The sequence below is a fragment of the Halorientalis regularis genome (assembly GCF_023698535.1).
GTDB lineage: Archaea > Halobacteriota > Halobacteria > Halobacteriales > Haloarculaceae > Halorientalis > Halorientalis regularis.
On record NZ_JALJCL010000014.1, the window covers coordinates 1 to 54984 of the forward strand.

At 64.8% G+C, this 54984-nt stretch carries 56 protein-coding genes, 3 tRNA genes and 2 pseudogenes (1 of these 61 only partly in view); 33 read left to right on the top strand and 28 right to left on the bottom strand.

The window, feature by feature from the left end:
- Positions 1-71, bottom strand: a pseudogene (locus MU521_RS16595) (IS6 family transposase); the annotation flags it as partial.
- Positions 72-107: 36 nt separating this feature from the next.
- Positions 108-956, bottom strand: a complete 849-nt coding sequence (locus tag MU521_RS16600) for a DUF262 domain-containing protein (RefSeq protein ID WP_092694167.1) — start codon at positions 954-956, stop codon at positions 108-110.
- A 573-nt stretch (positions 957-1529) separates the two neighbouring features.
- Between MU521_RS16600 and MU521_RS16605 the strand changes: the two genes are divergently transcribed.
- The gene (locus tag MU521_RS16605) at positions 1530-2051 is read left to right on the top strand and encodes an FxLYD domain-containing protein (protein ID WP_092694163.1); all 522 of its coding nucleotides are present in this window, start codon (positions 1530-1532) and stop codon (positions 2049-2051) included.
- Between the two features lie 15 nt (positions 2052-2066).
- On the opposite strand, the gene MU521_RS16610 is transcribed toward MU521_RS16605, so the two are convergent.
- Together MU521_RS16610 and MU521_RS16615 are read right to left on the bottom strand one after the other, a co-directional pair.
- Positions 2067-2528: an SWIM zinc finger family protein gene (locus MU521_RS16610; protein WP_092694161.1), complete on the bottom strand. Its 462-nt coding sequence runs from the start codon at positions 2526-2528 to the stop codon at positions 2067-2069.
- A gap of 2 nt (positions 2529-2530) precedes the next feature.
- Positions 2531-2746, bottom strand: coding sequence for a hypothetical protein (locus MU521_RS16615; protein WP_092694159.1), 216 nt, complete (start codon positions 2744-2746; stop codon positions 2531-2533).
- Positions 2747-2930: 184 nt separating this feature from the next.
- Here MU521_RS16615 and MU521_RS16620 point away from each other — a divergent pair, with 184 nt between their 5' ends.
- On the top strand, positions 2931-3161 hold the full coding sequence (locus MU521_RS16620; protein ID WP_092694156.1) for a FaeA/PapI family transcriptional regulator: 231 nt from the start codon (positions 2931-2933) through the stop codon (positions 3159-3161).
- Between the two features lie 928 nt (positions 3162-4089).
- Positions 4090-5469 (top strand): hypothetical protein, encoded by a 1380-nt coding sequence (locus MU521_RS16625; RefSeq protein WP_139171151.1) that lies wholly within the window; start codon positions 4090-4092, stop codon positions 5467-5469.
- Between the two features lie 17 nt (positions 5470-5486).
- Here the strand turns inward: MU521_RS16625 and MU521_RS16630 are convergent, their stop codons facing one another.
- Positions 5487-6305, bottom strand: coding sequence for a hypothetical protein (locus tag MU521_RS16630; protein WP_139171150.1), 819 nt, complete (start codon positions 6303-6305; stop codon positions 5487-5489).
- 819 nt (positions 6306-7124) lie between these two features.
- Between MU521_RS16630 and MU521_RS16635 the strand changes: the two genes are divergently transcribed.
- Positions 7125-9656 (top strand): phage/plasmid primase, P4 family, encoded by a 2532-nt coding sequence (locus MU521_RS16635; RefSeq protein ID WP_092694152.1) that lies wholly within the window; start codon positions 7125-7127, stop codon positions 9654-9656.
- Positions 9657-9806: 150 nt separating this feature from the next.
- On the opposite strand, the gene MU521_RS16640 is transcribed toward MU521_RS16635, so the two are convergent.
- Both MU521_RS16640 and MU521_RS16645 read right to left on the bottom strand, forming a co-directional pair.
- Positions 9807-10949, bottom strand: a complete 1143-nt coding sequence (locus MU521_RS16640) for a tyrosine-type recombinase/integrase (protein WP_092694150.1) — start codon at positions 10947-10949, stop codon at positions 9807-9809.
- 57 nt (positions 10950-11006) lie between these two features.
- A tRNA-Arg gene (locus MU521_RS16645) sits at positions 11007-11079 on the bottom strand.
- A 149-nt stretch (positions 11080-11228) separates the two neighbouring features.
- On the opposite strand from MU521_RS16645, the gene MU521_RS16650 reads away from it, so the two are divergent.
- The 5 genes from MU521_RS16650 to MU521_RS16675 all read left to right on the top strand — a co-directional run bounded on the left by MU521_RS16650 (position 11229) and on the right by MU521_RS16675 (position 15687).
- On the top strand, positions 11229-11843 hold the full coding sequence (locus tag MU521_RS16650; RefSeq protein WP_092694148.1) for a DUF7504 family protein: 615 nt from the start codon (positions 11229-11231) through the stop codon (positions 11841-11843).
- A 59-nt stretch (positions 11844-11902) separates the two neighbouring features.
- A complete protein-coding gene (locus MU521_RS16655) occupies positions 11903-12562 on the top strand; it encodes a hypothetical protein (RefSeq protein WP_092694146.1) in 660 nt (219 codons plus the stop codon).
- Positions 12563-12723: 161 nt separating this feature from the next.
- The gene (locus tag MU521_RS16660; RefSeq protein ID WP_092694145.1) at positions 12724-14175 is read left to right on the top strand and encodes a single-stranded DNA binding protein; all 1452 of its coding nucleotides are present in this window, start codon (positions 12724-12726) and stop codon (positions 14173-14175) included.
- A gap of 64 nt (positions 14176-14239) precedes the next feature.
- On the top strand, positions 14240-14680 hold the full coding sequence (locus MU521_RS21505; RefSeq protein ID WP_092694144.1) for a histone family protein: 441 nt from the start codon (positions 14240-14242) through the stop codon (positions 14678-14680).
- Positions 14677-15687: a histone deacetylase family protein gene (locus MU521_RS16675; RefSeq protein ID WP_092694142.1), complete on the top strand. Its 1011-nt coding sequence runs from the start codon at positions 14677-14679 to the stop codon at positions 15685-15687. The genes MU521_RS21505 and MU521_RS16675 overlap by 4 nt, the downstream gene beginning before the upstream one ends.
- Here the strand turns inward: MU521_RS16675 and cca are convergent.
- The gene (gene cca, locus MU521_RS16680) at positions 15666-17096 is read right to left on the bottom strand and encodes a CCA tRNA nucleotidyltransferase (protein WP_092694140.1); all 1431 of its coding nucleotides are present in this window, start codon (positions 17094-17096) and stop codon (positions 15666-15668) included. The genes MU521_RS16675 and cca overlap by 22 nt on opposite strands.
- Positions 17097-17196: 100 nt before the next feature.
- Between cca and MU521_RS16685 the strand changes: the two genes are divergently transcribed.
- Both MU521_RS16685 and MU521_RS16690 read left to right on the top strand, forming a co-directional pair.
- Positions 17197-17301: transfer RNA gene (locus MU521_RS16685), tRNA-Asn, on the top strand.
- Between the two features lie 106 nt (positions 17302-17407).
- A tRNA-Ile gene (locus MU521_RS16690) sits at positions 17408-17515 on the top strand.
- Between the two features lie 403 nt (positions 17516-17918).
- On the opposite strand, the gene MU521_RS16695 is transcribed toward MU521_RS16690, so the two are convergent.
- From MU521_RS16695 to MU521_RS16735, 9 genes are all read right to left on the bottom strand, one after another.
- Entirely contained in the window at positions 17919-18203 is a 285-nt protein-coding gene (locus MU521_RS16695) for a type II toxin-antitoxin system RelE family toxin (RefSeq protein ID WP_092694138.1), read from the bottom strand.
- The gene (locus MU521_RS16700) at positions 18196-18468 is read right to left on the bottom strand and encodes a ribbon-helix-helix domain-containing protein (protein ID WP_092694136.1); all 273 of its coding nucleotides are present in this window, start codon (positions 18466-18468) and stop codon (positions 18196-18198) included. Before MU521_RS16700 ends, MU521_RS16695 begins: the two co-directional genes overlap by 8 nt.
- Before the next feature lie 212 nt (positions 18469-18680).
- A complete protein-coding gene (locus tag MU521_RS16705; protein WP_092694134.1) occupies positions 18681-19382 on the bottom strand; it encodes a maleate cis-trans isomerase family protein in 702 nt (233 codons plus the stop codon).
- Positions 19379-20974, bottom strand: coding sequence for a hydantoinase B/oxoprolinase family protein (locus MU521_RS16710; RefSeq protein ID WP_092694132.1), 1596 nt, complete (start codon positions 20972-20974; stop codon positions 19379-19381). The genes MU521_RS16705 and MU521_RS16710 overlap by 4 nt, the downstream gene beginning before the upstream one ends.
- Positions 20971-22974, bottom strand: a complete 2004-nt coding sequence (locus MU521_RS16715) for a hydantoinase/oxoprolinase family protein (protein WP_092694130.1) — start codon at positions 22972-22974, stop codon at positions 20971-20973. The genes MU521_RS16710 and MU521_RS16715 overlap by 4 nt, the downstream gene beginning before the upstream one ends.
- Positions 22975-24183, bottom strand: coding sequence for an Nramp family divalent metal transporter (locus MU521_RS16720; protein WP_092694128.1), 1209 nt, complete (start codon positions 24181-24183; stop codon positions 22975-22977).
- Between the two features lie 108 nt (positions 24184-24291).
- A complete protein-coding gene (locus tag MU521_RS16725; protein ID WP_092694126.1) occupies positions 24292-24837 on the bottom strand; it encodes a ribbon-helix-helix protein, CopG family in 546 nt (181 codons plus the stop codon).
- Positions 24838-24941: 104 nt separating this feature from the next.
- Positions 24942-27374, bottom strand: coding sequence for a DUF2309 domain-containing protein (locus tag MU521_RS16730; protein WP_092694124.1), 2433 nt, complete (start codon positions 27372-27374; stop codon positions 24942-24944).
- Positions 27364-28848: a proton-conducting transporter transmembrane domain-containing protein gene (locus tag MU521_RS16735; RefSeq protein WP_092694122.1), complete on the bottom strand. Its 1485-nt coding sequence runs from the start codon at positions 28846-28848 to the stop codon at positions 27364-27366. The genes MU521_RS16730 and MU521_RS16735 overlap by 11 nt, the downstream gene beginning before the upstream one ends.
- Before the next feature lie 415 nt (positions 28849-29263).
- Between MU521_RS16735 and MU521_RS16740 the strand changes: the two genes are divergently transcribed.
- Positions 29264-30283, top strand: a complete 1020-nt coding sequence (locus tag MU521_RS16740; RefSeq protein ID WP_092694120.1) for an amidohydrolase family protein — start codon at positions 29264-29266, stop codon at positions 30281-30283.
- Here MU521_RS16740 and MU521_RS16745 read toward each other — a convergent pair.
- The gene (locus tag MU521_RS16745) at positions 30275-30751 is read right to left on the bottom strand and encodes an Lrp/AsnC family transcriptional regulator (RefSeq protein WP_092694118.1); all 477 of its coding nucleotides are present in this window, start codon (positions 30749-30751) and stop codon (positions 30275-30277) included. The two genes, MU521_RS16740 and MU521_RS16745, sit on opposite strands and share 9 nt — an antisense overlap.
- A gap of 157 nt (positions 30752-30908) precedes the next feature.
- On the opposite strand from MU521_RS16745, the gene MU521_RS16750 reads away from it, so the two are divergent.
- From MU521_RS16750 to MU521_RS16760, 3 genes are all read left to right on the top strand, one after another.
- On the top strand, positions 30909-31658 hold the full coding sequence (locus tag MU521_RS16750; protein ID WP_092694116.1) for a hypothetical protein: 750 nt from the start codon (positions 30909-30911) through the stop codon (positions 31656-31658).
- 138 nt (positions 31659-31796) lie between these two features.
- The gene (locus tag MU521_RS16755; protein ID WP_092694114.1) at positions 31797-32771 is read left to right on the top strand and encodes a DsbA family protein; all 975 of its coding nucleotides are present in this window, start codon (positions 31797-31799) and stop codon (positions 32769-32771) included.
- Positions 32764-33189: a disulfide bond formation protein B gene (locus tag MU521_RS16760; RefSeq protein WP_092694112.1), complete on the top strand. Its 426-nt coding sequence runs from the start codon at positions 32764-32766 to the stop codon at positions 33187-33189. Before MU521_RS16755 ends, MU521_RS16760 begins: the two co-directional genes overlap by 8 nt.
- A gap of 32 nt (positions 33190-33221) precedes the next feature.
- On the opposite strand, the gene MU521_RS16765 is transcribed toward MU521_RS16760, so the two are convergent.
- The gene (locus MU521_RS16765) at positions 33222-33524 is read right to left on the bottom strand and encodes an amphi-Trp domain-containing protein (protein WP_092694110.1); all 303 of its coding nucleotides are present in this window, start codon (positions 33522-33524) and stop codon (positions 33222-33224) included.
- A 292-nt stretch (positions 33525-33816) separates the two neighbouring features.
- Between MU521_RS16765 and MU521_RS16770 the strand changes: the two genes are divergently transcribed.
- Complete coding sequence (locus tag MU521_RS16770; protein ID WP_092694108.1) at positions 33817-34107, top strand: hypothetical protein; 291 nt, start codon at positions 33817-33819, stop codon at positions 34105-34107.
- A 72-nt stretch (positions 34108-34179) separates the two neighbouring features.
- Complete coding sequence (msrA, locus tag MU521_RS16775; protein ID WP_092694106.1) at positions 34180-34719, top strand: peptide-methionine (S)-S-oxide reductase MsrA; 540 nt, start codon at positions 34180-34182, stop codon at positions 34717-34719.
- Here msrA and MU521_RS16780 read toward each other — a convergent pair.
- Positions 34716-36128, bottom strand: a complete 1413-nt coding sequence (locus MU521_RS16780; RefSeq protein WP_092694104.1) for a DUF7282 domain-containing protein — start codon at positions 36126-36128, stop codon at positions 34716-34718. The two genes, msrA and MU521_RS16780, sit on opposite strands and share 4 nt — an antisense overlap.
- A gap of 46 nt (positions 36129-36174) precedes the next feature.
- Positions 36175-37029: a hypothetical protein gene (locus MU521_RS16785; RefSeq protein WP_092694102.1), complete on the bottom strand. Its 855-nt coding sequence runs from the start codon at positions 37027-37029 to the stop codon at positions 36175-36177.
- 155 nt (positions 37030-37184) lie between these two features.
- Between MU521_RS16785 and MU521_RS21945 the strand changes: the two are divergent.
- The 3 genes and pseudogenes from MU521_RS21945 to MU521_RS16795 form a co-directional block, all read left to right on the top strand.
- Positions 37185-37445: pseudogene (locus tag MU521_RS21945) on the top strand (PH domain-containing protein); the annotation flags it as partial.
- Positions 37446-37561: 116 nt separating this feature from the next.
- Positions 37562-37798, top strand: coding sequence for a hypothetical protein (locus tag MU521_RS16790; RefSeq protein WP_092694100.1), 237 nt, complete (start codon positions 37562-37564; stop codon positions 37796-37798).
- Entirely contained in the window at positions 37785-37943 is a 159-nt protein-coding gene (locus MU521_RS16795; protein ID WP_175452907.1) for a hypothetical protein, read from the top strand. The genes MU521_RS16790 and MU521_RS16795 overlap by 14 nt, the downstream gene beginning before the upstream one ends.
- Here MU521_RS16795 and MU521_RS16800 read toward each other — a convergent pair.
- Positions 37922-38386 carry a deoxyuridine 5'-triphosphate nucleotidohydrolase gene (locus MU521_RS16800; protein WP_092694098.1) on the bottom strand — a complete coding sequence of 155 codons (465 nt, stop codon included), beginning with the start codon at positions 38384-38386 and terminating at the stop codon, positions 37922-37924. The two genes, MU521_RS16795 and MU521_RS16800, sit on opposite strands and share 22 nt — an antisense overlap.
- Before the next feature lie 226 nt (positions 38387-38612).
- On the opposite strand from MU521_RS16800, the gene MU521_RS16805 reads away from it, so the two are divergent.
- Positions 38613-40583, top strand: coding sequence for an aconitate hydratase (locus tag MU521_RS16805; protein ID WP_092694096.1), 1971 nt, complete (start codon positions 38613-38615; stop codon positions 40581-40583).
- A gap of 422 nt (positions 40584-41005) precedes the next feature.
- Here the strand turns inward: MU521_RS16805 and MU521_RS21510 are convergent, their stop codons facing one another.
- Entirely contained in the window at positions 41006-41137 is a 132-nt protein-coding gene (locus MU521_RS21510) for a hypothetical protein (RefSeq protein ID WP_281187062.1), read from the bottom strand.
- 74 nt (positions 41138-41211) lie between these two features.
- On the opposite strand from MU521_RS21510, the gene MU521_RS16810 reads away from it, so the two are divergent.
- Positions 41212-43194 carry an AMP-dependent synthetase/ligase gene (locus MU521_RS16810; RefSeq protein ID WP_092694094.1) on the top strand — a complete coding sequence of 661 codons (1983 nt, stop codon included), beginning with the start codon at positions 41212-41214 and terminating at the stop codon, positions 43192-43194.
- Positions 43195-43254: 60 nt separating this feature from the next.
- Here the strand turns inward: MU521_RS16810 and MU521_RS16815 are convergent, their stop codons facing one another.
- Positions 43255-44409 carry a thiolase family protein gene (locus MU521_RS16815; protein WP_092694092.1) on the bottom strand — a complete coding sequence of 385 codons (1155 nt, stop codon included), beginning with the start codon at positions 44407-44409 and terminating at the stop codon, positions 43255-43257.
- A gap of 272 nt (positions 44410-44681) precedes the next feature.
- Between MU521_RS16815 and MU521_RS16820 the strand changes: the two genes are divergently transcribed.
- Genes MU521_RS16820 through MU521_RS16830 form a run of 3 tightly spaced genes read left to right on the top strand, consistent with a single transcriptional unit; the run spans position 44682 to position 47181 of the window.
- Positions 44682-46049, top strand: a complete 1368-nt coding sequence (locus tag MU521_RS16820) for an ATP-binding protein (protein ID WP_092694090.1) — start codon at positions 44682-44684, stop codon at positions 46047-46049.
- Between the two features lie 60 nt (positions 46050-46109).
- Positions 46110-46934: an MBL fold metallo-hydrolase gene (locus MU521_RS16825; RefSeq protein WP_092694088.1), complete on the top strand. Its 825-nt coding sequence runs from the start codon at positions 46110-46112 to the stop codon at positions 46932-46934.
- Between the two features lie 43 nt (positions 46935-46977).
- Entirely contained in the window at positions 46978-47181 is a 204-nt protein-coding gene (locus MU521_RS16830; protein ID WP_092694086.1) for a hypothetical protein, read from the top strand.
- On the opposite strand, the gene MU521_RS16835 is transcribed toward MU521_RS16830, so the two are convergent.
- The 3 genes from MU521_RS16835 to MU521_RS16845 are packed head-to-tail and all read right to left on the bottom strand — an operon-like array spanning position 47174 to position 49282.
- Positions 47174-48142, bottom strand: coding sequence for a DUF5787 family protein (locus MU521_RS16835; protein WP_092694084.1), 969 nt, complete (start codon positions 48140-48142; stop codon positions 47174-47176). The genes MU521_RS16830 and MU521_RS16835 overlap by 8 nt on opposite strands.
- Positions 48143-48202: 60 nt before the next feature.
- Complete coding sequence (locus MU521_RS16840; RefSeq protein ID WP_092694082.1) at positions 48203-48559, bottom strand: DUF6176 family protein; 357 nt, start codon at positions 48557-48559, stop codon at positions 48203-48205.
- Positions 48560-48598: 39 nt separating this feature from the next.
- Complete coding sequence (locus MU521_RS16845) at positions 48599-49282, bottom strand: haloacid dehalogenase type II (RefSeq protein WP_092694080.1); 684 nt, start codon at positions 49280-49282, stop codon at positions 48599-48601.
- A gap of 140 nt (positions 49283-49422) precedes the next feature.
- Between MU521_RS16845 and MU521_RS16850 the strand changes: the two genes are divergently transcribed.
- The 7 genes from MU521_RS16850 to MU521_RS16880 all read left to right on the top strand — a co-directional run bounded on the left by MU521_RS16850 (position 49423) and on the right by MU521_RS16880 (position 52898).
- Positions 49423-50652, top strand: coding sequence for a translation initiation factor IF-2 subunit gamma (locus MU521_RS16850; protein WP_092694078.1), 1230 nt, complete (start codon positions 49423-49425; stop codon positions 50650-50652).
- Complete coding sequence (locus MU521_RS16855) at positions 50649-51026, top strand: type II toxin-antitoxin system VapC family toxin (RefSeq protein WP_092694076.1); 378 nt, start codon at positions 50649-50651, stop codon at positions 51024-51026. The genes MU521_RS16850 and MU521_RS16855 overlap by 4 nt, the downstream gene beginning before the upstream one ends.
- Before the next feature lies 1 nt (position 51027).
- Entirely contained in the window at positions 51028-51603 is a 576-nt protein-coding gene (locus MU521_RS16860; protein ID WP_092694074.1) for a DNA-directed RNA polymerase, read from the top strand.
- A 2-nt stretch (positions 51604-51605) separates the two neighbouring features.
- Positions 51606-51803: a transcription elongation factor subunit Spt4 gene (gene spt4 / locus MU521_RS16865; protein ID WP_092694072.1), complete on the top strand. Its 198-nt coding sequence runs from the start codon at positions 51606-51608 to the stop codon at positions 51801-51803.
- Between the two features lie 73 nt (positions 51804-51876).
- A complete protein-coding gene (locus MU521_RS16870; protein WP_092694181.1) occupies positions 51877-52374 on the top strand; it encodes a GTP-dependent dephospho-CoA kinase family protein in 498 nt (165 codons plus the stop codon).
- 74 nt (positions 52375-52448) lie between these two features.
- The gene (locus tag MU521_RS16875) at positions 52449-52763 is read left to right on the top strand and encodes a 30S ribosomal protein S24e (protein ID WP_092694070.1); all 315 of its coding nucleotides are present in this window, start codon (positions 52449-52451) and stop codon (positions 52761-52763) included.
- The gene (locus MU521_RS16880) at positions 52764-52898 is read left to right on the top strand and encodes a 30S ribosomal protein S27ae (RefSeq protein ID WP_092694068.1); all 135 of its coding nucleotides are present in this window, start codon (positions 52764-52766) and stop codon (positions 52896-52898) included.
- Positions 52899-52906: 8 nt separating this feature from the next.
- On the opposite strand, the gene MU521_RS16885 is transcribed toward MU521_RS16880, so the two are convergent.
- On the bottom strand, positions 52907-54316 hold the full coding sequence (locus MU521_RS16885) for a hypothetical protein (RefSeq protein ID WP_092694066.1): 1410 nt from the start codon (positions 54314-54316) through the stop codon (positions 52907-52909).
- A gap of 114 nt (positions 54317-54430) precedes the next feature.
- Between MU521_RS16885 and MU521_RS16890 the strand changes: the two genes are divergently transcribed.
- Positions 54431-54984 carry the beginning of a bifunctional N(6)-L-threonylcarbamoyladenine synthase/serine/threonine protein kinase gene (locus MU521_RS16890; protein ID WP_092694064.1) on the top strand. It continues 1111 nt past the right edge of the window, so the window shows 554 of its 1665 coding nt (coding positions 1-554); it begins with the start codon at positions 54431-54433; its stop codon lies beyond the right edge, outside the window.

Genomic DNA, 54984 nt, shown 5'->3' on the forward strand with positions numbered 1-54984 from the left:
GTGCGCTCGTTCTCCCAAACGTCTTGACTGTCCTCTTCCAACGTCTCGCTGAGGAGGTCTGCGAGTTGCATAGGCACTTCTCGCTACAGCCTCCTCGCTTCTCAAACTCACTCAACTAGACAGTGCCTCTCTGAGTTCATACTGTCAGATTGAGAAGCGCAATAAACAAGATGGCTCCTAACTTTGTCGTGAAGCCTCAAGTCCCTCCCTCTGTCATTAATAACTTTGAACATTCTGGCAGCTTCATCGACATCTTCTACTATTTTGATGTTAACTTCAAATCTTTGTGTCAATATTTTAACTATGCTATTTAAGAACTTGTAATATCCGGCATAATCTGTTGAGTCCCCCTCCTTGAACCTTTCATTTTTCCATTCTTTCAACCTGTCACGAACTGTGCTTTTTGCGTTAGCAATCTTTCGCTCTGCGTCAACAAGGTCATTCTGTTGAAGATAACTTTCCGCACTTCGGTTTCCTAAAATCACAGATTCGTATGCATCTTCCGCAAGCCCACCTAACTGGATTCGTTCTATATCCTGATATTCAACATATTTATCTCCAATGTCAGATTTTCTTTCATTTATTGTAGATGATATATCATCACTTATTTGATTGTTTGAAGCGATATCCGCCATTTCATCGATTATAGCCGCAATAGCGATGGCAACAGTAGCTAATCTTTGTTGACCGTCTACGATTCCGAATACGTCGTAATCCTCGAAATCAGTTGGCTCAACTGACCCTCGTTCCTCAAGAACGAGTGTACCAAAGTAGTGGTTTACCTTCTCTTCAGCGTCCTCATCATTATTCTGCTGGTATACGAACTCAATGTCATCAAGTAGGTCCTCAACATTAGACCCATTCCAAGCATAATCCCGCTGATATTCAGGTATAACAAAATAAGATTGACTGAACACTGATGAAAGTGAGAAGTTATCGTCAGGCGTTCCGTCCATAACCCTGTCTATTTCATCCCATTAGCTTAGACTTTTCGCACTAATGAGGATGTTCCGAGTGTCACGATCTTCTTACTATTGCTTTGAAAGAAGTTCTCTTGATACCGATTGTGAAGCAGATATGGCTTGAAAACTGTCGTGACACCACTGACATCCTAACCGGTATTCAGGTGTCTGCGGTCACGGAGGAACGTTCTCAGTATGCCCAAACTGCGCGAGCGGCGCTTCCCCAACTTCGAGGTAGTACGCTCCGATGAGGTCAGTCTCGATTTCTTCGCGCTTGTGCGAGACATTGAGGCGTTCTGCCAGTCGAGAGGTTTGACACCGCTCGCAGACCTTGTTCGTCCTCGCCCAATGCGAGTCGACCACCCCTGTACGCAGAGCCTTTGTAGCTATAAGACGGTCAAGAGGTTGGCTGTCGAACTACAGTTCGTTGCACGTCGATTAAGAATGATGGAAGCCACCCCCACCCAGAGTACACTTGTCCCTGCGAGTCAGGAGAAACCACCCAGATTATCATAATTGGGAAAATTAGGGGTAGAATTAAAACACAGTGAGTACTTGGCACTTACAATGGGACTACTTGAAAAGTTTCCAGGCATCAACGAGGAAAGTACAACTCGGAGAAAGTTTCTCATCGGGTCTGGGTATGGGATAGGTGGACTGGCTATTATAGGGGCGGCGGCAGGACCGCAGGAGGAAAGTGAGAATGACGGAAACGGTGGAGGGAGTACCGACGGAAACGGTGGAGGGAGTACCGACGGAAACGGTGGAGGGGGTAATGATGAAGAGTCATATCCTAATGCATACTATTACGATGAATCCACAGGAATCGTGTTAGAAGATGACATAGAGGCTGAAGCTGACCAAATCGGTTCGTTGTACATACGGGGAACAGCCCGAAATGAAAGTGGTGATGATTATAATTATGTCCAAGTTACGTTTTCAGTCCTCGACAGCTCGGGTGCAAAAATTGCGGATGCACTCGCTAACACAAGTGGCTTAGAAGCAGGTCAGAGTTGGCGTTATGAGGCTTTAGCAGCCTCAGCAGACGATGTTGAGTCTTACGAACTGCAAGATATAGAAGCCTATTGATACTATCGAACTAATTCATTCTTCTCCCACGTTCGGGTTCGGCTCTTCGAAGCCATCACGATAGCAGGGCCAACAACTTAGACCAAGGCCCTGATTCCACTCGCCACAGTCACAGTCGTCCGGTCGCTCGTCGGAGTGGTCGCTCTCCCCTGCTTCGACCGTCACACCACCGTCTGCCTTCATCTTCGGCTCGTCACTCGCCGCTCCGAGAACTGGCTCACGAATCGCCACAGCGACCATATGCTTGCAGGCTCCGTTCTGATACTCGAAGGCAGGGCAGGTGCAATCTGACGGGATACCGCCTTCGACGTGAACCGTGTAGGTGTGTTCTTCTGGCTCCTCGTGCGAGGTGTTGACTACTTCGACATCACCATTTCCGAGCAGAGTGAACTCGAAGGCTTCCCACGATGCGCGCTTTTCGACCGTCACATCTGCATCCAGTAGTTCGACCACTTCGGAAGGGGCTAATTCCGACATCGTTAGCCCTCGATGAAGGTCGTGAACTCGTTTCCGCACTCGCTACATCGGTGGGTGAAGATGAGCGAATCGGAGTAGCCCCGTCGCTTGCTCGTGGTGATAGCCTCGATGGAGCAGAGACACGGCATCCCTGCATCGAGACGGAAACCGGGAAGTTCCCGCAGTCGTTCGATATGCTCTTCGCCAAGTTCTTGTCCGCTGTCGTTCTTAGCTTGCATTGGCCTTGTCACCTGCAACGAGAAGGCCACCGTCCGCGTGTTCCAGCACGCGGGCATTCTTCGAGCGTAATGCCCCATCGGGACAGTGACCTTCTCACCATTTCCTACAGTCAGAAGCGGTAAAAGTCTTTCCCATTTCCTTTGTCGGGAAATGGTTATAAGCCACTGGCCCGATGATGCAGGTATGGCAAGAGACGAAGACTCAGGCACATTCAGGCAGGAATATACAGATGAGGACTTCCTCGATGCAGTCGAGAAACACAGTCCTGCATCAACGTCGGAGGTGGCTGATGAAGTTGGTTGTACACGTCGTAACGCCGATATGAGGCTCAAGAAACTGGCTGATGATGGAAAGGTCAAGCGCAAAAAAATCGCCGCATCGCAAGTCTGGACGCTTGTAGAAGTCGATGAGTAATTGTGATTTAGTGTAAGATTTTATATTTTTAAGCGAAAGCGGCTGAAAAGCCAAATATTACGGGCCTCAGTAGGAGCGGACCTACGAGCTACTGGGGTAGAGTAAATGCACTTGCTAACAACCCACACGTAAGGGGTCAAAATCCTAAGCCGAGAGAGCCGGTTATTCCTGAGTTGAGTTCTGGTTCAAAATGCGGTCGAGTTGATGCAGCCCCTTCGCAACGTAGCTGAATACCGGTGGGTGTATCACGAGTGTCACGGCTTTCTGGATAGTGAATCAGGGTACAGATAGGTAGACGTGGGGGTGTGATTGTGTCGAAAAAGTCGTGACTCCTGTATCAACACCCAACCGATATTCAGCGATTTACGGCAGGCTTAGGCTGGTAACGCCTTTAGAATCTCCTGTAAGAGCATATATAGGAGAAACCTCGATGAACGCTCACGAACCGGTTTCGGGCACTCTCACCCACCTCTTCCAGCGAAACTCGACATCTGGCAACTGATTTGTCATCAGTTTTCGTTCGAGATACCGCAGGAGGATTAGCTCAATGACCGAAAGCTTTAAGTAGCTGCGTTTGCTATTGTATAATAGTATCGGATAAGAAAATAATAGTGTTGTCTGGAGCAATTGTCTCCGCATCCTTTGGTTATCGTTGCCGTTCTGTCAATTATGTCAACTCAAAAGTCATACGTCACGGTCGAACAGCGTGAAAAGGAACTCCTCAAGGAAGCTAAGCGGCGTGACCCCCGTTTCGCATCTCCGAGTCGTGTCACCGATGGCGGGTATATCAGTCTGCTCGCTGCCGAGAAGTTAGAGGAACTCCCTGATGGTGAATCTAATGAGTAAGTACCTCGTTGAAGGCTTCGGGCCGCAGAATCTCGCCCCCTGCAACGAGAGCGGCGGATTGTAGCGCATCGGTGGGGATACGATGAGTGCAAGTGCAGCAACTCAACAGTCGAATCTACAGTCAGCAGCGCCGCAGATTCCCGATGATGAGCGGCTCCATCGGCTCGTAGTAGAAGCGGGCAAGTATCTGGGACTACGTGTTGGTGACTCCCTGCCGATAACGGAGGTTGTCACTCAAGGCGAAGCAAACGGATACACCGAGAGCGAAGTGTATGCTCTCCTCGAACACGAAGGTCTGCCTACTGACGACAGTGCGACGATTCCTGTTCCGCCGCAGGGCGACGTATTCGGAGAACTGTGGCGAACTTATAGAACACCACAGGCGACTTTCTCAACAATCCCCGAAGTACAGGAACTCCGCCAGTGGCTCGCACAACAGCGTGAGAAGCGATGCACCGAGTACGAGGATGGAACACATCAATACAAGGTGCAACACGCCCACTCGCTTCATACGGCCCGTAAGAGAAGCGGTCAGGCGAAAGATGTCGGGCGGCACTTCATCGAGGAGTACAAGCAATTCACCACGGTCATCGTCACCTACTGCGCCGAGAAGGGGCCGAGCGAGACGATTGCAGAACACGCGAGCAAGTTCTACCCGTCCACCCTCTCCCAACCACGGTGGGAAATTTTCAACCGAGATATAGAGACTGAGCAGTGGGCAGGCTGTCGGCTCCTCGCCCCTGAGAACCCCGCGAATGCACCAACCCCTACGTTCACACACGGGCACGCCGTCTACTGGGTCGAAGGGTGGCACGACCGCGAAGCCTTCGAGGAGTTGCGGGAGACGTTCTTGACGGAGGTTGACGGGGCGACCGAGGAATTGAATCCGCTCGACCGAATGATACAGGTGCAACACCACACCTCGGCGGAGATTGAGCCGAGTGACTCGGTGAAGCGCGGCGACCTTGATGCAGAGCGCGGGGCCACTACTGCCGCCAGTGGCGAAGTGGCGGCCAACCTCCCACTTCTGCGAGCGCGAAACGCCTTACGGGAGCGTGATGCATCCGCCGAGGAGTGGGCACGCGCTGATGCCGAGGAATGTCCCAACTGGGTCGAGTACTGGCTGGCGCACCTGCGGCTCGGTCTTGATGGAGACAGTGATACCAGTGGCATCTCTCGATGGGGGACGTTCGGAGACTTCCGCAAGATTGCTGACGAGATGAAGGAAGGTCGGGGGTACGATGAAGAGGTATCTGAGAAAAAGGGCTGTGGTGTTCAACAATCGCCACAGGATAGGTCGCTCAGCGATACTGAAGAGCAGTTTATCACCGAGTATGTCGAAGCTGGCTTACCTGCTGATAGGGATGTAATTGCCGCCGCCATCGAGGAGAACATCAACGAACTTGGTGGGATTGCTCGTGTGGATGTACTGGTCGAAGCGATACAGGCGCGAGTCGGGTGAGGGGTGGAACGATGTGTCTACAGATTTTCACTAACTTGTGCCACACCGTAAGCTGACGAGGTACTCTGTTCAGCTACAACTTCATCCCGATGAACTATACGTATTGTAAGTTCCTCCGAGCTATCGTCTTGCTTCTGTGCGTTTGCTGATATTATTGAAGCATCGTCAGAAACATTAACATAAGATACATCTGTTGTTTCAGACACAACACTGCTTTGCCTACTCACAGTCCTTGTGTTACCACCACCACCAGCCGCACCACTCCAGTCTCCACTATATTCCACTTCTACGTGCGTTTGATAGATACCGAAGGGATATTCACAGCCTTGTTCATTAGGATTGGAAAATTCTGTATCGGGACAAGTATTTGAGCGAGATTCTCCGTTCACCAATATTTCCATCTGGAATCCGAGGTAATACAAGCCGATGAACTCACCAGGAGAGAAATCGTCAGCATTTATCATAGTAAGTTGGAACTCCTGAGACGAATCTGCTTCGATTGTTTTTTCTTCTGAATCAGAAGAAATCTCTCCCTTATTTTCCTCCAAGCCCCATCTGGCAGAGAAGTCAGCCGTAACAGACTGGGCAGTGGGATTTGTAACTTCGACTTGAGATACCAAATCCTCCGTGGATTCATTACCAGTGGCAAATCCTGACACGTCCAGTTGTGATACAGGGTCTGGCGTTGACGTAGGAGTAGGAGTAGGAGTGCTGTCACCACCGCCATTACCTCCATCACTTCCACTACCTCCATCGTCACTGTCGCTCGAACAGCCAGCCAGTGCTAATCCGCTCACAGTTGCCGAGATTGTCGCGAGATACTTGCGACGTTGCATTATATAGCTACTGACCTATGTAGAATAAAAGACTTTTTCCGCCAGTATCGCCAATAAAAATCACAACAAGACGGAATACGCATTCCTCTTCTGTTATACCGTTTCTGCGCTGTCTCAGGTATAGAGCCAATATCATCTGCTAAATCCAGTGATGACGAGCGCGAGTTCGTTGAGAAATACGTGGAGCAGCTGGGAAAACCAAATCGAGAGGTCATCCGAGCGAACATCGAGCGGAATCGAGATGAGTTCGACAAAGAACCAGAAAGGGAGAAAATCATCGGCTCAGTTATGAACGAGCTTCAGACACAAGCGGAGGCTGATTGACCAAAACTAATAGTCATAATTCTGGTAGTAACGCTTGAACGGGAGCAGAAAGAGCAACGAGATTACTCGTAAATTACCGAAGTCTGATATTTCCTGAAACTGCTACAGAAGAGCTCTGAGTTGGTTCTATGGGCATCAAGAAGATTTCACCTTTTGCTAACCGTGGCACGGAGAGAGGGCCAAAAATGGTATCAAAGAAGTAGTCAGTAGCGGTACCTTTATGGTCTAATCTCCCGTTGTTGTAGACGCGCCTCACCGAAAACAAGCAAGGCGCGTAAGAACGATGACAGAAGATTACCCTTACGAAGAGCGGCAGGTACGTCGCTCGCAGAGACACTCGAATCAGTCGACAGTCACCCGTCTCGACACACCAAACGCGGATTCCACTGAAACCACCAGAATCCACAGCAATCCAACGATGAACTTCCAAACCTACACGCAGAGCGAGCCGAATCAGTATCAGAACAACCGCACGCCGTCGCGGAGGGTCGGGCGATGAGTACGCAAGTATCGTCCGGTGAAGCGCCGCAAGACCACTCCATTCCCACGCAGTTAGTCAACGAGGGCCAGTGGCTCTGTTGGGAGGAGGTTGAAACCGATGGACGCAAGCGGAAGATGCCGCGAGTTCCTGACGGGAGCGGAGAGCCCGCCAAAACCAGTGACCCATCGACGTGGGGCAGTTTCGATGAGGCGTATAAGTCCTGTCAGCAACGGAAAGGGGTCGGTCTCGGCTTCGTCCTCACCGAAGATGACCCGTACCTCGCTGTCGACTTCGATGACGTGCGAGACCCTGATTCGGGCGAGACCGAGGACTGGGTTCTCGAAGCTATCGACCGGTGGGACGCCTACGCTGAAGTTTCGCCTTCTGGTACAGGGGTACACGTCTGGCTGAAGGACGTGACTGAGCCAGACTGGTGGGTCGATACAGACCACATCGAGGTCTACGATTCGGGGCAGTATATCACCGTCACGGACGACCACTTCTCGGACACTCCAACGAGAGTTTCCACTCCCTCGAACTTCGAGCAGTGGTTGGAGGGCCACGCCGAGTTAGAGGTGCCTGAGCCGCCGTCGCAAGAGTCGCAGGGCGAATCTGGGGAGTACGAGGTGGACATCGCCATCGACGTATATGACGTGCTCAGCCGTGCCTCGTACCCCGAAAACAAGCGTGTCAGCCATCCATTCCACGATTCCAGCACTGGAGGGAACTTTCAGGTCTTCGAGGGCGGCGAGGTGTGGCACTGCTATCGTCACGGGGTGAACGGGTCTGCACTCCATCTCATCGGGATAGAGCAAGGGGTCATCGACTGCGGAGACCTAAACCGAAACCTCACCGACAAGGAGTGGGCCAAAATCTTCGAAGCGGGTCGAGAAGCGGGCTACGACTTACCCGCACCATCGGACGAGAGCGACTACTCCTCTCCGACGAGCATCGTAGAGGCACTCATCGAATCGCAGGAGCGGTGGATTTCGGAAGCGGAGAAGACCATCACTGTCTGGGATGTCGGTGAACAAGATGCCGCTGAGGTGAAAGAGATATTCGAGAAGCAATCGCTGAACTCTGACGAGTCTCTGGAGATACTTCAGGGGTTGGACAGTGAGTATTCCAACGCCTTCAGCGACTTCTTAGATGACCCCGATGAGTGGACAGTCAGGCTCGCTACACCCGATGACAAGTGGCGAGAAGTGCGTGGATGGTACAGCGAGGATGGTGAAAAGAAGTACGCTCGTGACTTCGCAGTCAGGCTCCTCCGCGAAGAGTACGACTTCATCACGGTGAAGGACAGCGAGCAGATGTACTCCTACGACGACGAGAAAGGGGTGTACGAGAACGATGCCGAGAAGGTCGTGAAACAGCGGTTAGAGGAGATGCTACAAAGCCACTACTCCAAACACGAGGTGCGGGAAATCCTCGCCCGCCTCTCGTCGGGGAGTTACATCGACCGAGGGGAGTTCGGTCAGAGCGGGTCGCAGGTCTGTGTCGCCAACGGTGTCCTCGACATCGAGACAGGAGAGCTGTCGGACTTCCACCCGAACTACAACTTCCGGTCTCGCCTTCCCGTCGAGTACGACCCCGACGCAGACTGCCCGCAGTTCAAGAGCTTCCTCGAAGAGGTCTGCCCCGATGACAAGATTCCGATGCTACAGGAGTTCGTCGGATACTGCCTCCAGCCACGGATGCACCACAAGAAGGCGCTCCTTCTACTCGGTCCAACCGACGCAGGGAAAAGCGTGTTCCTCGACGTGCTCGAAGCTCTGTTCGGAACCGAGAGTACCACCAGCCACTCGGTGCAGTACCTCGCCAACAACCGATGGGGAGAGGCTGACCTCGTAGGGAAGATAGCCAACATCCGTCACGACCTCGACTCGTCGGCCATCGAGAACGCTGGCAAAATAAAGGAACTCACGGCAGGTGACCGAGTTCGCGCTGAACGGAAGCACGAAGACCCATTCTTCTTCCAGCCGAGAACGAAGCACATCTTCTCGGCCAACCAGCCGCCAGCACGGACAAAGGAGGATAGCGGCTTCTGGAACAGGTGGCTCACGGTGGTCTTCCCTGAGACCATCCCCCGTGACGAGCAAAACCCACGTCTGACCGAGAAGCTGACGAGCGAGGAGGAACTCGCGGGTGTGCTAAACTGGGCGGTCGAAGGCTACCAGCGACTCGAACGACAGGGGCAGTTCACGAACGAACCTCGCCCGATGGAGAATCGTCGGCTGTGGGAGCAGTACGGCAACTCCGTCGAGCAGTTCGTCAGTCAGCATCTCGAACGTGCGCCGAGCGAGTTCGTTCGGAAAGACACGGCGTATGATGCCTACAAGAAGTTCGCCAAGGCTGAGGGTATGGAGGTGGTCACGAAGCACAAGTTCACCTCCGAACTGAAAGGGAAAGGAGCCTCGGTCAAACAGCGGCGCTTCGACGGAGAGCGAGAGCGTGTCTACACAGGCTTCCAGTGGTCGGGTGAGAGACCAGACGCCTCCGCTACGGAAGGACTGGAGGGTGACATCGAAGAACTGTTCGGCTAATCGGCTGGTGGTCGCCTTCTGAGTACCGGTGGGGGTTGTCACAGGTGTCACGGGTCTCTCCCAACTAAACCCGTGGCAAGAGAGTAGATGAGGGGTGGAAGTACATACCGTGAGGAGAGTCGTGACTGTTGAGACCCCCACCGGTATTCCCTAACCCATCCGGTTTAGAGCATCCCGCCTGTCGTCTGGCGGGGCGTGGTCATAGCGGAGCGTTGTCTTTGAAGAGCGATGGCGGAGCTGGGCCTGAGCCGCCGCCAATCCCTCTTCGCGGGCCATAAACGTCCCGACACTGTGACGAATCGAGTACCAGCTTATGTCTCGATTCTCGGTGTCAATCCCCGCCTGTTCGCACACTCGTCTGAGGACGTGATTCAGTGCGTGACTTCCGTAGGGGTTCGCCTGTCGAGTGAGCCAGAGAGTGTCCGTGTCTTCGTACATCTCGTACTGTTCCCTCTCGTCCAACCAGCGAGACAACGCTTCTGCGGTCCTATCTGTTAGGCTCACTGTCCAGTTGTCGACGTTTTTCGAACTCTCCTCTTTCGGGATGCGGAGAACTCGGTTCTGTGCATCGACCCACTCGGTTGTGGCACGTTCTACCTCGATAGGGCGGAGGCCAGTGTCGAGTGCGGTCCAGATGAGCGAAGGGAACTTCCACGAGTTCGCACGGTCGAAATCGTTGGGGCCAACTTCGGCCTTCGGTTTCACGAATCGTTGTGCGAGATATTCCTTCCACTCGTCTCGTTCCTCTGGTGAAAGCGAGTTGTACGAAGGAACCGACCCGTACTCCAAGACTGCTTCTCGAACCTGCTGGCGCTCCTCAACAGAAAGGTAGTCGCGCGGGTTCGTCGTACTGGTGTCGTTCGAGAAAGTGAGTTCTGGGTCCCACTCGTCTTCATCAAACTCCCACGCGCGCCATCGGAACAGGGTCTTTAGCGCCTTCATCATATTCGCTTTCGTGTCCTGTGAGGCGTCACTGTAGGCCAGTTCACGCATGTACGTGTCTGCGTGCTCGTGCGAGACGCGCGTGGTGTACCCATCTTCTTGTTCCCACACCCATCGGTAGAACTTATCGACCCTCGCACAACGGATGTCTGCTGTCGCTTCGGCATATCCCTCGCCGCGCTCTGGGTCTTTCCCGAGGTTGAGTACCCACTTGATGAATTTCTCTCGATGACCGCGATAGTCCGAAATCTGGCGTTCTGCAAGCTCTTCTTCCGTTGGCTCAGTGATGACTGTAATCCCGTGACGGCGCGGGGACGATTCACCCGAACCTGTTTTCTTGGCTTTCGTCATTGTGTGTCTCCGTTCGTCGGAGACAGAGAAAACCGCCGTAAGGCGGAGGAATTTGAACGTCCTGACGGAGATTTGAACTCCGGTCCCTGGCTCCGCAAGCCAAGAGGATAGTCCACTACCCTATCAGGACTCATCCATTGGTAGCGGGGTGCCAGATAAAGGGGTTACGGTTCGGTCGCCTTCCGAATGGTTGCAGGTCGCGTTCGCTCAGTGGCCGGAAGAAGGTGCATTTCTTGTCGAAATCCGCATTCTTATGCGAACGGGAGTTGGGATTGTGGTATGGCCAAACAGGTCGCGGGACGGGAGGCGGCGTCGGTCGCGGAACGGCTGACCGACGCCACGAACATCCTGGTGTTAGCGCCGTCGTTCCCGGACGGCGCGGGCGGTGTCTGTGTCGACCTGCTGGGCGGTGACGACCCGTCGGCGATGTCGGTACTCGGGGTGACGTACACGCAGTCACCGGGGCGGTGGGCCGCCGACTACGAGCGAGAGACCGGCGCGCCGCCGGCAGACGGGACGGTTATCAGCGTCGGTGACTGGGGTGTCGAGGTCGGGACTGGGACGAGTGAGTGGACGCTGGAGGCCGTCGAACACGCCGGTGATCTGACCGCGCTGGGTGTCACGCTCAGCGAGTATCTTACGACCGACGCAGAATCGAGACGCCAGCGACTCTGTTTCGACTCGCTGACGGCCCTCCTGCAGTTCGTCGAGTTACAGCGCGCGTTCCAGTTTCTCCACGTCGTCACGGGGCGCGTGAGTTCCGCCGGTACCGTCGGGCACTACCACCTCGACCCCCAGGCCCACGACGAACAGACGCTGGCGACGATCCGCGGACTGTTCGACGCCGTCGTCAAGGTCGACGAGAGCGGCGAGTGGACGATCATCAGCCGGTGACACAAAGACGCGTTTGAGTCTCCGCAATCGCCTTTTTTGTAGGGGGTGACGGGACAGGTATGCAACGACGCAGATTTCTCGCAGCGACCGCATCCGCAACCGCACTGGGCCTGGCCGGCTGTACGCAGGAACCCGGCGACCGCGACGGGAGCGGCGACACGAAGACGAGTCCGGGCGACGGCGGCCCCGGGAGCCAGCCCGAGGGGACGGACCGCGTGACCGAGACCGAATCACCCGACGCCGAGACGCCCGAGACCGACACGCCGGAACCCGAGGGCGACGGCACCAGCGGTGTGAGCGATCAGGCCTGGGGGAGTGGCGGCCGCATGGACGGTGTCCCGTACTCCTTTAGCTCGCAGAGTCCGGAGACCAGCGAAGAGCGTGACGTGGCCGACATCCGGTTCGGCACCGAGGCCGGTGAGGTGGTCGTCGACGGGACGATCAGCGGGAGCGACGGTTGCAAGCGGGCCACCCTCGGGTCGCTCGACTACGACGAGTCGGCGGGGAAACTCACGGTGGGCGTCGAGACCACTCAGATCGAGGACTGTGAGGCCGGGACGATGGCACTCGTCGGCATCGACTACGAGGGGACCTTCGAGTTCGACGGCGAACTCCCGTCGGACGTGACGGTCACGCACGACGGGGAGGGCGTCGCGAGCGCGGCCTACGGCAGTTCGAGCGCGTCGGCCCCAGCCCGGCCGACCACCACGACGGAGTAACGACCTGACGCCCGACGTAGTCTTAAGTCCGAGAACGAGGCAGGTCCCGGTATGGACGGCGACGCGAGGACCGGACGACAGCCTAAGTCACCCGACAGCGTCGGGTCGAGGGAGCGACGACAACGCTTAAACGGAGTCCAGCCCTGCACTGGGACAGACAGATGGGCGCGATAGCAGATATCTACGCGGATCTGGAGACCGACGAGGTCTCCGAGGAGGAGTTCCGGGAGGCCGTCGAGCAGAAGATCGAGCAGATGGGGGGCCTCGCGGACGAGGAGACCGCGGCCATGCTCATCGCCCACGAACTCAAAGACGGGGAGGTCAACGGGATCGCGGACATCGAACCCGGGATGGACGAGGTGAAGTTCATCGCGAAGGTGATGGCCGTCGGCGACCTCCGGACCTTCGAGCGCGACGGCGAGGACGAGGACGGCCGCGTCATCAACGTCGAAGTCGCGGACGAGACCGGGTCGGTCGCGCTCTCCTTCTGGGACGAGCAGGCCGTCTCCATCGACGAGGGCCAGCTCGACGTGGGCGACGTGCTCCGGATCAAGGGCCGACCCAAGGACGGCTACAACGGCCTCGAAGTCAGCGTGGACAAGGCCGAACCCGACGAGGAGGAGGAGATCGACGTGCAACCGGGCGGGACGACGAGCATCGAGGGGTTGACGCTGGGCCAGTCGGACGTGAACGTCCGCGGCCTCGTCCTCGACACGGAGTCGGTCCGCACCTTCGACCGCGACGACGGCTCGGAAGGACGGGTCGCGAACCTCTCGATCGGCGACGAGACCGGCCGCGTCCGCGTGACGCTGTGGGACGAGCGGGCCGACCGCGCCGAGGCGCTGTCGGCGGGGACGGCCGTGGAAGTGGTCGACGGCTACGTCCGCGAACGCGACGGCGACCTCGAGCTCCACGTCGGGGATCGCGGTGCGGTCGAGGCAGTCGAGGAGACCGTCGAGTTCACGCCCGAGACCGCACCCATCGACGGGATCGAGATCGGCCAGACGGTCGACATCGGCGGCGTGATCCGGTCGGCCGATCCCAAGCGCACCTTCGACCGCGACGACGGTTCGGAGGGGCAGGTTCGCAACGTCCGGGTCCAGGACGAGACCGGCGACATCCGCGTCGCACTGTGGGGTGACAAGGCGGACAAGGAGATCCAGCCCGGTGACGAAGTCTACTTCGCGGACGTGGAGATCGACGACGGCTGGCAGGACGACCTCGAAGCCTCCGCGAACTGGCGGTCGACGGTCGTCGTCCTCGAAGACGGGGCGACGACCCAGCCCGCGGGCGGTACGGGTGGCGGTGCCGCGGCCGACCAGGACGCCGCCGAAACGGGGCTGGACGCCTTCGCCGACGGCGAGCCGGCCGAGAGCGACGGCGGGACGGCGACGGCCGCAGTGGAAACGGAGGCAGGGGCGAGCGCGGACAGCGAGGACGGCGAGGTCGTCGAGTTCACCGGCACCGTCGTCCAGACGGGCGAGCCGGTCGTGCTCGACGACGGCGAGGAGACGATGAGCGTCGAGACGGGTGCGACCCTCCAGCTCGGACAGGAAGTGACGGCGCGTGGTCGCCTGTCTGACGGACGGTTGGACGCCGAGGACGTGTTCTAGGGGCTGAGCGGGCGCGAGCTGACTCACGGAAAGCCTTAAGACTGCGACAGTCCCGGTATGGCGTATGAGCGTCGAGCTCCCGTTCGCGCCGGTCGACACGGTCATTCGACGGAACGCAGGGACGCTTCGGGTCAGCGCCGAGGCGGCCGAGGAACTGGCGCGGCGGATCCAGCGGCGGGGCGCACGCCTCGCCGTCGACGCCGCCGAGCGGGCGACCGCCGATGGGCGAAAGACACTGATGGCGTCGGATTTCGGCGTCTCGTCGGTGCCGGACAAGGACACGCTCGAACTCCCCATCGCACCGATCGACCGGATCGCACGGCTCGACATCGACGACTCCTATCGGGTGTCGATGGACGCCCGGATCGCGCTGGCCGACCAGCTGGAGTCGTTCGCCGATGACGTGGCCGCCGCCGCGACCGCACTGGCTCGCCACGCCGAACGCCGCACCGTCAAGGCCGAGGATGTGGAAGCGTACTTCGAACTCGCCCAGTACTTCGGATGAACTTCGGCTACCACGAGGATTGCCTCGACCACCAGACCGGCTACCGCCACCCGGAGAGCCCCGACCGCCTCCGGGCGATTCGCCGGTCGCTCTCGCGCAAGCACGGCGTCGGGTACGTCGCCGCCGACCACGCACCCGAGTCGGCCGTCACCGCCGTCCACGACGCCGGCTACGTCAGCGCCATCAAGGAGTTCTGTGCGGACGGCGGCGGCGACTGGGACGACGACACGGTCGCCGTCGAAGCCACCTGGGACGCCGCGCTGGCCGCGGCCGGGCAGGCGATGTGGGCCGCTGAACGGGCCCTGGCCGGCGACGACGGGCGTGATACACCCTTCGCACTCGGCCGCCCGCCCGGTCACCACGCCGTCGAGGCCGACGCCATGGGTTTCTGTTTCGTCAACAACGCCGCCGTCGCCGCGCGGGCGGCAATCGACGACGGCGAGGCCGACCGCGTCGCGATCCTCGACTGGGACGTCCACCACGGCAACGGCATCCACGACATCTTCTACGACACCGGCGACGTGTACTACGCCTCCATCCACGAGGACGGCCTCTATCCCGGCAGTGGCGATATCGACGAGACCGGCGAGGGCGAGGGCGAAGGGACGACGTTGAACGTCCCGCTGTTGCCGGGCTGTGGCGACGCCGACTACTGTGCCGCCATCGACGACTTCGTCGGCCCGGAGTTCGTCGCCTTCGACCCGGACGTGATCCTCGTCAGCGCCGGCTTCGATGCCCACCGCCACGACCCCATCTCCCGGATGCGCGTCTCGACGGAGGGCTACGGCGCCATGACGACCCGGATGCGCGACATCGCCGACGAGGCCGACGCCGGCCTCGGGTTCGTGCTGGAGGGTGGCTACGGCCTCGACACGCTCGCGGAAAGCGTCACGATGGTCCACGAGGTGTTCGACGGCCGTGAACCGGTCGAACCCGACGAGGAAGTCAAAGACCGCGCGACGAAGGTGTTCGCCGACCTGCGCGATCAGGGCTTCGGCGAGAAGTAGCGAGCGAGTTCGACGCCGAAATCGTCGGCGAGCGCCGCGACATCGTCACCGACCAGCACCGCGTAGTCGGCTTCGAGCGCGCTCTCGACGTGTGCCCCGAGTGCGACCTCAAAGACGGCGTCGCTCGCCAGGAAGTCCCGAGCGGTCGTGAACTCCCGGGCCCGCTCGACGACGTAGCGGCCGTCGGCGACGAAGGGTCCGTAGGGTGGACTCGCGGGATCCGACGAGTCGTCCCCGATCTGGGCGTATTTCTCGTAGAAGCCGCGAGCGTGGTCGCGGACGTGGACCGGCGGGCCGCCGTGGCGCTCGACGGCCGGGCGGTCGGCGACGGCCAGTTCCAGGAAGATGGCGGCCCGGTCGTCGGCGAAGGTGGCGCTCCGGAACACGTCGAACCCGCGGCGGTCGAGTTCGGCGACGATACCCCGGCGGGATTTCCGGAGCTGGGGCCACAGCTGGTCGTCCACGAGATTGGGGGCGTCGAACGTGACCGCGACCGGCGTCGTCCCGCGGGCGACGACGGCTTCGTGGACGGCCTCGGCGTCGAGTGGGTCGGGGTCGTCGGGCTCGAACAGGTCCTCTCGCGGGTCGGCCAGGGACTCGCGGGCGTAGTGCTGGAGACGAGCGACGTTCGCGGCGGAGAGCGCTGCGGCGACGTTACGCTCGGGATCGGTGGGGTCGATGACGACCAGCGGGTCGTCGAAAGCGAGGTCGGCAGTGCCGACCTCGTCGTTCCGAGACGGCGAAGCCGTCTCGCGCTCGGCGGCGTGGTCTGCGGGGTCGATTTCGACCGGCGGGTGCCAGTCGGCGGCGGCCTCCAGCAAGGGGCGGAAGCCACCGTATTCGAGGACGAGCAGCTCGGTCAGGTAGCCCGAGAACCCGCGAGTCTTCAGGTCCGCGCCGTAGACGCCGATCCCCTTCAGGAAGGCCTTGGCGACGCGCACGTCGGCGGCGATGTCGTCGTCCAGTCGCTCGTCAAGGTAGGCGGTGTGGAAGGGCGTGCGGTCGACGGCCGACTGGATGGCAGTGGCGTCGGCCACGTCGTAGCAGGGAACCAGGTCGACGGAGAAGCCCTCGAATTCGCCGACGGTGTAGGGGTGTTCGGCGTACTCCTCGCGGCCGTCGGGGAGGACCTCGCGGCCGACCTGGAGGCCGTACGCTTCGAGATCCTCGCGGTCGAGGTCGGCGGGGAAGCGGACGAACAGGTCCACGTCGCGGTCGCCGGCCAGCCAGGTGCCCCGGGCGGTGGAGCCGACCAGTACCACGTCGGTCTCGACCGGCAGGTCGGCGGTGGCGGCCTCGGTGCGCTCGGTGAGGCGCTCGGTGACCGCCCGGAGGCGCTCACGTTCCTCGTCGTCGGGCGTGACGCGGTCGCGGACGGCCGCGACGACGGCGTCGAACTCCTCGGTCATGGAGAGCCGTATCCGACGACCCCGTGAAAGCGTGTCGATGCCACCCGAAAGCGAAAGCCCTATCAAATAACTCCGGCTACTCAGGAATGCCTGCGGACGTGCCGCCGTAGCTCAGCTGGTAGAGCACCTCGCTGTTACGGTGAGGAGGTCACGCCTGTTCACCGCAGAGACGAGGTTGTCCCAGGTTCGAACCCTGGCGGTGGCGCTTTTCTCCCGACACTACCCTCCGAGTCGCGGCTCCGCGTCGTGACGGGCGATACCGGGCAATATCCCGACAGGCTAAAGGCGAGCCACGCAGAACGCCCGGACACGGGCCCTTAGCTTAGTCTGGTTAGAGCACCCGGCTCATACCAATCACTGACAGCGGTCAGGGATTGTGGGTAACCGGGCGGTCGGTGGTTCGAATCCGCCAGGGCCCATCAATTTTGCTGCGAGCAATCCGCGAGCAGCAAATCGTGTCGCTGGCGGATTGGAGCCCAGAGGACGAGCGGCAGCGAGTCCTCGCGGTTCGAATCCGCCAGGGCCCACTTGCTGCCGCGAACACTTCGTGAGCGGCGGCACCGTGCCGCCCGCGGATTCGAAGCAGGGAGCAGCTATGCTGCGACCGAGGTTCGAATCCGCCAGGGCGCATAACATTTTTCTTATTATTCTAAACCCCATCTCTGCGGTGCTGGTGTCGCGTTTTTTCTCTATCTCTTTATGATATCCTAACTTGTCCAGCGTTCATCCAGTGTATAGACGCGAGTCGCTGTCGTCGTGCTTTCACTGCTGACCGACACAGCGCGGGTACGAAATCTATCGCCGATTGCTGCTGGTTCCCTGTCAGTCGTCGTCGGCTTCGTACGCACCACTCCGATGCTCGATACTGTAGACGTCCAGCATCTGCTCGGCGTGATTACAGTCGGCAGCCAGACGGAATTGACCGACGCGCAGTTTCGAATACGGTGCGCCGGTCAGCGGTTCGAGATAGTCGTCGGGGTCTCGCCATTGATCGGTCACGATCTCGTCGAGTTTGTCAGTGATCCGGTCCTGCGCGTGGTCGTCGAGATCGTCGTAGGTCTGCTTGGCGGGCTTGCGGAACTGCCAGGTCCACTCATCGTCACGCATCGTCGCCGAGGACTTCCTCGCGGGAGGACGTCTCGCTCTCGCCCGTCCGGCGCGCGTGCTCGACGGCAGCGATCTCCTTCCAGCTCTCGCGGGTCAGGTCCGGATGTCGAACTGCGTCGCGCAGTGCCTCTCGGATGAACTCACTACGGCTGTTGTAGCCTTCGTCCTGCCACGTCGCGTCGATGTCTTCGAGGAACATCTCTGTCAGGCGGATGTTGATGTTCGTCTTCTCCGGGTCGCCGCTTGCTGTATCCGTATTCGACATACCAGTGTGTTACAGGCTTGTGGCAAAGAGTATTTTTGTTAATATTTCCGACAGGATAGCGGTAGAACAGTGTCTCATTACCCGGCCGTCTCAATGCCGAACACGTCGGTAAACAACTGGCTGACAGCCGTGAAAACGCTGGACGTTCCCCGCCAGGGCCCATCAGTCGAACGCCCGTTTCCTGGCCGAAGCGGGGTCTCGGTCCAGCACGCTCAGACCGCGGTGAGAGTCGTGTCGAGGCTCGACTCGATGCCCAGCCGGTCGGCGAGGTCCCACATCGTCGCGGCGTTGCTGGAGATCACGGGGACGCCGAGCGTGTCCTCCAGGTCGGCCAGGACCGGAACAGTCCGATAGTTCGTACAGGAGACGAAGACGGCGTCGATCGAACGGTCGTCGGGGACGGCCGATTGGACCTGCCGTTTCGCGTCCGCGGCGGTCAGCGCGCCGATTGCGGTGTTGTCGACGAGTCCCCGGCCATCGAGGGTGGCAACCTCGAAGCCCGAGTCGGCCAGGTACGCCCGCTCGCGGTCGTTCAGTTCGGCGGCGTAGGGCGTGACGACGGCGACCGTCTCGGCATCGAGCGCGGCGAGGGCGCGTTTCACCGACAGAGCCGTCGCGACGGCCGGCGCACCGGCCGCGTCGGACAGCCGCGACTCCAGCTCCGCGTCGAAGCCGGGGCCGTGCAGGAGACTGCCAGTCGTACACGCGTAGGCGATGCCGTCGACGTCGGCGTGGGCGAGCAGTTCCGCGGCACGTTCGGCACCGGTTGCCATCTCGTTGAGGGCGTCGGCGGTCACGTCTTCGAGCGGCACCCGGGCCGCGTGAACGGTCGTCGCCGCGGGTGTCATCGCCCGGAACTCCGGTTCGACCGTGGTGTTCGAAGAGGGGACGACGAGGCCGAGACGCGCGGTCATTCGGTTACCTTCTCGTCACGGCGGTCGGCCTCCCTGGCGTCCTCGGCCCGGTCGGCCGGGTCGCCGTGACCGCCGCCGCCGGGTGTGCGGATCGTCACGGTCGCGCCGGTGCTCACGTCGACGGATGCCTTCGAGGGAACCGACTCGCCGTCGACGAGGTTCTCGCCCATCGCGCCGTCCTCGCCGCCGTCGACGCCGGCGGGCGCGGTGCGGCGGCGTTCGGTGAGCAGGGAGACGGTCGCGTCGGTCTCGACCGTGACCGAGCGTTCGAGTCCCAGCCCGCCCCGGTGTTCACCGTCGCCGCCGCTGTCGGGCCGGAGGGCGTAGGTCTCGACGCGGAGCGGGTACTCGCTCTCCATCGACTCGACCGGCGTGTTCAGCGTGTTCGTCATGCCGACCTGCACGCCGTCCATGCCGTCTTTGTGGGGGCGGGCACCGAAGCCGCCCGCGATGGTCTCGTAGTAGGTGAACTCGCCCTCGCGGTCGCCGATGATGAGGTTGTTCATCGTCCCCTGCCCGCCGGCGGGGAGCCGTTCGGGGATCGCCTCGGCGAGTGCCGCGAGGGTCACGTCGGTCACGCGCTGGCTCGTCTCGACGTTCCCGCCGACCACCGCGGCCGGTGGTTCGGGGTTGAGCACCGTGCCCTCGGGCGCGGTGACGCTGACCGGTTCGTAACAGCCGTGATTCGACGGGATCTCCGGGTCGGTGATCGCCCGGACGACGAAGTAGACGGCGCTCTTGGCGACCGAGAGCGGCGCGTTGAGGTTGCCGGTCACCTGCGGGGCGGTGCCCGCGAAGTCGACCGCGATCCGGTCGCCGTCGACGGTGACCGTCACCTCGATGGGGATGTCGTCGTCGCTCACGCCATCCCCTTCGAGGATGTCCTGGGCGCGGTACTCGCCGTCGGGGAGGTCGGCGATCTCGGACTCGATGCGGGCCTGCGAGTAGTCGACGACGGCGTCGAACGCGTCGAGCAACAGCGAGCCGTGGTCGTCGAGCAGTTCGCCGATCCGCTCTTCGGCCCGCTCGTTGGCGGCCCGCTGGGCCCGCAGGTCCGCCCGGCGCTCGTCGGGGGTCCGGACGTTGGCCAGCAACACGTCCAGCACCGCGTCGTTGAGTTCGCCCCCGTCGACGAGGCGCACAGCGGGCAGGCGCAAGCCTTCCTCGTAGATCTCCTGGGCTCCCGGCGGCATACTGCCGGGCGCGCTCCCGCCGACGTCGGCGTGGTGGGCGCGCGAGACCGCGAACCCGATCACCTCGTCGTGGGGCGCGATGGTCGAGACGAGCGTGATGTCGGGGAGGTGGGTGCCGCCCGCGAAGGGGTCGTTGACGATGAAGACATCGCCCGGCTTCGGGTCGTCGTCGATGATCGCGTCGACGGCGTCGGGCATCGCGCCGAGGTGGACCGGGATGTGTTCGGCCTGTGCGATCATCTTTCCGTCGGCGTCGAACAGCGCGGTCGAACAGTCCTGTCGCTCCTTGATGTTGGGCGAGTACGAGCCGGTGATGAGAACGTGTCCCATCTCCTCGGCGATACTTTCGAGCTGATTCCGCAGGATTTCGAGGGTCACTGGGTCGATGTCGTCGGTCATGGTTCGGTCACCTCGGAGACGAGAGCCCCGTCGTCACGCACCCGCACGTCCCAGGCCGGGGGGACGACGACCGTGCTCTCGTCCTGTTCGATTACCGCCGGCCCACCCAGCGTGCGCCCCGGCTGGAGCCGCCCGCGGGCGTACACTGGCGTCTCGTACACGCCGTCCTCGAAGATCGCATCGCGGTCCCCCTTGAGCGGGTCGCCGGCCGCGTCGTAGTCGACGGGCGGCACGTCGCGGTCGACCGTCGCCGTCACGCGGCAGTTGACCAGCTGGACCGGTTCGTCCATCCGGTAGCCGTAGGCGACCTCGTGGGACGCCTCGAACCGGTCGCGGGCGTCCACGGGATCGAACGAGTCACCGACCTCGACGGCGAGTTCGAAGCTCTGGCCGGCGTAGCGCAGATCGGCCGAGTACCGAACCGTCACTCGCTCGGGGTCACTGATCTCGGCCAGTACGTCGTCGACCAGCTCGTCGTAGATCGGTTCGACGGCGTCCGGGTCGACGGATTCGAGCGGGCGCTGGTAAGTCCGGACCGCGTCCTGTTTCTCGTCGGCCGCCAGCAGGCCGTACGCCGAGAGGACGCCCGACGCGCGTGGGATAACCACCCGCTCCATATCGAGGTTGCTCGCGATCGAGACGGCGTGCATCGGGCCGGCACCGCCGAAGGCGACGAGGCCGAACTTCCGGGGGTCGAAGCCGCGTTCGACCGTGACCGACCGGATCGCACGCGTCATGTTCGCGTTGGCGACCCGGTAGACACCCCGGGCGGCCGCGACCGGCCCGTCCATCCCGGCCTGCTCGGCGAGGTCGGCCATCGCGTCGTGGGCCGCTCCCTCGTCGAGCGAGAGTTCCCCGCCGAGGCTGGTACTCGACCCGATGTATCCGAGGACGAGATTGGCGTCCGTGACGGTCGGTTCCGTCCCGCCGCGACCGTAACAGGCCGGACCCGGTTCCGCACCGGCCGATCGGGGGCCGATGCGGAGCGCACCGCCGGAGTCGACCCACGCGATGGAGCCCCCGCCGGCACCGACAGTCTCGACGTCGACCAGCGGCGTCCGGATCGGGCGGTCGGCGATCTCGCCATCGGTCGTGCGCTCGACCTCGCCGTCACGCACGAGACTCACGTCGCTGGAGGTCCCGCCCATGTCGAACGTGACGAGTCGCGCGCCGTCGTCGTTTTCCGCAGTCGCCATCTCGTTTGCGCCGACGACGCCCGCGGCCGGACCCGACAGCGCCGTCAGGACGGCGTTGTGTCGGACCGTCTCGGCGTCGGTGATGCCGCCGTTTGCCTGCATGATTCGGGGTTCGGGCAGGCCGGCGTCGGTGGCCCGCTCCGAGAGGTGCCCGACGTAGCGGTCGATGGCGGGTCGCAGGTACGCGTCCACGACGGTCGTCGAGGTCCGCTCGTACTCCCGGAACTCCGCCAGCACCTCGTGGGACGCCGAGACGGGCACGGCCAGTTCCTCGCGGAGGACGCGGGCGACCGTCCGCTCGTTCTCGGGGTGGGCGTAGGCGTGCAACAGCGAGACGGCGACGGCCTCGGCGTCGCTCTCGCGGATCGCGTCCGCGACTTCCCGGACCTCGGCCTCGTCGACCGGCCGTTCGACGCCCTCGGTCGTCGTTCGCTCGTCGACCTCGTACCGTCGACGCCGGGGGACGAGCGGCGCGGGTTTCTCCGCGTCGAGATCGTACAGGTCGGGGCGGTCCTGCCGGCCGATCTCCAGCACGTCCCGGAACCCCGCGGTCGTCACGAGCGCGGTTCTGGCCCCCGACTCTTCGAGGAGGGCGTTCAGCGAGACGGTCATGGCGTGGGAGAAGCCCTCGATCTCCTCGGGTTCGATCCCGGCGTCGGCACAGGCCTTCTCGATGGCGGCCATGACGCCGTCGCTCTGATCGTCCGTACTCGGAACTTTGGCCGTGACGAGGTCCCCATCGACCAGCAGGGTCACGTCGGTGAACGTGCCGCCCACGTCGACACCGACGACTCGCTCATTCACTCAGACCACCCCGGCGACACTCAACAGTGTTCGAAGGCCCAGCCAGACCACGATGAGCGTCACGATGGCCCCGAGCGCGTTCGCGACTCGGCCGTTGGTGAACTCCCCGAGGAGGTCGGTCTGGTTCATCGCGTAGATGAGGAAGATCGCGACGATGGGGAGCAGGACGCCGTTGACGACCTGCGCGAACACGATGATCTGGACCGGACTCCCCCCCAGAAGCACCGAGAGCACACCGACCGCCAGAATGACGCCCCAGACCGCACGGAACTTCGGACTCTTGAGGTCGGAATCCCAGCCGAGGGCACCCGTCGTCGCCCACGCGCCGGCCAGCGGCGCGGTCGTCGCGCTGGTGAAGCCGGCGGCGAACAGCCCGATGCTGAAGAAGATCTTCGCGTAGGGCCCCGCCAGCGGTTCGAGTTGCTGGGCCATCTGCCCCACGTCGCTGATCTCGGTCCCGGTCGGGAACGCGGCCGCCGCGGTGACCATGATCGTGATCGTGATGAACCCCCCGACGGCGATCGAGAGGATCGTGTCGGTCCGGGACTCGGAGATATCCGCGGGCCCGGACCATCGCTCCTGTACGTTGCTCGCGTGCAAGAAGAGGTTGTAGCCGACGATGGTGGTCCCGATCAACCCGGTGATCAGGTAGAGTGAACCGTCCGGAATCCCGGGGACGAAGCCGACGGCGATGGCCCCCAGATCCGGGCCGATCAGGACCGCCGAGGCGACGAAGGAAAGCGCCATGACGATCACGAGGCCGACCAGTGCCCGCTCGATCAGCTTGTACTTGCCGGTAAACAGCAAGGCCCCGGCGACGAGGCCCATCACGACGCCCCAGACCGTCGAACTCACGCCGGTGATCGTCGCCAGTCCGGCGGCCCCGCCCAGGATGTTCCCGGCCTCGTAGGCCGCGGTCCCGATGCCGATGGCACCGACGACGAGGAAGATGCTGACGTACTCGACGAGCGGGTTGTCGAAGCGGTTCCGGAGCGCCTCGCCGAGCCCCTCACCCGAAACCAGCCCGAGCCGGGCCGACATCTCTTGCAGAACGATCGTCGCGACGATCGAGAACGCGATCGTCCACAGCAGCGCGTAGCCGAGTCGGGCACCAGTCACACTCGCCGTCGTTACCGTCCCCGGACCGATGAACGCCGCCGCCACCATCGCACCGGGACCGATCGCTTTGAGCCGTTGGATAACGTTCATGATTCTGTCTTGTGATCTGGTATCACGATGCTACCAGTAGGAAAAAAGGGTTGTTGAGAAAACTGTGCATTCAGTGCATCAGACGTATGAAACCGTGAGAAGACGCTCTCACTGTTCACACTCTCTCAGTAATACTTTCGAGACGCTCTCCTCGACCTCGACCTCGAAGGGAAGATCGTCGATGCTCCTCTGGATGAACCGCGTCATGAACCAGCGGACCGATTCGGACGGGAACACGACCTGGTAGCTGTCCCCTTCGGTCTCACGGACCGTCAGGAACCCACAGAAGGAGAGCCATTCGAGGATCTCCCCCAGCGAATCGAACCGCTGTGCGTACTCCTGGGTGTGATACGCGGCGACGCGGTCGACAGTGTCGAGGAACTCCGGGTCCGGCCCGTCGTCGTCCTCGACGTTGTCCAGAAAGGCGTGCAGCAGATCCACGTCGAGCAACACGTGTTCGCCCGTCGTCAGCATCCGGTAGTACGTCTGGAGGGCATCGCTGTTGCTCGCTCGCGCCGACTCGAAGTTGGCGGCGTAGAACGAGATCGCCTCCCGAATGATCTCGCTCCGGTTCTCGTCGGTTCGTTCGGTGAGCTGTTCGAGCGACGACTGGGCGTCGTCGGTGAGAGAGACTGTGACACGATCGCCGGGCATGGGCCTACTCACTGCGAGAGGAGTATAAACGTTGCAGACCGCAGGTGTGGTGGTGTCGATGGACCGACTGGAGTACCGGGGGGACGAGCGGGTCCGAACCCCGATCAGTCGTCGGCGGTCGCTTCTGCGGTCGCCTCGTCGGTCGGGGTCGGCGTCACCGTCGCCGCCGTCTCGTGGTCGGTCCAGCTGAGTTCGCCGTCGTAGTGGAACGCGCGGTGGTCCTGTTCGGGGTCGACGACCGTCAGGGAGAGCCAGCCGTTGTCCAGCAGTTCGGTGACGGCCTCGTTGTTGGCGAGGATCTCGGTCACGCGCTCGACCGGCGCGTGGATCACGGTCGAGAGGCGGAGCGGCTGGTGGTAGGGCTCGTCGTCGGCGGCCATGAGCGACTGGAGCGGGAGACCGGTCATCAGGTCGCCGCCGTTGCCCTGGTAGACGCCGACGTTGCCGACGGGATTGTGGGTGACCTTCGAGCCGCTGCCGTAGACGCCGTTGTCGACAGTGGCGAAGTAGTACTGGGTGTTGATCCACTGCGTGACGACCATGGGGCCGGTCACGATGGCTTCGAGCGCGTCGCCGTCGTCGTCGGTCGCCCAGTCGTAGGAGTGGAGGAACGACCGGCCGTCCAGATCCAGGTTCTCGGTGAGCTCGCGCGGGCCGACGACGAAGCCGGCGTTGCCGGCCAGCCCCCACTCGGGGCGGGTCTCGGCCCAGTCTGCGGCGCGGCGTTCGGTCTCGCGGACGCCAGCGTTCTCGCCTGCACCCATGTCGTCGGCGCGCTCGGCGGCCGCGCCGGCGCGAGCGGTCTCCAGGTCGGCGCGGAGTTGTTCGAGGTCGTCGGCGTGGCTCTCGGGGACCGCCCCGTCGTACAGTTCGACTTCGTCGGTCGTCGTGTTGTGTTCGCCGGCGACGAAGACCGTGTCCTCGGGGATGTCGTGGCCGCGCTCGCGGAGTTCGGCTCTGACTGCTTCGTCGTTGCAGATTGTCGCGAGAACGCGGGCGTTCGGGCCACCGGGGTTGCCGGCGCAGGCCCCGCAGTCCAGACTCGAGTCGAACGGGTTGTTCGCGGTCTGGCTGGCGTGGCCGGCGACGACGACGAGGCGGGCGAACTGCTCCCAGCCCATCAACTCGAAGGCCGTCGCGGCGTACTCGACCTGCTCGTCGAGCGTGAGCCCTTCCCGAATCTCGGTCACGGCGTCGGGGTTGTAGTCGACGGAGGGCTCACAGAACTCGTGGGCGTCGGGCACGCGCTCGTCGGTGGCCTCGTGGGCGTCGTAGACGCGGCCGGGCAGGAGCGTCCGGGCGGCCAGTGCCAGCCCGTAGCCACTGCCCGCGCTCTCGACGTAGCTGAACGCGGTCGCGGCGTTGGATTTGAGCGACTTGATCAGTTTGCCGCCCGCCTCGGTGACGCTCGACCAGCGGTCGTAGGTCGCCTGGTCGCCGGCGTCGGCGGTCGGGCGGTCGGTGATGCGGTGCTGGGCGTCGAGGATGGGCGGGCACGCGTCGACGCTCACGTCGGCGTCGTAGCCCTCGTACCGCATCGGGATGCCGAAGAAGCCGGCGTAGCCGTGGGTCTCGTAGTCGCCCGCGGTCTCGATGTGGCGGCGGATGATCTCAGAGCGCGTGTCGATACAGAACACGAACTGGGCGTCGGGGCGGCCGTCCTCGTCGGTCTCGGCGGCCGTGGCACTGCGGTCGGCCACGGCCTCAACCAGTTCCGAGCGGTAGCTGGCTTCCCACGCCGAGAGCCAGACCTCTTCGAGGGCGACCGAGTCGTCGTCGGTTGCCTCGGCGTCGGTCGACGGGTCGGCGGGCAGCACCTGCGCGTCGAACAGGTCGGTCAGCGTGAGGCGAACGGCGAGGTAGCCGGCCAGCGTGATCGGGTACGTCGACTGCCAGGCGTCGTCGTCCGCGGCGCGTTGCTTGATGAACCCGGTCCAGCCCGGGAGCGCAGTGAGGTGGTGCTCGAAGACCGCCGGCCACGCGTCTCTCGGGTGGTCGGCGAGGACGCGCTCGATGGCGTCGGTGGGGGCCGCGGGCCACGCGTCGGCGGACCCGTCGGGGATGGCGCCGTCGTGGGGGGCGACCGACCGGACGGCGGCGTAGAACCCCTGCTCGCGGTCGGGCATCGACCAGGTGGCCGTCCCCTGGTCCAGGAAGGCCGCGAGCCACTTCGTCAGGACGGCGTCGACGCGGTCCGCGGGCGTCTCGGCCGTGTCGATGTCCGGCGTCGAGTCGGCGGTCGCTTCCAGCCGGTCGAGCAGGGTCTCGGGGTCGGCGTCGTAGCCGTGTTCGTCGAGTTTCGCGGCCAGCACGTCGGAGTCGATCTGGCCCGTCTCCCAGGCCCGGCGGAACACGTCGGGGCTCGGGTAGCCGTCGCCGCCGAGCAGGTCTTCGGCCCGCTCGACGGCCTCGTGGAACGGCTGGTCCTCGAACCCGGCGAGGGGGTTGGCCGTCACGAACGAGTGGAGCGGCCAGACCGAGCCGACGCTGTCTGCTGCCTGTTCGATGCTCTCAGATATCGCTGAGTCAGTATTCATTGTAGTCCTCCGTGGCGGTCAGCAGGGTTCCGGACGACGGCTGTGAGGCGTTGACCAGCGCCACGTAGAGGCGATGGCTCCGCTGATAGGCACCCGTCTCGATGGCGACGTAGGCCACGAGGAAGGCGACCGCGACGAGGCCGTGGACCAGCGTCAGGTCGGTCGGTGCCGTCACGAGCGGGACGCCGGCCAGGACCGCGGCCACCGCGGTGTAGACGCCGGCGTAGACGGCGATGGCGGGCAGGAAGACCAGCGGGACGGCGCCGTACCGGAACGCGGCCGGAACGTCCGTATTCTTGACGACGGTCCAGGTCGCGTGCAGCGTCGTCAACGAGATCAGGCCCGTCAGCAGGAGCCCGCTGTCGAGGTGGGTCCCTTTCCCGGTGAGGAGGGCGAACAGGGCACCGCCGGCGACGGCCGTGAGGAGCGTCACGGCACCGCCGACGAGGGTCGCCGTCCCGGTCGTCGATTTCTCCGGGCTGGTGTGTTCGACCTGTTCGCCGGTCGAGAGGAACAGGTAGGCCTTGTAGAACCCGTGAAGGATCAGGTGGGCGATGGCGGCCCCGAAGAAGCCGAGGCCAGCCTGTGCGATCATGAAGCCCATCTGCCCGGTCGTCGAACAGCCGAGTTTGCGTTTCACGTCGGTCTGGACGGCCTTCAGGAGCTTGCCCAGCAGTGCGCTGGCCGCGCCGACGACCGTGACCAGGAGCATGAACGTCGCGTCGACGGTGACGACGGGGGCAAAGCGAAGGAGGAGGATGCCGCCCGCGTTGACGAACCCGGCGTGCATCAGCGCCGAGGCCGGCGTCGGCGCGGTCATCGAGGAGAGCAACCAGGTGTGGAAGGGGATCAGCGCCGACTGGACCATCGCGGCCAGCAGGAGCAGGCCCGCGGCCACGAGCAGGATCGAGTTCGAGACCGTGTCGACGGCCGTCAGGATGCCCGAGACGGTCGTCGCGCCCGTCGCCCAGGCCAGCGTCGCGAGGGCCGCGCCCAGCAACAGGCTACTGGCGACGAAGTACCGGCGGGCGAGCGCCGCGGCGGCCTGGGCCTGTGGCCAGCCGCGAACGGTCCCGATCAGGTCGGCCATCACCAGCCCCATCGCCAGCCACGCGGCCCCAAACAGGGCGACGTGGTCGGCGGCGACCAGCACCATCACGGAAAGCGTGAACGCGAACAGGCGCGTGAAAAAGCGCGTGACGTGTTCGCTCCCGGCCATGTAGCGCCGCGAGTAACTGTGAACGATACCGCTGAAGAAGGTGACCACGACCCACAGCAGGACGGTCAATCCGTCGACGACTACCAGTCCGGGGGCCTCCCAGCTCCCACCTGTCAGCTGTCGCGCGACGAGCGCACCCAGACTCGCGACGAACAGTGCCCACACGAAGCGCGTGAACACCGCCGGCGCACGCGGCGTCGACGTCGACGTATTCGGGAGCTGTCCCACCGTTTTCGGCCCGGTCTGTCCTGTCATCGTTTGCTCTGTGAGCGGCACCACACCAGTTCACCGGGACCACCGCGACCCCGGCGAACTGATGTCGCCGCCTTCACCCATAGTACGAACGAACTGTGTATTAAATCCTTCTATACGATCAAATTGTTCTCTATAAGCCCCATTATAGAACATTATGGTCTAAATGATGGTACGTCATCACACGGCACCGCGCTCCCTCCAGAGGAACGTTCAGCGGCCGTTCGTCGGTGTTAGGGGGAGAAATACGGCGGCATCCGGTCTCGGCGGGCTGGGTGTCACGGGCGGGATCCGTCGCCGTCGTGGCTCCGCCGGCCGATGATCGCGGACGTACCGGTCGTGAAATCTGGTTTCGTTACCGGCCCGTTCGCTATTCCGAGTTAGAAAGCGATATTGTGCAGCCAGACCAGCGTTGCGTATGCAACAGTTCGAGGGGACGGTCGTATCTGGATCGTCGTTCGAGCCCGTCGAGGGCCGCGTCGTCGTCGAGGACGGTCGGATAACGGCCGTCGAGCGGGCCAGCGTGGACGCGACGGACATCGTCGTGCCGGCGTTCGTCAACGCACACACCCACCTCGGGGATTCGGTGGCCAAGGAGGCGGCCGTCGACCTCGGCCTCGAAGCGGCCGTCGCACCGCCGGACAGCCTGAAACACCGGCGGCTGGCGGCCGCCGACCGGGACACCCTCGTCACCGAGATGCGCCGCACGCTCCAGTTCATGGCGCAGACGGGGACGGCGGCGTGTCTCGACTTCCGCGAGTCCGGACCGACGGGCGCTCGCGCACTTCGGGCGGCCGCGGACGAGACTCCGGTTACGCCGTTCGTCCTCGGAAGCGGGCCAACGAGCGTCCTCGACGTGGCGGACGGGTACGGCGCCAGCGGTGCGAACGACGACGACTTCGAGACCGAGCGGGCGGCCGCCCGCGACGCGGGGGTTCCGTTCGCCATCCACGCCGGCGAGCCGGACGCGACCGACATCCACCCCGCGCTCGACCTCGACCCGGACCTGCTCGTCCACATGGTCCACGCCGACGAAGACCACCTCGAACGGGTCGCCGATCAGGACGTGCCAGTCGCCGTGTGCCCGCGTGCGAACCAGGTGCTGAGCGTCGGTCGCCCGCCGATCCGCGACCTGCTGGACCACACGACGGTCGCACTCGGGACGGACAACGTGATGCTCAATCCGCCCTCGATGTTCCGCGAGATGGCCGTCACCGCGAAGGCCTTCGACGTGACCGCCCGGGAGGTCCTCCGGATGGCGACGGCGGCCGGTGCCGAGGCCGTCGGGCTGAACTGCGGCGTCGTCGAACCGGGCCGGGACGCGGCACTGCTGGTACTCGACGGCGAGTCGGACAACCTGGCCGGCACCGCGGACCCGATCCGGGCCGTAGTTCGCCGTGCGACGCCGCTCGACGTGAAACGCGTGGTTCTACGATGACTCTGCTTCGGAGTCGAACCCGCCGAATGGCGTCGTCTCGTGGCTCCGGACGAGGACCTCGTCGGCGACGGTCAGCCCCATCTCCAGCAGTTCCTGTGCGACCGGCGTGATGTCGTCGTCGGACTCCCCCACGACCGTGACGAGCAGGTTCTGTTCGCCGGTGACCAGTTCCTGGACCGAGACGACGCCGTCGATGGCGAGGATCTCGGGAATCCGTTCCCCGCGCTCGGGGATCGAGGCCGTACAGAACAGCAGCATCCGGAGCGGATACCCTGACTTGGCGTAGTCCACGTCGGCGCTGTACCCCTTGACGATCCCCTCGGACTCCAGGCGCTGGATGCGCTTGCGAACCGTGCTGTCCGAGGTCCCGGTTCGCTCCGCGATGTCCCCCGAGGACATGTTCCGTGCGTCCTCCTGGAGCGCCCGGAGGATCGCCCTGTCCACGTCGTCGATCTCCTCGTCGGCCATGGTGGGATTTCAGTCGTCTCCGCCAAAGGAACTTCGGCTGTTCGGGGGCCGCTCGCGGTGGACCGAGACGAGTCGCGGTCCCGACACCCGAACTCGCCCGAACGCACAAGTCGCGGCGACCGGTAGTGCCCCCAAACCGGCCGTCCGGTGCCAACCCATGGATTCCGAACTGGACTTCGAGGAGGTGTTCGAGCTCGAACGGGAGTTGCGGGCCGTCGAGCAGTCGCTCAACGACCAGCGGACGGAACTCCGGACGGAGTTGACGGCGGCGTTCAGGCGGGCCAACGCCGACACGCTCCACGACGCACAAGACCGTGAGTACCCCCTCAGCAGGCCCGAGAAGCGCGCGGTCAGGCGGGAGACGGCGGGACCGGTCAGGCTCCTTCCGGAGTGGGAAGACGCCTACCGCGAACTGGCCGACGACCAGCGGACGGCACGGGAGCGCCTCACCGCCTTCCACCGCGACGTGTTCACCACGCTCGCCGAGGACGTACCGTACACCCTGACCGCGGAGCCCGGCGGGACGAGCCTCGGTCAACCGTACCTCGACGTGCGCGCACGGGACGGCGACAGCGTGGTCGTGCTGGCGGTCGACAACCCCGAGACCGAGGGCTACGCCTACCGAACGACCGACGAGTACACCGAACAGGACGTGGAGAACGCCCTCCGGCTCTCGGAGAGCCTGCCGGACATCGACATCGAGCGGTTCGGCTTTTTGACCCACGACACCGCGCTGATCGGCGACATCGACGCCGACACGACCGACCCGGAGCGCATCCGCGCCCACGTCCGCGTGGAGATTCTGGAGGGCCTCGACGCCGTCGACTACGAGTACGTCGAGACCGACGAGAGCCCGATCCTTGCCTTTCTGGAGACCGTCGACGAACGAGGATCAGGTGGGGACTGAGCCGCGTCCACACACGGGGCCTCGATCACCCCGACGAGCAATCGGTGCTTCGACCCGATCCGACGACCGTCGGCCGGCGGGACGGGACCGACAGGCTTGTTATACCGTGTCAAGAATTTTTTCCCTGGTACACGAGCGATGTCCGGGAACGACTGTCCGGTCTGTGGCGAGGGGTTCGATTCGGCAGGGGGCGCACGGAGTCACGCCTGGGAGGCTCACGGCGCCTGTCACTACTGTGGGGAACGGGTCGCGGGGGAAGAGAAGGCGGCGCTGTACCGCCACTGGCTGGTCGCCCATCCCGAGGACCTGTCCCGCCGTGACGCCAACCGGGCCGAGAACGAGGTCGATTCGATCACGTTCGGGGACCGCCTCTCGAACGGCGGGGTCGGGGCGGCCGTCCGCGGCCTCCCGCGGCGCGCCTTTCTGGTCGGCGGCGGCGTCCTCGCGATCGGTGGGGTCGCGGCCGGCGGGATCGCGCTCAGCAACGTGCTGGGCGGGGTCGAGGACATCGAGACCAGCGAGCCGGGGCCCGTCGGCACCGCGTCGATCCCCGACTCGCCCGGCGACTACCGCTACGCCGTGATGGGCAGTGCCGACGCGACTGCCACCGTCACCTACTTCGGGAGCTGGAAGTGTCCCGTCTGTGCACGGTTCGGTGAGGGGTTCCTGCCGACGCTGGTCACCGACTACGTCGCGCCCGGAGACCTGCGGATCGAGTTCCGGAACCTCGCCTACTTCGGCGGCGATCCGTTCCTCGGGCCCGACGCGCCGAGCGCGGGCCAGGCCGGACTGGCCGTCTGGAACACCGACCCGTCGTCGTACTGGCGCTTCCACGAGGTCGTCTTCCGGAACCAGCCACCGGAAGCCCAGCGCTGGGCCACGCCGGACAAACTCGAAGCGTTCGCGAAGGCCGCGAGCGTCTCCGATCCGGGTGCGGTCCGGCGCGCCGTCCAGACCGACGAGTACGACGACGCGCTCCGGGCGACGAGTCAGCGGGCCCAGCAACTGGGCGTCAGCGGGACGCCGACGCTCCGGATCGGTGACAGCCTCGTGAATCCGGGGAACCAACAGCAGACGAGAACCCGGATCGAAGCCGCGATCGAGAATGCCTGACCTGCCCGACCCGGCCGCCTGGCTCACCGCCGGGACGCTGGTCGCCGCGGTCGCGACCGCCGGAAGCCTGTTTTTCAGCCTCGGGCTCGGCCTCGTCCCCTGTGACCTGTGCTGGTACCAGCGAATCCTGATGTACCCGCTCGTCGTCGTCCTCGGCGTGGCGACGGTCGAGTTGCGACCGGCGGTCTGGAAGACCGCCCTGCCCCTCTCGCTCGCGGGGCTGGCGCTCGCTAGCTATCACTCCGTGTTGCAGGTCACGTCGAGTAGCTGTGCGTTCGGCGGCGCGTGCGCCGCGATCCAGTGGCGACTTCCCATCCTCGGGCTCACGATCCCGAACCTCTCGCTGCTCGGCTTCGCGCTGGTGACGATCTCCGTCGTCGCCGGATCGGGACTGGTCGGTGGCGAAGCCAGCGCCTGATTCGCTGCACGGACCGGGACGCCGGACCGCTCTCACTCCACGTCCGGCGCGCGCTCGTCGGGACGGCCCGGCAACGCCAGTTCGATCTCCAGTTCGGGGTCGTCGACACCCTCGAAGTCGACTTCCAGTTCGACGGGTTCGCCGAACGCGAAGGGGAGTTCCCACTCGTCGGTCGAGATGGTCAGTTCGTCGCCCGCGCGGAGCTGTTCGCCGAGGTCGATCAGGAACCGACCCGCCTCGTCCGCGTCGAGGCGGTACTCCTGCTCGAAGTCGCGACCGGTGCGGATGAGCGTGCGCTCCTCGTCGGAGTCGGACGGGGTATCGTCTTCTGACATCGTGTGTCGACCGTACCACACCGACGGACACGTGGCTTGTGGTCTGTCCGTGTCCGGCCCCGACAGCGGAAGGGGACGACCGATTCCGGAGGCGAGTCGGCCCCTCGTCACGGGGACCATGCAGGCACGCGTCGTGCAGCCAGCGGACAGCGGGGTCCCGTGACGTGTATCCGTTCGGATCGGAGACACTACTGCCCACTACTGGCGAACCGAGGCCCTTTATTCCGGGACGATCCGGCTACGGTCGGCCAGCGGGGGAAGCGACTTGTCGGTGGAGGGGCAAGCGGGAGGCATGCTCGGGCCTCTGCGAGCGGTCCTCGGATGGATCGGCCTCGGTCGCGAGCGGTCGGCGGGCGACGCCGGGACGGACGGGGCAGCGTCGGACGACGCGGGAGCAGCCGACGACACCGGCTCGGTCTGGGACTTCATCCCCGGCCGTCAGTACAGCGGCCGACACGCCGAGTCCGGCGGGATCGCCCGCGGCGAGCAGGAACGAGCCCTCCGGGACATCGAGCGGAAAGCCGAGATTATCGAGGGCGAGGGCGACCACGCGGACCCGGGAGTCGACCGCGAGGAGCCCTGACGGCGGGACACGGATCGACGCCGGGACAGAGTGGGCGAGGAACTTACGGCACTGGGGCCCCTATCGCGGGTGATGAGCGAGAGCGACCGGGCGACCCTGGCGGGCGGGTGTTTCTGGTGTATCGAGGCGGCGTTCAAGCAACTCGACGGCGTCGAGTCGGCCGTCTCGGGCTACTGTGGCGGCCACGTCGACGACCCGACATACGAAGCGGTCTGTCGCGGCGAGACCGGCCACGCCGAGGCGGTTCAGGTGACCTACGATCCCGACGTACTGGACTACGAGGACCTGCTGGAGGTGTTTTTCAGCGTCCACAACCCGACGACGAAGGATCGCGAAGGGCCGGACGTGGGCACCCAGTACCGGTCGGCCGTCTACTACCACGACGACGGCCAGCACGAGACCGTCGAGCGGTTCGTCGACGAACTCGAAGCGGAAGGCGTCTACGACGACCCCATCGTGACCGAGATCGAACCCTTAGAGCGGTTCTGGGAGGCCGAGGCGTATCACCAAGACTACTTCGAGAAGAACCCGAACAAGCCCTACTGCGCGGCCAACGTCCGACCCAAGGTCCAGAAGGTCCGCGAGAAGTTCGCCGGCCACACCGCCGACTAGTCGCGACGGGCGAGCGCCGCGAGGCAGAGCAGGAGAGCCGCGAGCGCGACGCCGGGGCCGAAGCCGTCGCCGCTGGCGTCGGTGAGCCGGTACTGTGACGGCGTACCGGTCGCGGTCGGTGACGAGGGGGCGGCCGTCGCCGTGTCGGTCGACGGTGATGTCGTCGGTTCGGCGGTCGGCGCGTCGGTTCGCGTGCTGGGAGTCGTCGGCGTCGGTTCCTCGAGGTCGACGACCGACGAGACCGGCTCGCCGTTCCGTCGGAAGGGGCGGTCGATGCCGCCGCCCTCGAAGAGGCGGTCACCGTCCACGTCGACGTAGGCGGTCGCGACCACCGAATCGGCCGTCACCGGTCGCCGGTACTGGACCGTCAGCGAGTCGTACTCGCCGGCCGCGACGTACCGGTTGGCGACGAGCGGGCCGTCCGGCCCGTTCCTGACCACGAGGAAGCCACCGCTGGACAGCGAGACGTTCCGGAACTGGAGCCGGTTTCGGGGAGCGTCCGTCGGGACCGTGGTGAACGAGGCGGTCAGCTCGGCGAGCCGGCCCCGTGTCCGCCGGAGGCGTTGCCCGTCGAGGCTGGCCGTGACGGCGAGCGGGATGCCGGCGGGCGCGTCGGTCAGGTCCAGCGTGAGGTTGGCGAACGACTGCTGGCGGCCGGTGACGGTCGTCGTCCGCTCGACCGAGAAGGGGTGTCCCACGCCGTCGAGCGAGATGGTGAGCGTCGTCCCGGGTGCCAGCAGTGTCTGCCCGACCAGCCGCTGGGCGGGTAACGGGTACAGCACCACGCCGTCGTCCGGCGGCGTCGAGAAGGTCACCGCGGCGGGGAAGATCCCCAGCGAGGACGCGGCGGACACCCCGTCGTGTGTGAACTCGAACTCGAACACCCTGACGGGGGCGATGGCCGTCCCCGGGCCCTCGTCGGCGAGGCCGTTGTCGTTCGTGTCGGCGGTCGCGCGCAACCGGCCGGTGTCGTAAATCAGATCGAACGTGTCCTCGTCGACGCGACGCACCACGAGTTGCTCGGCGGTCAGGTCGATGGCTCGCGGCGGGTCGTCACCGGACGTGATCTCGACGGCGGTGAGTGTCGCGTCCGGGCTCGACAGCAACGCCCGGAATCGCTCGGTCGTGGTGTTGCCGGGCTGGTCGGCCACCGCCGCGCCCAGCCCGGGCGTCGATACGCGCACTACGAGCGCGTCGGAGAGCGCCACGCGCTGTCGTTTGGTGAGGATGTCCGTGGCCGTCCCGGCCCGGAGCGCCTGGAGCGTGTCGCCCGGCGCGACGAACGTGGTCAGGTTGCCGTCACCGGTCTGTGTCGCGTCGGCGGCCGAGGACGGGTTCGCGACGCCAGCGCCCGCGGCGAGCGCGAGGAGAGCCAATACCGTCGTCACGGCCGTCCGACGTGGGCGCATCTACCACGCCCGTTCCACGAGCGGGTATATCAGCTTGGTGGACGGCTCACTGGCCGGGTCGCCACCGGACGTAGGCGTGGTCGGCGGTCAGGCGATAGCTCCCCGGCTCCGGCCGCGGCGAGGGTGTATCCTGGTCGATGAACTCCGGATAGCCGCCGTAGGTCACCAGGGCGAGTGTCTCCTCGGCACTGGGCGGCTGGCGGTCGGCCGTCACCGAGAGCCCCGCAGCCCGGTCGCCGTCGGCCCGCCAGCGGGTCGCCTCGTACGTGCCTGTCCCGTCGTGGGACAGTTCGTAGTTGTACCAGTGGCCCTCGTCGAGGACTCGCTCTCTCGTCTCGGCCTCGCGGTTCCCGCCCTCGGCGTCGAAAAAGAGCAACTCCACGCGGGGGTTCACCAGGAGCTCGACGTTCGACTCGTAGAGCCCGATGGCGACGTGGCCGTCGTCGGCGTACTCGCCGCCCGGAACGTCGGCGGCGTAGAACTGGCCGTCGAGTGTCCACTCGCCGTCCCAGCCGGTGCTGGGGCGAGCGAGCGTGGCACTCGCCGAGTTCCCGCGCTCGTTCAGTTGCTCGTCGGTCGCGTCGCTGATTCGCAGGGCCTTCCCGCCGCCGTCGGGCCCCTGGCGGTCGATTACGGCCACCTCGCCGATCCCCTCCTCGTAGTCGGCCTGCCATCTGGGGTCGCTGTCGTAGTTCCCGTCCTCGAACGTCTCGTGGAGCGGCCCGGACATGGGGCCGGTGGGTTCGGTCGTGGTCGTCGCCGCGGGTGCGTCGTCGGTACTCTCGTCGGTCGGCGTTCCGGAGCCCGAATCACTCGTACAGCCCGCCAGCAGGAGTCCGCTGCCGGCCAGTCCCGCCTGCAGGAGCGAGCGCCGGTCGAGGGAGCTCTCGCGTCCGTCCATATCCGGCGAACGGGAAACGGACGTGTAAAATCACCGGACGTGTCGGTCGCCGTCGAGGTCTGGAGCCACTGGTTCCCACAGCGACCACTGCGCCTGGCTTCAACACCCCATCGACGACAGTGTGGCGTGTGTAGGTCCTCCAACAATCGGGCCGTATGGCGACCGAAGCGCCCGAGTCCTCCGACGCCGCGGGCAGCGAGTTCGACTGGCTCACGCTCGACGACGGCGAGCAGGTACAGTGGTCGGGGAAACCCCACGTCTACAGCATCGTCCCCGCGTTGATCGTGGGGCTCCCACTCTCGCTCTTTTTGATCGGGATTCCCATCGTCGTCGGGGCATACCTGAACCGCGAGAACACGGTGTACCTGCTGACGAACGAGGCGCTCTACCGCAAGAGCGGGGTCCTGTCGCGTGACGTACAGAAGATCGAGTTCGAGAAGGTCCAGAACAGCTATTACTCGCAGGGGCGCTGGGGAACGACGTCGGCTACGGCACCGTCGACATCTCCCCGGCCGGTGGCACCGGTGTCGAGATGCAGTTCCGGGCCGTCCCCGACCCGAAGGCGGTCCAGCAACGAATCAACGAACAGAGCCGCCGGGCGCGGGGGAAGGGCGGTGGCGAGGACGGCGACGACGCGAGCGAGGACCCAGAGCAGATACTCGACGACATCCGCACCGAGTTGCGCGCGATGCGGTGTGCCGTCGAGGCCGACGGTCGCGACGGGGCCACCGATGACGCCACGGAGGGCGAGGATGGTGGGCGAGACTGACGGCTTCGGCGGCGGGATCGGAGCCACCGGCGAGCGGTCGCTGCCCGGCACGACCGAGCAGTGGGCCGCCGTCCGCGAGGAAGTGGTCGCGCTCCGGCGAGCGGTCGAGCGCCGCCGGCGCTCTCAGAGGTTCTCGCGCTGGTAAGAGCCGTCGTAGGTCCCCTCGTGATCGGCCGCCGCCAGTGTCAACTGGGCGATGCGGGCTCCCTGCTGGAGTTCGATCTCGTGGTGGACCTCCAGCAGGCCCTCGCCGCGCCCCTCGTAGCCGGCGTCCCAGATCGCCGTGTCGAGCATACAGGAGTTGCGTAGCAGTGAGGATCGGGGGTAGAGGAAGCCGACGTGTTCCTCCGGAATCGCGATGCGCTCGGCGTACTGGACGACGTATCCACCGGGTTCGAGGTGGTAGAGGCCGTCGTCGTCGGACTCCAGTTCCCGGCGGTCGCCGATGGTCTTGCCGCCGCGTTCGATCCGTCCGACACTCTCCTGCTCGAAGACGGCCCCCAGCGTGAGGTCGACGCCGTTTGGCTGGACCTGTGACTCGCACAGGTCGCCGAGGTGCTCGGCCAGGAACGCGCCGCTTCTGAACATGGGCGAGTGACCGACCAGCGCGCCCAAATCTCTGCCGGTCTGTGTGCGCGCCGCGGCCGCGGGGTGTGTCGGGTCCGAACCCGAGAGTGCGGTTGGGGGCCAGCATCACGCAGACACACGATTTCCCACGACAATGGATGACATCAAAGGGGTACTAGGGATGCTGGAGACCTGATATCGGAAACTCGCATGATTTATGTCGACGGACAGTCGACGAACAGACGTTATGGGACAGACGCTTACGGAAAAAATTCTCGACGATCACCTCGTCGAAGGCGAATTGGAGACCGGCGAGGAGATCGGGATCGAGATCGATCAGGTCCTGACACAGGACACGACCGGCACGCTGGTGTGGCTGCAGTTCGAGGCGCTGGGCCTCGACGAAGTCCAGACGGAACTGGCCGCGCAGTACTGTGACCACCAGACCTACCAGTTCGACTTCAAGAACACGGACGACCACCGCTTCCTGCGTTCGGCCGCAGGCACGTTCGGCGCGTACTTCTCGCGTCCGGGCAACGGTATCTGTCACAACGTCCACAAGGAGAACTTCGCCGCGCCTGGCAAGACGCTCCTCGGTTCGGACTCCCACACGCCGACCCCCGGCGGCCTCGGTCAGCTGGCCATCGGATCCGGTGGGCTCGACGTGGCCGTCGCGATGGGTGGCGGTGCCTACTACATCGAGATGCCCGAGGTCGTCAACGTCCGTCTGGAAGGCGAGCTGCCCGAGTGGGCCACCGCCAAGGACGTCATCCTCGAGATGCTGCGCCGCCTCAGCGTGAAGGGCGGGGTCAGCAAGATCTTCGAGTACACCGGACCCGGTGTCGAGAGTCTGAGCGTCCCCGAACGGACGACCATCACCAACATGGGGACGGAACTGGGCGCGACCTCCTCGATCTTCCCGACCGACGAGAAGACCGAGGACTACCTCGCGCGCCAGGGCCGCGAAGACGAGTACGTCGAACTCCAGCCCGACGAGGACGCCGAGTACGACGACCAGCTCACCATCGACCTCTCGGATCTCGAGCCGCTCATCGCCGAGCCGTCGATGCCGGACAACGTCGTCCCGGTCAGCGAGGTCGAGGGCGTCGATGTCGACCAGGTCATGATCGGCTCCTGTACGAACGGTGGCTACGAGGACATCCTCCCCGCCGCGAAGATGCTGGAAGACCGTTCCATCCAGCCCGACACCGAGATGATCGTCGCGCCCGGTTCGAAGAAGGCCAGCGAGATGCTGGCCCGTGAAGGCTGGACCGCCGAGATGATGGCGGCCGGCGTCAACTACTCCGAGGCGACGTGTGGTGCCTGTATCGGCATCGGCCACGTCCCCGGCAGCGACTCCGTGTCCCTGCGGACCTTCAACCGCAACTTCGAGGGCCGCTCGGGCATCGAGGACGACAACGTCTACCTCTGTTCGCCGGAAGTCGCCACCGCGGCGGCCATCAAGGGCGAGATCGTCGACCCGCGCAACCTCGCCGAGGAACTGGACGACCTCGAAGCGCCCGGCTTCGAGCTCCCCGACCAGTACGAGGGTGCCGAGAACGACATCATCACGCCGGACGACCCCGTCGACGACGACCTCGTCAAGGGGCCCAACATCGGCGACGTCCCGCTGAAGGACGAACTCGACGCCGACCTCGAAGGGGAGGCCCTCCTGAAGATGGAGGACAACATCACGACCGACCACATCATCCCTGCGACCCAGGACATCCTGATGTACCGGTCGAATATCCCCAAGCTGAGCGAGTTCACGCTCTCGCGTGTCGACGACACGTTCGCCCAGCGCGCACTCGACAGCGACGGCGGCTTCCTCGTCGCCGGCGAGAACTACGGGCAGGGCTCCTCGCGTGAACACGCGGCCCTCTGTCCGATGTACCTCGGTATCGAGGGCGTCCTCGCACAGAGCTTCGCCCGCATCCACAAGGCGAACCTCTTCAACTTCGGTCTCCTGCCCCTGGAGATCGACGAGGCCGACTACGAGAACATCGAGCAGGGCGACGACATCGAAGTCGTCGACGACGTCGCCGAGGCCGTCCGCTCCGGGCAGGAAGAGTTCACCGTCCGCGTCAACGACGACTGGGAACTCACCGCCACGCTGGACGCCTCCGAGCGCGAACGTGAAATCCTCGCCGACGGTGGGAAGCTCTCCCACACCAAGAAGCAGGCCGACAGCGGCTCCGGTGCGCCCGCCGACGACTAAAGAGAGATTCGACCAGCGGGAGAATCTCTGAACGCCGAGCGGGGAGGAACGACCCGCGAGGCACGGAGGACGAGCGAAGCGAGTCCTCGAACGAGCGAGCGGCGATAGCCGCGAGCCAGCGAAGCGCAGTCGGACACCAACCGATTCGTTTTTTCGCGGTCGCCGGCTCCGACAGCCACAGCGCTCGCCGTCCGGAAACGGGAGAGGGGGAGAGACCGGGGACGGGCCGGGGCCGACGGTCCCGCCGGGAGGTGTCGGGTGGCCACCGAGCGGTGACACACCGCCAGCGACGACCCCCATCGGAGAGCGGCGGTGCAGGTCCGTAGCTATCCGGCATTTTTTACCAGTAATCGGTGCCTCGGCTCGCCGTAAGGCGTCCCTGTCGCGAGGGCTGCAGGCGGGCGTCTCGGGCTATGTGGCCCTTACCCGACCGCGAGTTCGTCCGCGAAGAACCCGGTAACCGATGCCTTCGAGTCGACGACGCTGCGCCGTCGGCCGGCGGTATCGGCGTCCATCGTCACCCATCGAGGACCGCCACGGTCGCCTCGTTCCATCGCCAGCGCACCTGCGAGCCGGGTTCACTGTCGCAACTGAAGATTTATATTTCTGCCAGTTGGGAATTAACGTTATGACCAAATCTGGGGATCCGGGGTGGCTCGAGTCCGAACGGGAGTACACGGACGAGGTGATCGGGGACGATACGATCCCCGAACTGTTCGCGGCGAGTGTCGAACGCAACGGCGACGGCGAGGCACAGATGTACAAGGGGGGAATCTATCCGCGGTCGCTGACGCCGGCAGTCGTCGACGAACCCGAGCCGGGGGCGTACACGTCGATCACCTACGAGAAGATGGGGGAACTCGTGCGGTACTTGGCCGCGGGCTTCCGCGAGCTGGGTGTCACGTCGGGGGATCGCGTCGGGATCATGTCCGACTCCCGGATGGAGTGGGCGCTCACCGATTTCGCCCTCATGTCCGGCGGCGGCGTGGTGACGACGATCTACACGGAGTCCTCGCCCAAACAGATCAAGTACCTGCTCAACGACCCCGGCGCGACCGGTGTGATCGTGGAGAACGAGCGACTGCTCGACCGACTCGTCAGGGTTCAGGACGACCTGAGTCTGGACTTCGTGGTCGTCATGGACGAACTCGACCGGTACGATCACGTCGATCAGATCCGCACGCTCGAAGACGTCTACGACATGGGTGTCGAACAGTACGACGATGACGAATACAGCGAGTGGCTCGACGACCTGGACAGCCACGACCTGGCGAGTCTCGTCTACACGTCCGGGACGACGGGCAAACCCAAGGGCGTGAAGCTGACTCACCACAACTTCCGGTCGAACATCAACCAGCTCTGGAAGCGCGTGGGTCCGCGACCCGACAAGGACGACGACATGCCGGTGCTGGACTCGGACAAACGAACGATCTCGCTCCTCCCGCTGGCCCACGTCTTCGAGCGGACGGTCGGGCACTTCCTGATGTTCGCGGCCGGCGCGACCGTCGGCTACGCCCAGAGTACCGACACGGTCGACGAGGACCTGAAGAAGATCCAGCCCCACGGGGGCGCGAGCGTGCCGCGGGTGTACGAGCGCATCTTCGCCCAGGCCCGCGAGCAGGCCAGCGGCTCGGAGGTCAAAGAGCGGGTCTTCGAGTGGGCCGTCGACGTGGCCCGCCAGTACAGTCGCGCCGACGACCCTGGGCTCGGCCTCACGCTCAAACGCGGCATCTCCGAGCGGCTGGTCTACAGCAAGGTCAAGGAGGAACTCGGCGGGAACATTATCCTGATGGTCAGCGGCGGCGGGAGCCTGAGCGACCGCCTCGCCGAGTTGTTCGACGGCATGGGCATCCCCATCTTCGAGGGGTACGGCCTGACCGAGGCCGCGCCGGTGGTCACGGCGAACACGCCCGAGGATCACCGGACCGGGACGCTCGGCCGGCCGCTGGTCGATATGGACATCCGGATCGACCCCTCGAAGGTGTCCGACGAGCAGTTCGCGGACGCCGAGGGATACGTCGGCGAACTCCTGGTCAAGGGCCCGAACGTCACGGAGGGCTACTGGGAGATGCCCGAGAAGACCGACGACGCCTTCACCGCCGACGGCTGGTTCCAGACCGGCGACATCGTCGAGCGCGTCGACGGCGACTACCTGATCTATCACGACCGGCTGAAGAACCTCCTCGTGCTGGACACGGGGAAAAACGTCGCCCCGGAACCCATCGAAGACGAGTTCTCGACCTCCTCGCGGGTCGAACAGATCATGGTGCTGGGCGACGACGAGAAGTTCGTCTCCGCCCTGATCGTCCCGAACTTCGACGCCATCAGGCGGTGGGCCGACAACCGGAACCTCGACCTGCCGGCCGGGCGCAACGCCATCTGTGAGGACACCCGCGTCAAGGAGTGGGTCGTCGAGGACGTAAACCTCGTCAACCGGACGCTGGAGAAACACGAGACGATCAAGGAGGTCGAACTCGTCCCCGAGGAGTGGACGCCGGAAAACGACATGCTCACCCCGTCGCTGAAGAAGAAACGGCGGAACATCCTGGCCGAACACGCCGAGCAAGTCGAGCGGATCTACGGGGACAGAGAAGCCAAGCTAGCGGACTGATTTCGCAGCGAGTGGCACGGAACCTCCCGAAAAAAGTGGGCGGAAAACTGGAAGACAGATCTAGGGCAACTCGAACTCGATGGCTGCACCCTGCCCGAAGCCGACACACTCGGTCGCGAGGCCGAGTTCTGCGTCGCGCTTGTTCATCTCGTGGATCAGCGTCACGGGCAGGCGGGCACCGGAGGCACCGAGCGGGTGGCCGATGGCGATCGCGCCGCCGTTGACGTTGTAGATGTCGTCGTCGAAGCCGAGTTCCTGCTGGCAGTAGTAACACTGGGAGGCGAAGGCCTCGTTGAGTTCGACCAGGTCGTAGTCCTCGGGGTCGCGGCCGGTGCGCTCACACAGGCCCTCGACGGCGGGGATCGGGCCGATACCCATCACGGTGGGGTCGACGCCGGCGACGTTGTTGCCGCCGACCTCGGCGAGGATGTCCAGGCCCTGGTCCTCGGCGAACTCCTTGCTGGTGATCATCGTGGCGGCCGCACCGTCGGAGATCTGGCTGGAGTTGCCGGGCGTGACGGTCCCGTCGGCCTTGAACACGGTCGGGAGGCCTTCGAGTTTCTCCTTGGTCGTGCCCGGACGCAGCCCTTCGTCTTTCTCGACGGTGATCTCGTTGCCCTCGTCGTCGGTCCCTTCGATCGGGACGATCTCGTCGTCGAAGCGGCCCTCCTCGGTGGCCTCGACGGCGCGCTGCTGGGAGCGGGCGGCGTACTCGTCCTGGGTGTCCCGGGAGATGTCGTACTCCTCGGCGACCTTCTCGGCGGTCATCCCCATCTGGAGATCCATGACGTTGTAGTGGTCGTTCAGGCGCGGGTGGACGTTGGCCGTGTTCTCACCCATCTCGACGCGGGACATACTCTCGACACCGCCGGCGATGAGCACGTCGCGCTGGCCGGCGCGGACGGCGTCGGCCGCGGAGATGATCGCCTGGGCCGAGGACGCACACCAGCGGTTGACGGTCGTCGCGGGCACGCTCTCGCCGAGGTCCGACAGCAGCGAGATGACCCGAGCCATGTTGTTGCCCTGCTCGCCACGCTGCTGGGCACAGCCCCAGATCAGGTCGTCGACGTCCTCGCCTTCGAGGCCGGTCTCGTCGAGCATCTTGTTGATCAACGGGATCGAGAGATCCTCGCTACGGACGTCCGAGTAGACGCCGTCTTCCTTCCCCTGCGGTGTACGGTACGCTTTGACAACGACTGGCGTGTTATCTGCCATGTGTAGCCCATCAGGGTCGTTCGTGTTAAATCCCGTCGAACTCCCACCGCTGGCACTACCAGTTGTCGAGGGTGGACCGCCCTCTCGATTCCTATGTTAACTACCTCGCATAGATGGTTTACAGTGGAAGTGTTGTCAGGAGCTTCGGTGAACATCACACACGGCAATCGCGGGGATTCGGTGGTGATCGGACGGGTATGAGGGGAGTGGGCGGGGTGGTCGCGGCCGGAGTCCGGGGGGCTTATGTCCGTCGCGGTCGAATCTCGGTGGGAATGAGTGACCCGGAGCTGGACGTCGTCGAGTTCCTGTTGACAGCGACAGCGTACAACGACGACCGCGAGTTAGAGCCGGACGATCTCCCGCCGACCTACCGGACTGTGTTCTGGAGCGACGGCCGCATCGAGCGACCCCTCTCTGCGACCGCGACGACGGCCGCGGACGCGACCGGCGTCGAGCGACCCTGGGACGCCATCTCGGGACTGATGTTCACCGACCGCGACGACTTCTCGGGCGACATCGAGTTCACCGACGCGGACATGGCCGAGGAGTGGTTTCTCGACCGCGCGGACGAGGATCGGATCCGCGACAACCCCACGCTGGCCGCCGCGTACGGCGACGAGTTCGGCGTCGACTACGAGCAAGCCCACGAACTGAACCGGCCCGCACGAGCCGACCGGGCCTGGATCGACAGCCTGCTCGACGAGTACTTCGACGACGAGGAAGAGGAGGAGATGCTCGACCTCGTGGACATCCGCGCCCCCGAAGAAGTCGAGATGACGATGGACGACCTCGTCCTCACAGAGGACCAGGAAGGCGAGATCCACAAGATCGTCAAGGCCATCGAACACCGGGACTACCTCGCCCAGATCGGGCTGCGCGAGATCGGGAAGCTGCTGTTCGTCGGCCCGCCGGGCACCGGGAAGACCTCCGTGGCCCGCGCGCTGGCCCGGGAACTCGACCTCCCGTTCGTCGAGGTGAAGCTGTCGATGATCACCAGCCAGTACCTCGGCGAGACGGCCAAGAACGTCGAGAAATCCTTCGAGGTCGCGCGGCGACTCTCCCCGTGTATCTTCTTCATGGACGAGTTCGACTTCGTGGCCAAGACGCGCTCGTCGGACGAACACGCCGCGATCAAACGCGCCGTCAACACCCTCCTCAAGAGCATCGACGACATCAGTCTCATCGACGACGACGTGTTGCTGATCGGGGCGACCAACCATCCCGACCAGCTCGACGCCGCGGCCTGGCGGCGCTTCGACGAGATCGTCAACTTCCCCAAGCCCGACCGCACCATGCGCTCGGACATCCTCCGGGTCGTCACCCGCGAGATGGAGATCGACGACTTCGACCCCGAGACGCTCGCGGAGATGACCGAGGGGCTGACCGGCAGTGACCTCCGGCTGGTCCTCCGTGAAGCAGTGCTGAGCGCCCTGACCGAGGAACGGACGACGCTCACCCAGCAGGATCTGGAAGACGCCGTCGCCGACTTCGAGGAGCGGGACAACCTGAAGAACCTCGACATGATCGACGGCGACGCCGACGCGCTGGTGGCCGGCGGTGGCATCTCCGGGTCCGACGAGGAAGAGACCGCCGCCGACGGGCACGGCCACGACCACGATCACGATCACGCGGACGACTAGACGGCCGCCCGTGGTGGCGACCGCGAGGTTTAGGGCCCCAGAACTCTTTTCGCTGGGCGAATGGAGGTCACGCTGCTCGGCACCGGCGACACGACCGGTACACCGACGCCCGGGTGTTCCTGTGACACCTGCGAGCGAGCGCGCGAGCGCGGCGTCGAGCGCACCCGGTACTCGGTCCACGTCCGCAACGAGCGGACCGACGAGGCGCTGCTGGTCGACGCCAGCCCGGACTTTCGCCACCAGTTCCTCGAACGCGACGTGGACCTGCCCGATGCCGCCGTGATCAGTCACATCCACTTCGACCATCTGGACGGACTGGGCAACGCCTACCGCCTGTTCGGTGATCTGCCGGTGTACGCCGCCGACGAGACCGATCCCGAGACCGGTGAGAGCGTCGCCGGCACAGTTCGAAGCGACTACGACTACCTCGACGCCGTGACGGTCTCGGCCGAGTCGCCGTTCGAGCCCTTCGAGACCTGCGGATTCGAGGTGACGCTGGTCCCGGTCGATCATCCGCCGCTGGTCTGCTACGGGCTCGCCATCGAGGACCCGGAGACGGGCGCGAAACTCTCGCTGTCGGGCGACACCAGCTACGGGATTCCCGACGAGTCCCGCGAGGCGCTGGCTGACCCCGATCTGTTGCTGGCCGATGGCATCGTCCCGGCCCACCTCTGTGAACACCACCCATACGGCGGGAAACACGAAGACGAGGACGGCGTGCCACGGACGTTCGGGACCAAGCACATGACAATCGAGGGCGCGCGCTCGCTCGGCGCGGAGCTGGACGCCGACGAGACACGGATCGTCCACCTCTCACACTTCATCCCGGCCGACGAGGCCTTCGACGAAGACCTGGCCGTCGACGGCGAGCGGTACGAACTCTGAAATCGAGCGGACCGTTTTGTCGTCCGAGCCGCTGGAACGGACGATGACCGACGCCGAGCAGTTCCCGACCGACCACCCGCTGGTCGCGACCGGACTCGTCGCGGCAGTGGGCGCAGTGGGCTATGCCGTCCCGACCGCGCTGTTCGGGCGATCCGTCGAGCCAGTGCCAGTCCTCGCGTTCGTCGTCGCCTTCACCGCGTGCTACATGGGCGCGGTCGTCGTCTCCCGGCGGCTTGGAATCACGTGAACCGGTCCAGCCCGGACTGGCGGCGCTGTCGTCCCTCGGGCTCGGGGTCCCAGGGCTGGCCGGCGGCGCGTTCGGCGGCCGCATCCACGTCGGGCGGGTCCGCCGAATCGTACCCGTCACAGTCGGGGCCACACTCCCGTGCGGGGTCGACGATCCGGCCCTTCCAGGCGCAGTACGGGAGGCCGCCCCGCTCGAACCGCTCGCGGGCCTCGACTTCCGCGCAGTCGGGGAAGTCGTAGGTCCGCCAGCCCTTGCCGTAGGCGCGTTCGGCCACGCGGCGGCGCTGGCGGCGTTTCTCGGCGGCGGTGACGACCGCCACGTCCGTCCGGGCCGTCCGCCGCTCCAGCACGTCGATTCCCGTTTCGTCGGTGTCCAGCGGCGTCGGCTCCCGGATCACCTCGCGCTCGCCACTGTCGGGGAAGAAGCGCCAGACGCCCACCACCTCGGGGATGCGATTGAGGTGTGCGCCGGTGACGTGGGATTCGGTCGCCAGGATCACCTCGTCCAGCAGGCCGAGGCTTACGTCTTTGCGGAGTTGGGTTTCGAGATCCCCGGGCCGCCCGAGATCGGGCTTGTTCTCGATGCCCACGAGAGAATCGAACCAGTCGTCGGGGTAGCGGGCGGTCTGGCGGACGTACGTGCGGCCGTTGCGGCGTTCGCGCCCGAAGAATCCCAACTCGACCGCGCGGTCGACGACGGCCTCGGCGCGCTCGGGACGGATGTCGAACGCGTCCTTCCAGTACCGGGCCGTCCCTGGACCGACATCGCTCTCGATGGCCGGTGCGGGAATGTGCTCGGGCGTGATGGCCGCCCGGTCGTCGAATCCAGGACCGGGCTCGACGACCACGAGGTCCATCACCCGGTTGCCGTGGCAGGCGGTCCCGAGTTGCCGGGCGATGACGGCCTCGCGGTCGCTCTCCAGACGGGCCGACAGGGCGACCTCGAACGCGAACTCGGACACACCGGGTGCAGGGGCCCGGCGAGCAAAAGCGTCGCGCTCGGGCGTCGTCCGGTCGGGCGGTCACTCCGGTCGGGCGGGCCGCTCGGGGCTCGTGGCGTGATGGAGGGGGTCGGCCGCCTCGCGAGCGCCGGCGTCGTCCAGCACGTCGGACAGGACTTCCCAGTGTCGACGGTCGATCTCCCGGTCGGGGTTCGGGAACGCCGCCTGCGCGGCCTCGATGTCTTGGGCCTCGACGTAGTAGACGAGGAAGGTGCCGTCGTCGGTCTCCCGGAGGAAGGCAGTCTCGGTGTAGACGTTCCGTTCCCGGAGCGACTCGGCGACCTCGGCCTCGCGGTCGCGGCGGTCATCGATCCACTCCCGGAGCGTGGACACTTTCTCGGGTTCGACGCGCTGGCTGGTCAGTGCGACCTCGACCATACACGACGGTTCGGCGCGGGACCGAAAAAGCCCGGGCCCTCACGCGTCCAGCGCGTCCGCGAGGCCGTGGAAGTCCGCGACGGTGAGGTCGGGCTCGCCGCCGAAGGCCACCCAGGGGTCGTCCTTCCGGTCGACCCAGACACCCTGCATCCCGGCGTGGCTGGCTCCCTGCACGTCGAACCAGCCCGCGGTGGCGTGGGCGATCTCGTCGATGGGCGTCCCGGTCCGGGCGGCGGCGTGGCGGTAGAGGGTCGAATCGGGTTTGAACCGCTCGACCTCGTCGGCGCTGACGGTGTCTTCGAGCAGGTCGTCGACGCCGGCGTGGGCGACCATCGAGTCGAGCATCTCGGGGTTGCCGTTCGAGACGATGTAGAGATCGTAGCCGGCGTCGGCGAGCCGTTCCATGCCGTCGCGCACGTCCGCGAACACGTCGAGTTCGTGGTAGACGGCGAGGATGTCGTCGCGCTCGTCGGCGGTGTAGTCGACGCCGAACACGTCCAGCGCGTGGGTGAGGGCGTCGCGGTTCATTTCGTAGAACGGCTGGTAGGCGTCGACGTGGTTGGCGACCATGGTGTACATCAGCGAGTGGGCGCGCCAGAGGTTCGAGACGGGTTCGGGTTCGGGAACGACATCGGCCAGCGCGCGTTCGGCGGCCTCGACGTCGACGACGGTGCTGTAAGAGTCGAACGTGACGGTCGTGACGCGGTCGGGATCGAAAGGCATGGCCGACGAGTGGGCCAGCAAGTGGATAATCTCTGGGGCCGATGCGGGGTCGGCGGGCCGGGGCGATCCCGCCGTCGGCAGGCGAGAACAGCAACTTTATCAGGTGCAGGCGGCGAAAGAACGGTAAGATTACTCTCGAAATGACAGACGAACACCGACAACCGGAGGTGAACATCGGGCTCGTTGGCCACGTCGACCACGGCAAGACGACGCTGGTCGAGGCGCTGAGTGGGGAGTGGACCGACCAGCACTCCGAGGAGATGAAACGCGGCATCTCCATCCGCCTCGGGTACGCCGACGCAACCTTTCGGCAGTGCCCCGGCGCAGACGAACCCGAGAAGTACACCGTCGACGAGGAGTGTCCGGACGGCTCGAAAAGCGAGCCCCTGCGGACCGTCTCGTTCGTCGACGCACCCGGTCACGAGACGCTGATGGCGACGATGCTCTCGGGGGCCTCGATCATGGACGGCGCGGTGCTGGTCGTCAGCGCCTCCGAGCCCGTCCCGCAGGCCCAGACCGAAGAGCACCTGATGGCGCTGGACATCATCGGCATCGACAACATCGTCATCGCTCAGAACAAGGTCGACCTCGTCGACCGCGAGACGGCGGCCGACAACTACGAACAGATCACGGAGTTCGTCTCGGGCACGGTCGCAGAGGGCGCACCCATCGTCCCCGTCTCGGCCCAGCAGGGCGTCAACATGGACGTGCTGATCCAGGCTATCGAGGCGGAGATCCCGACGCCCGAGCGCGACCCCAGCGAGGACGCTCAGATGCTCGTCGCGCGCAGTTTCGACATCAACCGTCCGGGGACGACCTGGGACTCGCTGCTGGGCGGCGTCCTGGGTGGCAGTCTCGTCCAGGGTCGGCTCCGCGAGGGCGAGGACATCGAACTCCGACCCGGCCGGGAAGTCGAGGAGGGCGGCCAGACCGAGTGGCGGCCCGTCGAGACCACCGTCAGGTCGCTCCAGGCCGGCGGCGAAGACGTCCAAGAGGCGACACCCGGCGGCCTGCTCGGTGTCGGGACTGGCCTCGATCCGTCGCTGACGAAGGGCGACGCGCTCGCGGGGCAGGTCGCCGGCCCGCCGGGGACGCTCCCGCCGACCTTCGAGCAGTTCGAGATGGACGTCGACCTGCTGGAACGGATCGTCGGCGAGACCGACGAGGTCGAGGAGATCTCGACGGGCGAGCCGCTGATGCTCACCGTCGGGACGGCCACGACCGTCGGCTCGGTCACCAGCGCCCGCGGGGGCGAGTGTGAGATCGCGCTGAAACGGCCGGTGTGTGCCGAGCCGGGCGCGAAGATCGCCATCAACCGCCGGGTCGGCGCGCGGTGGCGGCTGATCGGCGTCGGGACGCTTCGGGAATGACGGTGTGTCTGGACACGAGCGCGCTGATGATGCCGGTCGAATGCGACGTGCGGCTGTTCGAGGAACTCGACCGCGTGCTGGGCGACCACGACCTGGCCGTGCCGCGAGCCGTGGTCACCGAACTGGATTCGCTGGCCGACGGCGGCGGCGAGGAAGGGACGGCCGCCAGCGTCGGCCGGGATCTGACCGACCGCGCTCGCGTCCTCGACCACGAGGAATCGTACGCCGACGACGCGATCGTCGAACTCGCCGCCGCCGGCGAGTGCGATTGTGTCGTCACGAACGACCGCCCCCTGCGAGACCGCGTACTGGACCGTGGCGTTCCAGTAATTGGTTTAAGGGGCCAGAACAAACTCGCCATTACTCAACCATAACATGTACAAACGGGTTCGACTTCGCGACACAGTAGAGGTGCCCCCGGAACACCTCGCAGACGTGACTCCGGGACGGATCAAGCGACTCCTGCAGGACAAGCTCGAGGGCCGGATGGACGAGGACGTGGGCAGCGTCGTCTCCGTCATCGAGGTCCAGGACATCGGCGAGGGCGCAGTCCTCCCGAACCAGCCGGGCGTCTACTACGAGGCAGAGTTCGACGCGCTGACCTTCGACCCCCAGATGCAGGAGGTCGTCGACGGGGAGGTCGTCGAGGTCGTCAACTTCGGCGCGTTCGTCGGTATCGGGCCGGTCGACGGCCTCCTCCACGTCTCCCAGATCTCCGACGAGTATCTCGCCTACGACGAGGAGAACCAGCAGTTGGCTTCCCGGGACTCCAACGACACGCTGACGGTCGGCGACGCGGTGCGGGCCCGCATCGTCACCAAGAGCATCGACGAGCGCAACCCCCGTGACTCGAAGATCGGCCTCACCGCGAAACAGGTCGGCCTCGGGAAGCACGGCTGGCTCGAAGCCGAGCGCCAGGAACGCAAGAGCGAGGCGACCACGGGTGAGTAGGCATGGCTGATAGACTCGTCTGCCGCGAGTGCCACCGCGTCCAGCAGTCCGGCGAAGAGGAGGCGTGTGTCTCCTGTGGCTCCAGTTCGCTGACCGAAGACTGGGCCGGCTACGTCATCATCGCTCACCCCGAGGAGAGCGAGGTCGCCGAGGAGATGGAAGTCGACGAGCCCGGCAAGTACGCGCTGAAGGTACGCTGACGTGACCGACGACACAGACACCGAGGTCGTCGTCAGCCTGCAGGAGGCACTGCGCAGCGAGCTCAAAGACCCGATGGGCACGGTCTACACGGAGGCCGACGCGCTGTTCGCGGCCGCCGACCCGCCCCTGATCGCGGTCGGCGACATCGTCACCTACCACCTGATCGAAGCCGACCACCGGCCGGACGTGGCGCTGATCGACGGCCAGACCAAGCGCTCGGCCATCGAGGACCACATCCAGGAGGCCATCGACGCGGGCGTGTTCGACCGCGAGGTCGACGTCGAAAACGCCGCGGCGGGCCTGAGCGCGGGCCTGCTGTCGGCGCTCGCGACGGCTATCGACGCCGCGAGCGACGGCGAGTCGACGGTGATCGTCGTCGACGGCGAGGAGGATCTGGCGACGCTGCCAGCCATCGCCGCCGCGCCGTCGGGAGCCAGCGTGGTCTACGGCCAGCCCGACGAGGGGATGGTCCTCGTCGAGTGTGACGAGGCGATCAAAACGCGTGTGACGGACCTGTTCGAGCGGATGGACGGCGACGACGAGCGGCTGTGGGACCTGCTCGACGGCTGAGCCGGGCACCACCTGCGGGCGGTACGGGCTTCGAAATCCTTTTACTCGTTTCGCGGGGAGTACCACCAAGAACCATGGATATCGACATCATCGAGGAGACGGAGAATCCGATGTTACACCGAACCGACGTTCGGTTCGAGATGGTCCACGAGGACGCGACGCCCTCGCGGCTCTCGGTTCGTGACAGTCTCGCCGCCAAGCTCAACAAGGACGCCGAGGAGGTCGTCGTCCACGAACTCGACACGAAATACGGGATGCGCAAGACCGTGGGCTACGCGAAGGTGTACGACAGCCCCGAGTTCGCCGCCGACGTGGAGCAAGACCACATGCTCGAACGCAACAAAATCATGGCCGACGGTGAGGCCGAAGAGGAGGCCGAGGAGGCATAGATGCCCCGCCACGAACTCTACGAAGAGGACGGGACGATCGAGAAGGAAACGTGCCCGCGCTGTGGCGACGCCTTCCTCGCTGATCACGGCGACCGCCTCCACTGCGGCCGGTGCAGCTACACCGAGTGGCAGTAGGGCTCCGTTCAGTTTTCGTCCCGCCGATTCCGCCGGAGCAAAGCGGCAGCACTACCGACGCCAGCGAGTGCGCTCGCGATGCCCAGTCCCGGCCCCGAGCCGGACGTGGTAGTGGCTCCGGGTTCCTCGGCCTGCGCCGCCGTCGTGGTCCGGTCCTCCCGGGCCGTCTCGCCACTGGCACCCATCGTCCGGGCCCGGTCCGTCGGCGCCGTGCCGTCGGCGGTCGCCGTGGTCGTCGCGGCCGGAGTGGCCGTCGGCGCCGATTGGGAGTCCGACTCGGCCGATGGATCGTACAGGCCGAGGAGCGCGGATCCACCGTTCCCGCCAGCGACGATGACTCCATCGTCGGTTCCCAGCAGATCGTTGAACCGGCTCCAGCCGTCGGTGTCGTAGATCTGCTCCCATCGCTGGTCACCCGCCTCGTCGACGGCCACGAGCCACGCGTCACCGGTCGAACCGGTGCCGGACCAGCCACCGAGTATCGCCCCATCGTCGGTGGGCGCGAGCGAGAACAGGATGTCTCGTTGGTTCCGGTCGTAGCGGTGTTCCCAGCCCACCTCCCCGGGTGACCCGATCTTGGCCATCCAGCCGTCGGTGGCCTCGGTCTCACCACCGGCCGAGTAGCCGACGAGGTACGCGCCGTCGTCGGCCGGAACCACCTGGTTCGGGACGGCGTTCGTCTCGTAGGCCCGGTCCCAGCGCATCCGGTTGGTCCCGGCCAGTGACGCGACCCAGGGGTTGGGGGCTCCCTCGGCGGTATACTGCACGCCACAGAGCAGGAACGTTCCGTCGCCAGCCGGCCGAATCGTGAACGCGAGGCTGTCGTTGCTGGTTCGGTCGCTGTCGACCGACCCATCTTCGTCGACGGCAGCCGTCCAGATACCGGCCTCTCGCCGCCCGAGGAGGAGATAGCCGTCCCCGGTTTGGGCGGCCGAGAGGATTTTCGTCGCGTCGTCGTAGGAGCGTTCCCACTGGATGTCGCCACTGCTCGATACCGTCGCCGCCCAGCCGCCGGTGGTCTCGCCCTCCACTCGCCCGCCCGCCACGAGGTAGGTTCCGTCACCGTTGGTGACGACCGTCTCGACGGTCCCGCGGACGCCGCCCCGGTATCGACGGTCCCACTGGAGTTGTCCGTCGGCGTCGGCCCGGCCGAGCCAGGCGCTCGTCTCGTCGCTATCGGACGCCTGCCGGCCGCCGACGAGATATCCCTCACCCTGGGCCGGAACGACCGACGATATCACGGTGTACCGTGAACCGCCGTAGCCGTTGGCCCAGGCCAGCGGTCTCTCCAGCCCCTCGTCGTCCGTGTCGTCCTGTGCGGCCGCAGGCACCGAACCGGCCGTTGCGAGCACCGTCCCACCGACGGCGGTGCCGCCGAGTGTCGCGAGTACCTGCCGCCGTCCGATCGCTCGTCGCATTGTCTCGTGACGGAGTGCTCCCATTCTGGTATTTGAACCTTCGGCCGACGACAGGGTGCTGGAGGCGGTGGATGACAACCCCTTTGGCCGCTCGTCGCCTCTCGACTGGCAAGAGTGACGCCGGACACGCGCGTGCTGGGCATCGAGGGAACGGCCTGGGCCGCCAGCGCGGCTGTCTACGACAGCGCGGCCGAGACCGTCGAGATCGAGACCGAGGCCTACCAGCCCGACAGCGGCGGTATCCACCCGCGCGAGGCCGCCGAACACATGGGCGACAACGTGCCAGCGGTCGTCGAGCGGGCGCTCGGGCACGCTCGCGAACTGGCAGCGGAGGACCCCGACTACGACGCCGACGGACCGCCCGTCGACTGCGTGGCCTTCTCCCGCGGTCCCGGGCTCGGCCCCTGTCTGCGGATCGTCGCGACCGCGGCCCGCGCGGTCGCCCAGCGGCTGGACGTGCCCCTCGTGGGTGTCAACCACATGGTGGCCCACCTGGAGATCGGCCGCCACCGCTCGGGATTCGAGTCGCCGGTCTGTCTGAACGCCAGCGGCGCGAACGCCCACGTCCTGGCCTACCGGAACGGTCGCTATCGCGTGCTGGGCGAGACGATGGACACCGGCGTCGGCAACGCCATCGACAAGTTCACCCGCCACCTCGACTGGTCCCA

Bases quoted from the DNA above. Each gene is read 5' to 3' on its own strand.
- MU521_RS16695 (WP_092694138.1), bottom strand. From the start codon at position 18,203: ATGCGTGACGATGAGTGGACCTGGCAGTTCCGCAAGCCCGCCAAGCAG.
- msrA (WP_092694106.1), top strand. From the start codon at position 34,180: ATGAGCGAGAGCGACCGGGCGACCCTGGCGGGCGGGTGTTTCTGGTGT.
- MU521_RS16785 (WP_092694102.1), bottom strand. From the start codon at position 37,029: ATGGACGGACGCGAGAGCTCCCTCGACCGGCGCTCGCTCCTGCAGGCG.
- MU521_RS16790 (WP_092694100.1), top strand. From the start codon at position 37,562: ATGCAGTTCCGGGCCGTCCCCGACCCGAAGGCGGTCCAGCAACGAATC.
- MU521_RS16870 (WP_092694181.1), top strand. From the start codon at position 51,877: ATGGGCACGGTCTACACGGAGGCCGACGCGCTGTTCGCGGCCGCCGAC.
- MU521_RS16885 (WP_092694066.1), bottom strand. From the start codon at position 54,316: ATGCGACGAGCGATCGGACGGCGGCAGGTACTCGCGACACTCGGCGGC.
- MU521_RS16745 (WP_092694118.1), bottom strand. From the start codon at position 30,751: ATGGCCGACGAGGAGATCGACGACGTGGACAGGGCGATCCTCCGGGCG.
- MU521_RS16605 (WP_092694163.1), top strand. From the start codon at position 1,530: ATGGGACTACTTGAAAAGTTTCCAGGCATCAACGAGGAAAGTACAACT.
- MU521_RS16860 (WP_092694074.1), top strand. From the start codon at position 51,028: ATGTACAAACGGGTTCGACTTCGCGACACAGTAGAGGTGCCCCCGGAA.
- MU521_RS16755 (WP_092694114.1), top strand. From the start codon at position 31,797: ATGTCCGGGAACGACTGTCCGGTCTGTGGCGAGGGGTTCGATTCGGCA.
- MU521_RS16855 (WP_092694076.1), top strand. From the start codon at position 50,649: ATGACGGTGTGTCTGGACACGAGCGCGCTGATGATGCCGGTCGAATGC.
- MU521_RS16760 (WP_092694112.1), top strand. From the start codon at position 32,764: ATGCCTGACCTGCCCGACCCGGCCGCCTGGCTCACCGCCGGGACGCTG.
- MU521_RS16770 (WP_092694108.1), top strand. From the start codon at position 33,817: ATGCTCGGGCCTCTGCGAGCGGTCCTCGGATGGATCGGCCTCGGTCGC.
- MU521_RS16635 (WP_092694152.1), top strand. From the start codon at position 7,125: ATGAGTACGCAAGTATCGTCCGGTGAAGCGCCGCAAGACCACTCCATT.
- MU521_RS16740 (WP_092694120.1), top strand. From the start codon at position 29,264: ATGCAACAGTTCGAGGGGACGGTCGTATCTGGATCGTCGTTCGAGCCC.
- MU521_RS16735 (WP_092694122.1), bottom strand. From the start codon at position 28,848: ATGACAGGACAGACCGGGCCGAAAACGGTGGGACAGCTCCCGAATACG.
- MU521_RS16655 (WP_092694146.1), top strand. From the start codon at position 11,903: ATGCAACGACGCAGATTTCTCGCAGCGACCGCATCCGCAACCGCACTG.
- MU521_RS21510 (WP_281187062.1), bottom strand. From the start codon at position 41,137: ATGGAACGAGGCGACCGTGGCGGTCCTCGATGGGTGACGATGGACGCC.
- MU521_RS16875 (WP_092694070.1), top strand. From the start codon at position 52,449: ATGGATATCGACATCATCGAGGAGACGGAGAATCCGATGTTACACCGA.
- MU521_RS16705 (WP_092694134.1), bottom strand. From the start codon at position 19,382: ATGACCGCGCGTCTCGGCCTCGTCGTCCCCTCTTCGAACACCACGGTC.
- MU521_RS16610 (WP_092694161.1), bottom strand. From the start codon at position 2,528: ATGTCGGAATTAGCCCCTTCCGAAGTGGTCGAACTACTGGATGCAGAT.
- spt4 (WP_092694072.1), top strand. From the start codon at position 51,606: ATGGCTGATAGACTCGTCTGCCGCGAGTGCCACCGCGTCCAGCAGTCC.
- MU521_RS16720 (WP_092694128.1), bottom strand. From the start codon at position 24,183: ATGAACGTTATCCAACGGCTCAAAGCGATCGGTCCCGGTGCGATGGTG.
- MU521_RS16820 (WP_092694090.1), top strand. From the start codon at position 44,682: ATGAGTGACCCGGAGCTGGACGTCGTCGAGTTCCTGTTGACAGCGACA.
- MU521_RS16780 (WP_092694104.1), bottom strand. From the start codon at position 36,128: ATGCGCCCACGTCGGACGGCCGTGACGACGGTATTGGCTCTCCTCGCG.
- MU521_RS16815 (WP_092694092.1), bottom strand. From the start codon at position 44,409: ATGGCAGATAACACGCCAGTCGTTGTCAAAGCGTACCGTACACCGCAG.
- MU521_RS16840 (WP_092694082.1), bottom strand. From the start codon at position 48,559: ATGGTCGAGGTCGCACTGACCAGCCAGCGCGTCGAACCCGAGAAAGTG.
- MU521_RS16850 (WP_092694078.1), top strand. From the start codon at position 49,423: ATGACAGACGAACACCGACAACCGGAGGTGAACATCGGGCTCGTTGGC.
- MU521_RS21505 (WP_092694144.1), top strand. From the start codon at position 14,240: ATGAGCGTCGAGCTCCCGTTCGCGCCGGTCGACACGGTCATTCGACGG.
- MU521_RS16640 (WP_092694150.1), bottom strand. From the start codon at position 10,949: ATGACGAAAGCCAAGAAAACAGGTTCGGGTGAATCGTCCCCGCGCCGT.
- MU521_RS16830 (WP_092694086.1), top strand. From the start codon at position 46,978: ATGACCGACGCCGAGCAGTTCCCGACCGACCACCCGCTGGTCGCGACC.
- MU521_RS16625 (WP_139171151.1), top strand. From the start codon at position 4,090: ATGAGTGCAAGTGCAGCAACTCAACAGTCGAATCTACAGTCAGCAGCG.
- MU521_RS16615 (WP_092694159.1), bottom strand. From the start codon at position 2,746: ATGCAAGCTAAGAACGACAGCGGACAAGAACTTGGCGAAGAGCATATC.
- MU521_RS16750 (WP_092694116.1), top strand. From the start codon at position 30,909: ATGGATTCCGAACTGGACTTCGAGGAGGTGTTCGAGCTCGAACGGGAG.
- MU521_RS16825 (WP_092694088.1), top strand. From the start codon at position 46,110: ATGGAGGTCACGCTGCTCGGCACCGGCGACACGACCGGTACACCGACG.
- MU521_RS16800 (WP_092694098.1), bottom strand. From the start codon at position 38,386: ATGTTCAGAAGCGGCGCGTTCCTGGCCGAGCACCTCGGCGACCTGTGC.
- MU521_RS16730 (WP_092694124.1), bottom strand. From the start codon at position 27,374: ATGAATACTGACTCAGCGATATCTGAGAGCATCGAACAGGCAGCAGAC.
- MU521_RS16765 (WP_092694110.1), bottom strand. From the start codon at position 33,524: ATGTCAGAAGACGATACCCCGTCCGACTCCGACGAGGAGCGCACGCTC.
- MU521_RS16700 (WP_092694136.1), bottom strand. From the start codon at position 18,468: ATGTCGAATACGGATACAGCAAGCGGCGACCCGGAGAAGACGAACATC.
- MU521_RS16845 (WP_092694080.1), bottom strand. From the start codon at position 49,282: ATGCCTTTCGATCCCGACCGCGTCACGACCGTCACGTTCGACTCTTAC.
- MU521_RS16620 (WP_092694156.1), top strand. From the start codon at position 2,931: ATGGCAAGAGACGAAGACTCAGGCACATTCAGGCAGGAATATACAGAT.
- MU521_RS16660 (WP_092694145.1), top strand. From the start codon at position 12,724: ATGGGCGCGATAGCAGATATCTACGCGGATCTGGAGACCGACGAGGTC.
- MU521_RS16880 (WP_092694068.1), top strand. From the start codon at position 52,764: ATGCCCCGCCACGAACTCTACGAAGAGGACGGGACGATCGAGAAGGAA.
- MU521_RS16725 (WP_092694126.1), bottom strand. From the start codon at position 24,837: ATGCCCGGCGATCGTGTCACAGTCTCTCTCACCGACGACGCCCAGTCG.
- MU521_RS16600 (WP_092694167.1), bottom strand. From the start codon at position 956: ATGGACGGAACGCCTGACGATAACTTCTCACTTTCATCAGTGTTCAGT.
- cca (WP_092694140.1), bottom strand. From the start codon at position 17,096: ATGACCGAGGAGTTCGACGCCGTCGTCGCGGCCGTCCGCGACCGCGTC.
- MU521_RS16650 (WP_092694148.1), top strand. From the start codon at position 11,229: ATGGCCAAACAGGTCGCGGGACGGGAGGCGGCGTCGGTCGCGGAACGG.
- MU521_RS16710 (WP_092694132.1), bottom strand. From the start codon at position 20,974: ATGACCGACGACATCGACCCAGTGACCCTCGAAATCCTGCGGAATCAG.
- MU521_RS16805 (WP_092694096.1), top strand. From the start codon at position 38,613: ATGGGACAGACGCTTACGGAAAAAATTCTCGACGATCACCTCGTCGAA.
- MU521_RS16630 (WP_139171150.1), bottom strand. From the start codon at position 6,305: ATGCAACGTCGCAAGTATCTCGCGACAATCTCGGCAACTGTGAGCGGA.
- MU521_RS16675 (WP_092694142.1), top strand. From the start codon at position 14,677: ATGAACTTCGGCTACCACGAGGATTGCCTCGACCACCAGACCGGCTAC.
- MU521_RS16810 (WP_092694094.1), top strand. From the start codon at position 41,212: ATGACCAAATCTGGGGATCCGGGGTGGCTCGAGTCCGAACGGGAGTAC.